Annotated in this window: 56 protein-coding genes (1 of these 56 cut by a window edge); 26 read left to right on the top strand and 30 right to left on the bottom strand. The window is 70.5% G+C overall.

Going from position 1 to position 55,777, the window contains the following annotated elements:
• The 5 genes in view from rplB to rpsJ are tightly spaced (at most 21 nt apart) and all read right to left on the bottom strand, a layout consistent with a single transcriptional unit that may run on beyond the window.
• Positions 1-753 carry the 5' portion of a 50S ribosomal protein L2 gene (rplB, locus tag DDV73_RS16805; protein WP_109508419.1) on the bottom strand. Its footprint begins 81 nt before the window's first position, so the window shows 753 of its 834 coding nt (coding positions 1-753); the start codon lies at positions 751-753; its stop codon lies beyond the left edge, outside the window.
• Positions 754-774: 21 nt separating this feature from the next.
• Positions 775-1,080 (bottom strand): 50S ribosomal protein L23, encoded by a 306-nt coding sequence (gene rplW, locus DDV73_RS16800; protein WP_109508418.1) that lies wholly within the window; start codon positions 1,078-1,080, stop codon positions 775-777.
• Positions 1,077-2,051 carry a 50S ribosomal protein L4, sunset domain variant gene (gene rplD, locus DDV73_RS16795; RefSeq protein WP_109508417.1) on the bottom strand — a complete coding sequence of 325 codons (975 nt, stop codon included), beginning with the start codon at positions 2,049-2,051 and terminating at the stop codon, positions 1,077-1,079. The genes rplW and rplD overlap by 4 nt, the downstream gene beginning before the upstream one ends.
• The gene (rplC, locus tag DDV73_RS16790; protein ID WP_109508416.1) at positions 2,048-2,713 is read right to left on the bottom strand and encodes a 50S ribosomal protein L3; all 666 of its coding nucleotides are present in this window, start codon (positions 2,711-2,713) and stop codon (positions 2,048-2,050) included. The genes rplD and rplC overlap by 4 nt, the downstream gene beginning before the upstream one ends.
• Positions 2,714-2,732: 19 nt before the next feature.
• A complete protein-coding gene (gene rpsJ, locus DDV73_RS16785) occupies positions 2,733-3,041 on the bottom strand; it encodes a 30S ribosomal protein S10 (protein WP_008360994.1) in 309 nt (102 codons plus the stop codon).
• Positions 3,042-3,563: 522 nt separating this feature from the next.
• Here rpsJ and DDV73_RS28250 point away from each other — a divergent pair.
• The 5 genes from DDV73_RS28250 to DDV73_RS16765 are packed head-to-tail and all read left to right on the top strand — an operon-like array spanning position 3,564 to position 8,778.
• Positions 3,564-4,727, top strand: coding sequence for a hypothetical protein (locus DDV73_RS28250; RefSeq protein ID WP_161962434.1), 1,164 nt, complete (start codon positions 3,564-3,566; stop codon positions 4,725-4,727).
• On the top strand, positions 4,724-5,329 hold the full coding sequence (locus DDV73_RS28245; RefSeq protein ID WP_161962433.1) for a DUF4129 domain-containing protein: 606 nt from the start codon (positions 4,724-4,726) through the stop codon (positions 5,327-5,329). Before DDV73_RS28250 ends, DDV73_RS28245 begins: the two co-directional genes overlap by 4 nt.
• Complete coding sequence (locus DDV73_RS16775; RefSeq protein WP_109508415.1) at positions 5,326-6,444, top strand: DUF4350 domain-containing protein; 1,119 nt, start codon at positions 5,326-5,328, stop codon at positions 6,442-6,444. Before DDV73_RS28245 ends, DDV73_RS16775 begins: the two co-directional genes overlap by 4 nt.
• Positions 6,441-7,475: an AAA family ATPase gene (locus DDV73_RS16770; RefSeq protein WP_109508414.1), complete on the top strand. Its 1,035-nt coding sequence runs from the start codon at positions 6,441-6,443 to the stop codon at positions 7,473-7,475. The genes DDV73_RS16775 and DDV73_RS16770 overlap by 4 nt, the downstream gene beginning before the upstream one ends.
• 10 nt (positions 7,476-7,485) lie before the next feature.
• Entirely contained in the window at positions 7,486-8,778 is a 1,293-nt protein-coding gene (locus tag DDV73_RS16765; RefSeq protein WP_109508413.1) for a DUF58 domain-containing protein, read from the top strand.
• A gap of 154 nt (positions 8,779-8,932) precedes the next feature.
• On the opposite strand, the gene DDV73_RS16760 is transcribed toward DDV73_RS16765, so the two are convergent.
• Positions 8,933-9,928, bottom strand: a complete 996-nt coding sequence (locus DDV73_RS16760; protein WP_109508492.1) for a stage II sporulation protein M — start codon at positions 9,926-9,928, stop codon at positions 8,933-8,935.
• A 24-nt stretch (positions 9,929-9,952) separates the two neighbouring features.
• Between DDV73_RS16760 and DDV73_RS16755 the strand changes: the two genes are divergently transcribed.
• Genes DDV73_RS16755 through DDV73_RS16745 form a run of 3 tightly spaced genes read left to right on the top strand, consistent with a single transcriptional unit; the run spans position 9,953 to position 11,667 of the window.
• A complete protein-coding gene (locus tag DDV73_RS16755; protein ID WP_109508491.1) occupies positions 9,953-10,768 on the top strand; it encodes an RDD family protein in 816 nt (271 codons plus the stop codon).
• Entirely contained in the window at positions 10,765-11,211 is a 447-nt protein-coding gene (locus tag DDV73_RS16750; protein ID WP_109508412.1) for a helix-turn-helix domain-containing protein, read from the top strand. Before DDV73_RS16755 ends, DDV73_RS16750 begins: the two co-directional genes overlap by 4 nt.
• Before the next feature lie 9 nt (positions 11,212-11,220).
• On the top strand, positions 11,221-11,667 hold the full coding sequence (locus tag DDV73_RS16745; RefSeq protein ID WP_109508411.1) for a VOC family protein: 447 nt from the start codon (positions 11,221-11,223) through the stop codon (positions 11,665-11,667).
• Positions 11,668-11,801: 134 nt separating this feature from the next.
• Here DDV73_RS16745 and trmB read toward each other — a convergent pair whose 3' ends face one another.
• Genes trmB through DDV73_RS16730 form a run of 3 tightly spaced genes read right to left on the bottom strand, consistent with a single transcriptional unit; the run spans position 11,802 to position 14,460 of the window.
• Positions 11,802-12,536, bottom strand: a complete 735-nt coding sequence (gene trmB / locus DDV73_RS16740) for a tRNA (guanosine(46)-N7)-methyltransferase TrmB (protein WP_109508410.1) — start codon at positions 12,534-12,536, stop codon at positions 11,802-11,804.
• A 35-nt stretch (positions 12,537-12,571) separates the two neighbouring features.
• The gene (locus tag DDV73_RS16735; RefSeq protein ID WP_109508409.1) at positions 12,572-13,807 is read right to left on the bottom strand and encodes a sensor histidine kinase; all 1,236 of its coding nucleotides are present in this window, start codon (positions 13,805-13,807) and stop codon (positions 12,572-12,574) included.
• A complete protein-coding gene (locus DDV73_RS16730; protein WP_109508408.1) occupies positions 13,804-14,460 on the bottom strand; it encodes a response regulator transcription factor in 657 nt (218 codons plus the stop codon). Before DDV73_RS16730 ends, DDV73_RS16735 begins: the two co-directional genes overlap by 4 nt.
• A 138-nt stretch (positions 14,461-14,598) precedes the next feature.
• Between DDV73_RS16730 and DDV73_RS16725 the strand changes: the two genes are divergently transcribed.
• Positions 14,599-15,927 (top strand): pectin acetylesterase-family hydrolase, encoded by a 1,329-nt coding sequence (locus DDV73_RS16725; RefSeq protein ID WP_206050925.1) that lies wholly within the window; start codon positions 14,599-14,601, stop codon positions 15,925-15,927.
• 86 nt (positions 15,928-16,013) lie between these two features.
• Here DDV73_RS16725 and DDV73_RS16720 read toward each other — a convergent pair whose 3' ends face one another.
• The 11 genes from DDV73_RS16720 to DDV73_RS16670 all read right to left on the bottom strand — a co-directional run bounded on the left by DDV73_RS16720 (position 16,014) and on the right by DDV73_RS16670 (position 27,980).
• Entirely contained in the window at positions 16,014-16,766 is a 753-nt protein-coding gene (locus DDV73_RS16720; protein ID WP_109508407.1) for an ABC transporter permease, read from the bottom strand.
• Positions 16,763-17,752 carry an ABC transporter ATP-binding protein gene (locus DDV73_RS16715; RefSeq protein ID WP_109508406.1) on the bottom strand — a complete coding sequence of 330 codons (990 nt, stop codon included), beginning with the start codon at positions 17,750-17,752 and terminating at the stop codon, positions 16,763-16,765. The genes DDV73_RS16720 and DDV73_RS16715 overlap by 4 nt, the downstream gene beginning before the upstream one ends.
• Before the next feature lie 83 nt (positions 17,753-17,835).
• Positions 17,836-18,504, bottom strand: coding sequence for a response regulator transcription factor (locus DDV73_RS16710; protein ID WP_240617331.1), 669 nt, complete (start codon positions 18,502-18,504; stop codon positions 17,836-17,838).
• Complete coding sequence (locus DDV73_RS16705; protein ID WP_154402788.1) at positions 18,501-19,625, bottom strand: sensor histidine kinase; 1,125 nt, start codon at positions 19,623-19,625, stop codon at positions 18,501-18,503. Before DDV73_RS16705 ends, DDV73_RS16710 begins: the two co-directional genes overlap by 4 nt.
• A gap of 333 nt (positions 19,626-19,958) precedes the next feature.
• Positions 19,959-21,152 carry an elongation factor Tu gene (gene tuf / locus DDV73_RS16700; RefSeq protein ID WP_109508404.1) on the bottom strand — a complete coding sequence of 398 codons (1,194 nt, stop codon included), beginning with the start codon at positions 21,150-21,152 and terminating at the stop codon, positions 19,959-19,961.
• Positions 21,153-21,216: 64 nt separating this feature from the next.
• Positions 21,217-23,328 (bottom strand): elongation factor G, encoded by a 2,112-nt coding sequence (fusA, locus tag DDV73_RS16695; protein WP_109508403.1) that lies wholly within the window; start codon positions 23,326-23,328, stop codon positions 21,217-21,219.
• Positions 23,329-23,402: 74 nt separating this feature from the next.
• Positions 23,403-23,873: a 30S ribosomal protein S7 gene (rpsG, locus tag DDV73_RS16690; protein WP_109508402.1), complete on the bottom strand. Its 471-nt coding sequence runs from the start codon at positions 23,871-23,873 to the stop codon at positions 23,403-23,405.
• Between the two features lie 79 nt (positions 23,874-23,952).
• A complete protein-coding gene (rpsL, locus tag DDV73_RS16685; protein WP_109508401.1) occupies positions 23,953-24,327 on the bottom strand; it encodes a 30S ribosomal protein S12 in 375 nt (124 codons plus the stop codon).
• A gap of 267 nt (positions 24,328-24,594) precedes the next feature.
• A complete protein-coding gene (locus DDV73_RS16680) occupies positions 24,595-25,869 on the bottom strand; it encodes an MFS transporter (protein ID WP_109508400.1) in 1,275 nt (424 codons plus the stop codon).
• Positions 25,869-26,309 (bottom strand): MarR family winged helix-turn-helix transcriptional regulator, encoded by a 441-nt coding sequence (locus DDV73_RS16675; protein ID WP_109508399.1) that lies wholly within the window; start codon positions 26,307-26,309, stop codon positions 25,869-25,871. The genes DDV73_RS16680 and DDV73_RS16675 overlap by 1 nt, the downstream gene beginning before the upstream one ends.
• A 204-nt stretch (positions 26,310-26,513) precedes the next feature.
• A complete protein-coding gene (locus tag DDV73_RS16670; protein WP_206050924.1) occupies positions 26,514-27,980 on the bottom strand; it encodes an NCS2 family permease in 1,467 nt (488 codons plus the stop codon).
• Positions 27,981-28,046: 66 nt separating this feature from the next.
• Between DDV73_RS16670 and DDV73_RS16665 the strand changes: the two genes are divergently transcribed.
• Both DDV73_RS16665 and DDV73_RS16660 read left to right on the top strand, forming a co-directional pair.
• A complete protein-coding gene (locus DDV73_RS16665; protein ID WP_170126034.1) occupies positions 28,047-28,352 on the top strand; it encodes a DUF2530 domain-containing protein in 306 nt (101 codons plus the stop codon).
• A gap of 14 nt (positions 28,353-28,366) precedes the next feature.
• Positions 28,367-29,260, top strand: coding sequence for an amidohydrolase family protein (locus DDV73_RS16660; protein ID WP_240617330.1), 894 nt, complete (start codon positions 28,367-28,369; stop codon positions 29,258-29,260).
• On the opposite strand, the gene DDV73_RS16655 is transcribed toward DDV73_RS16660, so the two are convergent.
• A complete protein-coding gene (locus DDV73_RS16655) occupies positions 29,257-30,039 on the bottom strand; it encodes a DUF3027 domain-containing protein (RefSeq protein ID WP_109508396.1) in 783 nt (260 codons plus the stop codon). The genes DDV73_RS16660 and DDV73_RS16655 overlap by 4 nt on opposite strands.
• A gap of 103 nt (positions 30,040-30,142) precedes the next feature.
• Here DDV73_RS16655 and DDV73_RS16650 point away from each other — a divergent pair, with 103 nt between their 5' ends.
• On the top strand, positions 30,143-31,621 hold the full coding sequence (locus DDV73_RS16650; protein WP_109508395.1) for an MFS transporter: 1,479 nt from the start codon (positions 30,143-30,145) through the stop codon (positions 31,619-31,621).
• Positions 31,622-31,700: 79 nt separating this feature from the next.
• Here the strand turns inward: DDV73_RS16650 and DDV73_RS16645 are convergent, their stop codons facing one another.
• Positions 31,701-32,096 (bottom strand): cold-shock protein, encoded by a 396-nt coding sequence (locus tag DDV73_RS16645; RefSeq protein WP_109508394.1) that lies wholly within the window; start codon positions 32,094-32,096, stop codon positions 31,701-31,703.
• A gap of 110 nt (positions 32,097-32,206) precedes the next feature.
• Complete coding sequence (gene larE / locus DDV73_RS16640; RefSeq protein WP_240617329.1) at positions 32,207-33,682, bottom strand: ATP-dependent sacrificial sulfur transferase LarE; 1,476 nt, start codon at positions 33,680-33,682, stop codon at positions 32,207-32,209.
• Between the two features lie 157 nt (positions 33,683-33,839).
• Between larE and DDV73_RS16635 the strand changes: the two genes are divergently transcribed.
• Positions 33,840-35,993 carry a S8 family serine peptidase gene (locus DDV73_RS16635; protein ID WP_161962432.1) on the top strand — a complete coding sequence of 718 codons (2,154 nt, stop codon included), beginning with the start codon at positions 33,840-33,842 and terminating at the stop codon, positions 35,991-35,993.
• A gap of 115 nt (positions 35,994-36,108) precedes the next feature.
• On the opposite strand, the gene DDV73_RS16630 is transcribed toward DDV73_RS16635, so the two are convergent.
• From DDV73_RS16630 to DDV73_RS16620, 3 genes are read right to left on the bottom strand one after another with little or no spacing between them, the layout of a single operon-like run.
• Positions 36,109-37,524, bottom strand: coding sequence for an RDD family protein (locus DDV73_RS16630; protein WP_109508391.1), 1,416 nt, complete (start codon positions 37,522-37,524; stop codon positions 36,109-36,111).
• Between the two features lie 16 nt (positions 37,525-37,540).
• Positions 37,541-38,995: an FHA domain-containing protein gene (locus tag DDV73_RS16625; protein WP_109508390.1), complete on the bottom strand. Its 1,455-nt coding sequence runs from the start codon at positions 38,993-38,995 to the stop codon at positions 37,541-37,543.
• On the bottom strand, positions 38,992-39,810 hold the full coding sequence (locus DDV73_RS16620) for a PP2C family protein-serine/threonine phosphatase (RefSeq protein ID WP_109508389.1): 819 nt from the start codon (positions 39,808-39,810) through the stop codon (positions 38,992-38,994). Before DDV73_RS16620 ends, DDV73_RS16625 begins: the two co-directional genes overlap by 4 nt.
• Positions 39,811-40,167: 357 nt before the next feature.
• Here DDV73_RS16620 and DDV73_RS16615 point away from each other — a divergent pair, with 357 nt between their 5' ends.
• The 5 genes from DDV73_RS16615 to DDV73_RS16595 all read left to right on the top strand — a co-directional run bounded on the left by DDV73_RS16615 (position 40,168) and on the right by DDV73_RS16595 (position 46,780).
• Positions 40,168-42,129 (top strand): helicase C-terminal domain-containing protein, encoded by a 1,962-nt coding sequence (locus DDV73_RS16615; RefSeq protein ID WP_240617328.1) that lies wholly within the window; start codon positions 40,168-40,170, stop codon positions 42,127-42,129.
• Positions 42,130-42,152: 23 nt separating this feature from the next.
• Positions 42,153-42,677, top strand: coding sequence for a CGNR zinc finger domain-containing protein (locus DDV73_RS16610; protein WP_109508387.1), 525 nt, complete (start codon positions 42,153-42,155; stop codon positions 42,675-42,677).
• A gap of 362 nt (positions 42,678-43,039) precedes the next feature.
• The gene (locus DDV73_RS16605) at positions 43,040-44,437 is read left to right on the top strand and encodes an LVIVD repeat-containing protein (RefSeq protein WP_109508386.1); all 1,398 of its coding nucleotides are present in this window, start codon (positions 43,040-43,042) and stop codon (positions 44,435-44,437) included.
• A 79-nt stretch (positions 44,438-44,516) separates the two neighbouring features.
• The gene (locus DDV73_RS16600; protein WP_109508385.1) at positions 44,517-46,172 is read left to right on the top strand and encodes a DNA repair helicase XPB; all 1,656 of its coding nucleotides are present in this window, start codon (positions 44,517-44,519) and stop codon (positions 46,170-46,172) included.
• A 62-nt stretch (positions 46,173-46,234) separates the two neighbouring features.
• On the top strand, positions 46,235-46,780 hold the full coding sequence (locus DDV73_RS16595; RefSeq protein ID WP_109508384.1) for a Uma2 family endonuclease: 546 nt from the start codon (positions 46,235-46,237) through the stop codon (positions 46,778-46,780).
• On the opposite strand, the gene DDV73_RS28005 is transcribed toward DDV73_RS16595, so the two are convergent.
• Positions 46,768-47,400: a hypothetical protein gene (locus DDV73_RS28005; protein WP_154402787.1), complete on the bottom strand. Its 633-nt coding sequence runs from the start codon at positions 47,398-47,400 to the stop codon at positions 46,768-46,770. The two genes, DDV73_RS16595 and DDV73_RS28005, sit on opposite strands and share 13 nt — an antisense overlap.
• A 188-nt stretch (positions 47,401-47,588) precedes the next feature.
• On the opposite strand from DDV73_RS28005, the gene DDV73_RS16585 reads away from it, so the two are divergent.
• Positions 47,589-48,659, top strand: a complete 1,071-nt coding sequence (locus DDV73_RS16585; RefSeq protein ID WP_161962431.1) for a PQQ-dependent sugar dehydrogenase — start codon at positions 47,589-47,591, stop codon at positions 48,657-48,659.
• On the opposite strand, the gene DDV73_RS16580 is transcribed toward DDV73_RS16585, so the two are convergent.
• Together DDV73_RS16580 and DDV73_RS16575 are read right to left on the bottom strand one after the other, a co-directional pair.
• Positions 48,649-49,074 (bottom strand): DUF6463 family protein, encoded by a 426-nt coding sequence (locus tag DDV73_RS16580; protein ID WP_276310123.1) that lies wholly within the window; start codon positions 49,072-49,074, stop codon positions 48,649-48,651. The genes DDV73_RS16585 and DDV73_RS16580 overlap by 11 nt on opposite strands.
• A complete protein-coding gene (locus DDV73_RS16575; protein WP_161962430.1) occupies positions 49,071-49,505 on the bottom strand; it encodes a DUF3995 domain-containing protein in 435 nt (144 codons plus the stop codon). Before DDV73_RS16575 ends, DDV73_RS16580 begins: the two co-directional genes overlap by 4 nt.
• Positions 49,506-49,573: 68 nt before the next feature.
• Here DDV73_RS16575 and DDV73_RS16570 point away from each other — a divergent pair, with 68 nt between their 5' ends.
• Complete coding sequence (locus tag DDV73_RS16570) at positions 49,574-50,143, top strand: TetR/AcrR family transcriptional regulator (protein ID WP_109508379.1); 570 nt, start codon at positions 49,574-49,576, stop codon at positions 50,141-50,143.
• Here the strand turns inward: DDV73_RS16570 and DDV73_RS16565 are convergent.
• On the bottom strand, positions 50,133-51,290 hold the full coding sequence (locus DDV73_RS16565; protein WP_161962429.1) for an MFS transporter: 1,158 nt from the start codon (positions 51,288-51,290) through the stop codon (positions 50,133-50,135). The genes DDV73_RS16570 and DDV73_RS16565 overlap by 11 nt on opposite strands.
• Before the next feature lie 169 nt (positions 51,291-51,459).
• Between DDV73_RS16565 and DDV73_RS16560 the strand changes: the two genes are divergently transcribed.
• The 6 genes from DDV73_RS16560 (at position 51,460) to DDV73_RS16535 (ending at position 55,517) form a co-directional block, all read left to right on the top strand.
• A complete protein-coding gene (locus tag DDV73_RS16560; RefSeq protein WP_240617327.1) occupies positions 51,460-52,644 on the top strand; it encodes an RtcB family protein in 1,185 nt (394 codons plus the stop codon).
• Positions 52,645-52,697: 53 nt separating this feature from the next.
• Entirely contained in the window at positions 52,698-52,946 is a 249-nt protein-coding gene (locus DDV73_RS16555; RefSeq protein ID WP_109508376.1) for a toxin-antitoxin system antitoxin subunit, read from the top strand.
• Positions 52,943-53,317, top strand: a complete 375-nt coding sequence (locus tag DDV73_RS16550) for a PIN domain-containing protein (protein WP_109508375.1) — start codon at positions 52,943-52,945, stop codon at positions 53,315-53,317. Before DDV73_RS16555 ends, DDV73_RS16550 begins: the two co-directional genes overlap by 4 nt.
• 21 nt (positions 53,318-53,338) lie before the next feature.
• A complete protein-coding gene (locus DDV73_RS16545) occupies positions 53,339-53,782 on the top strand; it encodes a hypothetical protein (RefSeq protein WP_154402785.1) in 444 nt (147 codons plus the stop codon).
• Positions 53,783-53,846: 64 nt separating this feature from the next.
• Positions 53,847-54,866 (top strand): glycerophosphodiester phosphodiesterase family protein, encoded by a 1,020-nt coding sequence (locus DDV73_RS16540; RefSeq protein WP_109508373.1) that lies wholly within the window; start codon positions 53,847-53,849, stop codon positions 54,864-54,866.
• Between the two features lie 72 nt (positions 54,867-54,938).
• Positions 54,939-55,517 carry a TIGR03086 family metal-binding protein gene (locus tag DDV73_RS16535; protein WP_109508372.1) on the top strand — a complete coding sequence of 193 codons (579 nt, stop codon included), beginning with the start codon at positions 54,939-54,941 and terminating at the stop codon, positions 55,515-55,517.
• Positions 55,518-55,777: the final 260 nt, after the last annotated feature.

Raw genomic sequence — 55,777 nt, 5'->3', positions numbered from 1 at the left:
GCCCCACGGCGAGCGCGGGTGGCCGCCACCGGACGTCTTGCCCTCACCACCACCGTGCGGGTGGTCGACCGGGTTCATGACGACACCACGGACGGTCGGGCGCTTGCCCTTCCAGCGCATCCGGCCGGCCTTGCCCCAGTTGATGTTCGACTGCTCGGCGTTGCCGACCTCGCCGACGGTGGCGCGGCAGCGCACGTCGACGTACCGCATCTCGCCGGACGGCAGCCGCAGCGTCGCCCGGCTGCCCTCGCGGGCCACCAGCTGCGCCGAGTTGCCGGCCGAGCGGGCCAGCTTGGCGCCGCCGCCCGGACGCAGCTCCACGCAGTGGACGGTGGTACCGACCGGGATGTTGCGCAGCGGCAGGTTGTTGCCGACCTTGATGTCGGAGTTCGGACCGGACTCCACGTTGGCGCCCTGCGCCAGGTCCTTCGGCGCGACGATGTAGCGCTTCTCGCCGTCGGCGTAGTGGAGCAGCGCGATCCGAGCCGTGCGGTTCGGGTCGTACTCGATGTGCGCGACCTTGGCCGGCACACCGTCCTTGTCGTACCGACGGAAGTCGATGATGCGGTAGGCACGCTTGTGACCGCCGCCCTGGTGCCGGGTGGTGATCCGACCCTGGTTGTTGCGGCCGCCCTTCTTGGGCAGCGGACGGGTCAGCGACTTCTCCGGCGTGGTCCGGGTGATCTCGACGAAGTCGGCGACCGACGAGCCGCGACGGCCCGGGGTAGTCGGCTTGTACTTACGGATAGCCATGTCTATTCCTATTCAGCCCGGTCAGGAGACCGGACCTCCGAAGATGTCGATGCGGTTGCCCTCAGCGAGGCTGACGATGGCGCGCTTGGTGTCCTTGCGCTTGCCCAGCCCGGTGCGGGTACGCCGCGTCTTGCCCTTGCGGTTGATCGTGTTGACCGACGTCACCTTGACGTTGAACACCTTCTCGACCGCGATCTTGATCTCGGTCTTGTTGGCGTCCGGACGGACCAGGAAGGTGTACTTGTTCGCGTCGAGAAGGCTGTAGCTCTTCTCGGACACCACCGGCGCGATCAGGATGTCGCGGTGGTCCTTGTGAATGGTGCTCACTTGTCACCCTCCTCGCTGCTGCCAGCGCGCTTGAAGCCAGCGGCCTCGGCAGCCTCGGCGCTCTTGAAGTAGAACTCGGCGACCGTCGCGTCGTACCACTGGCCGTCCGGCTCGTGGTAGAGGCCCGAGTCGGCGTTGCCCTTGACCTCGTAGCCCTTCGGCGCGCCGCCGCTCTTCAGCGGAGCCTTGGCGCCCTTGGGCAGCTCGGCCTTGGGGGCCTCCTCGGCCGGGACGTCGGCGATCGCCTTGGGCTCGGCCTTGGCCTTCGCCTTCGGCTTCTCCTCGGACTTCGACTCGGTCTCGACCTTGGCGGCAGCCTTCTTGGCCGGCTTCTTGGTGGTTTCGACCGGGACCGTCTCGCCCTCGGACTTGCCACCGACCAGCACGTCGTACGCAGCCTTGGTGAAGACGACCTCGTCGGCGGCCAGCACGTCGTAGGTGTTCAGCTGGTCGACCGCGATGATGTGCACCTCGGGCGCGTTGCGCAGCGACAGCCAGGTCAGGTTGTCACCGCGCTCCAGCACGACCAGGAACCGGCGGCGCTCGCTGAGTGCCTGCAGGGACGCGATCGCGGCCTTGGTCGACGGCTTCTCACCGGTGACCAGCGACTCGACCACGTGGATCCGGTCGTTGCGCGCCCGGTCCGACAGCGCCGCCTTCAGCGCGGCAGCCTTCATCTTCTTGGGCGTGCGCTGGTCGTAGCTGCGCGGCTTCGGGCCGTGTACGACGCCACCACCGGTGAACTGCGGGGCGCGGATCGAGCCCTGGCGGGCGCGGCCGGTGCCCTTCTGCTTGTAGGGCTTGCGACCGCCACCGCGGACCTCGGCCTGGGTCTTGGTCGACGCCGAGCCCTGGCGGGCGGCGGCCTGCTGGGCCACGACCACCTGGTGCATCAGCGGGACGTTAACCTCGACGTCGAAGATCTCCGCGGGGAGGTCGACCTTGACAAGGTTGGTCACGGACCGGCTCATGCGGAGGCCTCCTTCTTGGCTGCCGAGCGCAGGACCACGAGGCTGCCCTTGGGGCCGGGAACGGCGCCCTTGAGCAGGATCAGGCCCTTCTCGACGTCGACGGCGTGCACCGTGACGTTCTGGGTGGTGACGGTGTCGCTACCCATCCGGCCGGACATGCGCATGCCCTTGAAGACGCGGCCGGGCGTGGCGCAGGCGCCGATCGAGCCCGGCTTGCGGTGGTTCTTGTGGGCACCGTGCGAGGCACCGACACCGTGGAAGCCGTGCCGCTTCATGGTTCCGGCGAAGCCCTTGCCCTTGCTGGTGCCGGTCACGTCGATGACCTCGCCGGCGGCGAACAGCTCGGGGCTGAGCTCCTGGCCGACGGAGTACGACGCGGCGTCAGCGGTGCGGATCTCGACGACGTGGCGGCGCGGGGTCACGCCGGCCTTGGCGAAGTGGCCCGACTCGGGCTTGTTCACCTTGCGGGCCTCGATCTCGCCGTACCCGACCTGGATGGCGTTGTAGCCGTCGGTCTCGGGCTGCCGCACCTGGGTGACGACGTTGGTGCTGGCCTCGACGACGGTCAGCGGGACGATCCGGTTGTCGGCGTCCCAGGCCTGGGTCATGCCGAGCTTCTTGCCCAGCAGGCCCTTCACATTGCGTTCAAAAGTACTGGTCATGGTCTGCGTCTCCCGTCGACTAGAGCTTGATCTCGATGTCGACACCGGCGGGCAGGTCGAGGCGCATCAGCGAGTCGACCGTCTTCGGCGTGGGATCGATGATGTCGATCAGACGCTTGTGCGTGCGCATCTCGAAGTGCTCGCGGGAGTCCTTGTACTTGTGGGGCGAGCGGATGACGCAGTACACGTTCTTCTCGGTCGGCAGCGGCACCGGGCCGGCGACCTTGGCACCCGTGCGGGTGACGGTGTCCACGATCTTGCGCGCCGAGGTGTCGATCACCTCGTGGTCGTAGGCCTTGAGCCTGATGCGGATCTTCTGTCCCGCCATAGGTCTCTCTCGTCCTTCTCCGATAAGTACCGGCTCGTGCCAGCACCGCGTGCCTGATGTCGATGCGACTTCGGTGAAGCCGCCCCGCCCGTGCCTCGCCACCCCAGCCCGCACCGACCCCCGCGGTCGGGCGTGTCGCGCTGTTGAGACGCAACACGAGACCGGGATCTCGCTAGCTTGTAGGTGACGCTCGACGGGTTCGTCGAGCTGATCGGGTCTCCAGGATCGGTGCGGCCGCATGCCAGACCACTGATCCATCAGGGAGACGCGATTCAGTGGTCAAGTTGAGGCGCACCCCGGCAACCCGCCGAAGCAACCGGACTATCTTGGCATGCATCCGGCGCCGTACCAAATCGGATCTGGTATCGGTCCCGCGGGCCGGATAGTCCAGAACGTTCGACATCACTTTGAGCGCAGAACTGATGTCAAACGTTCTGGACTATCCGGGCCTGGCGCTGGACGTGGGATGACCTGACAGGATGTCCCGGACTACCAAGCTCCGATCGGGGGAAGACAGGGCCCATGTCCGGCGACGATCTGTACCCACCGCCCGGCTACACGCCTCCGCCTGAGAAGACGACCACGTTCCCGGTGCCCGACTTCGCGGCTCCGGGGCAGGTGCCGCCGGGTGGCCCGGCATACCCGCCGCCCGGCGCTCCCGCCGGGCCGCCGCCGCCCGGCAGCGCGCCGTACCCGGCGCCGTACCCGCAGCAGCAGTTCCCGGGAGGCAATGGGTTCGGGCCGCTGGTGGCGGCCCACAAGCCCGGCGTGATCCCGCTGCGCCCGCTGTCGCTCGGTGACATCTACGACGGCGCGTTCAAGACGATCCGCAGGAGCCCCGGCGCCACGGTCGGGGCGGCGGTGCTGGTCAGCTCGGTCTCGATGGTGATCCCGCTGCTGCTCGGCGGCCTGATCGTGCGGCTGGCCGACGTCAGTGTGTCGATGACCGAGACCGAGGACAGCGCCGCCTTCACCGGTCTGCTCAACGGCACCCAGTACGGCGGCGCACTGGTGCAGGCGCTCGGGCTGATCTTCGTCACCGGCATCGTGTCGCTGGTGGTCGCCGCGGCCACCCTGGGCCGCCGGATCTCGCTCGGCGAGGCGTGGCAGGGCACCCACGGCAAGCGCTGGAGGCTGCTCGGCCTGTCGCTGTTCCTGAGCACGATGGTGCTGCTGATGATCACGGTGTACGTCGCGCTCTGGATCCCGGTCGTCGTGGTCAGTGACAGTCCGTGGCCGATCGTGGCGTGGGCGGTGGTGACGATCCCGCTGTTCCTGTGCGCGCTGGTCTTCGTCTGGACCCGGGTGGTCTACCTGGCCGTCCCGCCGCTGATGCTGGAGCCGGTCGGCATCTTCCGGGCGATCGGCCGCGCCTGGGAGCTCACGGGCCGCGCCTTCTGGCGCACGCTCGGTATCGGCGTACTGACCTACCTGGTCACCCAGTTCGCCGCGAGCATCATCGTCGTACCCGTGCTGATCGTCGCCTTCATCGCCGGCTACGCCGTGAGCGGCATGCTCGGGACATTCCTGTTCCTCGGCCTGATGGTGGTGGCCCAGGTCCTCGCCACGGCCTTCGTGGCGCCGTTCTCGGCGGGGGTCACCTCGCTGCAGTACATCGACCTGCGGATGCGCAAGGAGGCCTACGACGTGCAGCTGATGTCGGAGGCGGGGATCACCGCACAGTGATCGAAAGGCTCAAGGACCCGCCGCTGCACCCCTCGCCCGACGAGGGTCGCTCACTGCTGCGCCGCGAGCTGCTGAAGCCGGAGTACAACGACTCCAACATCATCGACCGGATCCTGCGCAAGCTCCAGGAGCTGCTCGACGACTCGGTGAACGCCGCCTCGGACGCGTCACCGCTGTCGACGTTCGCGGCGATCGTGACCTTCGTGCTGCTGGTCCTGGCGCTCGGCTGGCTGGTCTCCCGCGCCCGCGGCGGTGCCCGTGCGGAGAAGGCGGAGGGCCCGGTGTTCACCGACGAGCGGGTCAGTGCCAAGGAGCTGCGCCGCCGGGCCGAGCTGGCCCTGGGCGAGGGCCGGCACGAGCTCGCGGTCGTCGACGGCTTCCGGGCGCTGGCGGTCCGGCAGGTCGAGCGTGGCCGGCTGTCCGACAACCCGGGCGCGACCGCCGACGAGGTCGCCGGCAGCCTGGCGGAGCTGTTCCCGCCGCACCGGCCGCGGGTCGACGCGAGCGCGCAGCTGTTCGACGCCGTCCTGTACGGCGACCGCCCGGCCACCCGTGACCAGGCGGTCTCGGTGCTGTCCCTCGACGACGAGCTGGGCCGATGAGCACGAGCTGGGTACGCCGCAACCGGGCGCTGCTGCTCGTCGGCGGCGTACTCCTGCTGGCGGTGGCGCTGACCGTGGTCCTCGGCGGCGGCCCGGCCCGCTCCGACGCACCGCTCGACCCGGACAACCCCGGACCGGACGGCGCCCAGGCGATCGCGCGAGTGCTCGACGACCAGGGCGTCGAGGTGACCGTCACCCGCTCCGCCGACGGGCTGGAGGACACCGTCGTCGACGACGGGACCATGGTCCTGGTCAGCGACCCGTCCGCGCTCGGCGAGAGCACCACCGAACGGCTGCTCGAGCACGCCGATGGCGAGCCGGTCGTGGTGTTGACTCCGTCGCCGCTGCTGATCGACGAGCTGGGCCTGGACTCGACCGTGAACAGCGCGAGCATCCCGGAGCGGGTCGAGGCCCGCTGCGACGACCCACGGTTCACCGACCTGACGCTCGAGGTCGACCTCGGTGTCGCCTACACCGGCGACGACGGCTGCTTCGGCACCGGCGACGGCTCGCTGCTGGTCACCGGCGAGAACGGCGTGACCCTGGTCGGCAGCACCGACCTGCTCACCAATGACCGGATCACCGACGGCGACAACGCGGCCGCCGCGCTCCGGTTGCTCGGCGAGCGCGAGCGGCTGGTCTGGTACGTCCCGAACTACGAGGACCTGCTGGCCGAGGACTCGGTGTCGCTGCGCTCGCTGCTGCCGGACTGGATCGTGCCGGCGCTGGTGATCGTGGCGCTGGCAACGATCGGCCTGATCTGGTGGCGGGCGCGGCGCCTCGGCGCGCTGGTGACCGAGCCGCTGCCGGTGGTGGTCAAGGCCATCGAGACCACCCGCAGCCGCGGCCGGCTCTACCGCAAGGTCAACGACCGCGCACACGCCGCGGAGGCCCTGCGCGACGCCGCCGGCGCCCGGCTCGCCGACCGGCTGCACCTGCCCCGCGCCGGCCACGAGCAGCAGCTGGTCCGCGACGTGGCCCGGCACACCGGGCGCCCCGAGGAGCAGGTCGCCGCCCTGCTCACCCCGGCCGGTGGGATCCCCACCTCCGACCACGAACTCGTCCGACTGGCCAACGACCTGGCCGCACTCGACAGAGAGGTACGCCGCTCATGAGCGACACCGCACCCACGTCCCTCGACAAGAGCGACGTCAGCGAGCCCGACAGCGCGCCCGGCGAGCCCCGCGCTGGGCTCGATCCGGAGGCGCGCGCCCGGCTCTCCGCCGTACGCAAGGAGGTGGCCAAGGCCGTGGTCGGCCAGGACGCGGCGGTGTCCGGGCTGCTGGTCGCGCTGCTGTGTGGCGGGCACGTGCTGATGGAGGGCGTGCCGGGCGTCGCCAAGACACTGCTGGTGCGGACCCTGGCGGGGGCCCTGTCGGTCGACACCCGGCGGGTGCAGTTCACGCCCGACCTGATGCCGGGCGACATCACCGGCTCGATGGTGATCGACAGCCACGCCGGCGAGCTCAGCTTCCGCGAGGGCCCGCTGTTCACCAACCTGCTGCTGGCCGACGAGATCAACCGGACGCCGCCCAAGACCCAGTCCGCGCTGCTCGAGGCGATGGAGGAGGGGCAGGTGTCGGTCGACGGCGTCTCCCGGCCGCTCCCCCGGCCGTTCCTGGTCGCGGCGACCCAGAACCCGGTCGAGTACGAAGGCACCTACCCGCTCCCCGAAGCGCAGCTGGATCGGTTCCTGCTGAAGGTGATCCTCCCGATCCCGGACCGCACCGCCGAGCTGGAGATCCTGCGCCGGCACGCCGAGGGCTTCGACCCACGCGACGTCGCGGCCGCCGGGGTGACGCCGGTGGCGACGCCCGAGGACATCGTGGCCGGGCAGCGCGCGGTGACGTCGGTGCAGGTCGCGCCGGACGTCGCCGGGTACATCGTCGACATCGCTCGGGCGACCCGGGAGTCGCCGTCGCTGTCGCTGGGCGTCTCGCCGCGCGGCGCGACCGCACTGCTGCGGGCGTCGCGTGCCTGGGCCTGGCTCAACGGCCGCGACTTCGTCACGCCCGACGACGTGAAGGCGCTCGCCCACGCGACCCTGGTGCACCGGCTCGGGCTGCGCCCGGAGGCCGAGCTCGAGGGCGTCGACGTGGCGCAGGTGCTCTCGTCCGCGCTGGGCTCGGTCCCGGTTCCCCGATGAGGCAGCCCTGATGGTGATCACCGGGCGGGTGCCGCTCCTCCTGCTGCTGGGCCTGGTGCCGGTCGTGCTCCGGCCGTCCGGCGGCACGGTCTGGATGTGGCTCGGCGTGGTGGCGTTCGTCGTACTCCTGGACTGGCTGCTGGCATCCAAGCCCGCGAGCCTGTCGTTCCACCGGCCGCCGGTCGGCACCGTCAGGCTCGGCTACCCGACCTCGACCACGCTGACGGTAGTCAACGAGGGCAGCCGCGGGCTGCGCGGCATCGTCCGCGACGCCTGGCAGCCGACCGCCGGCGCCGTCGACAACCGGCACCGGGTCCGGCTGACGCCGGGCGACCGGGTGCTGCTGACCACCCCGCTCACTCCGGTACGGCGCGGCGACCTGCGCGCGGCCGGCGTCACCGTCCGGTCCTACGGACTGCTCGGGCTGGCGGCGCGCCAGCAGACCAGGGTGGTGCCCGGCACCGTCCGCTCGCTGCCGCCGTTCGAGTCCCGCAAGCACCTGCCGTCGCGGCTGGCCCGGCTGCGTGAGCTGGACGGCCGGGCGGCGGTCCGGGTGCGCGGCGCCGGGACCGAGTTCGACTCGCTGCGCGAGTACGTCCGTGGCGACGACGTCCGCTCCATCGACTGGCGGGCCTCGGCCCGCAACCGCAACGTGGTGGTCCGCACCTGGCAGCCGGAGCGGGACCGCCGGGTGGTGCTGGTCCTGGACACCTCCCGCACCTCGGCCGCGCGCGTCGACGACGTACCCAGGCTGGACTCGGCCATGGACGCCGCGCTGCTGCTCGCCGCACTGGCCGCCCGCGCGGGCGACCGGATCGACTTTGTGGCCGGCGACCGCCGGATCCGCTCCCGGCTCCGCTCGGCCGGCTCGCGCGATGTGGCCGCCAGGCTTCAGGACACGATGGCCGACCTGCAGCCGGTGCTGGTCGAGGCCGACTGGTCCGGGATCGCGGGTGCGGTCGCCGAGCTCGGCCGGCAGCGGGCACTCGTCGTACTCCTCACGGCGCTGGACCCGTCGGCGGTCGAGGAGGGCCTGCTGCCGGTGCTGCCCGCGCTGACCAGGCACCACCGAGTGGTGCTGGCCTCGGTCAACGACCCCGCCCTGGCCGCCCTCACCGAGAGCCGCGACTCCATCGACGAGGTGTACGACGCGGCAGCGGCCGAGCAGGTCCTGCGGCGGCGCCGGCGTACCGGCGAGCTGCTGAGCAAGCTCGGCGTCGACATCGTCGACGCGGACGCCGAGAAGCTTCCTCCGGCCCTCGCCGACCACTACCTCGGCCTGAAGGCACGCGGCCTGCTCTGACCCCCTGCGGCTCGGGTGGGACGTCATACGCTCAGCGACCTATAGCGCGCGGAGTGGATGACGTCCCGCGGGACGTCATACGACCCGTCTGTCATAGCGCGCGGCTCGTATGACGTCGGCCCCGGGCCGGCCCCACGACAGCCGGCAGGGCGGCCTATTCGGCGGTGGCGACCTTGTCCTCCAGCAGCGCCTCGGCGATGTCGCCGGTCTCGCCGCGGCGGTACGCCGCGCGGCCCAGCGTGAAGACGTAGGCGAAGAAGACCAGCTCGGCGGTGATGCCGATGCCGACCCGGGCCCAGGTGGGCAGGCCCGACGGGGTCACGAAGGCCTCGATGACGCCGCTGATGAACAGCACCACCACCAGGCCAAGGGCGACCGTGATCGCCGTTCGCCCCTCGCGGGCGAACGAGCGGGACCGGGTCAGCGAGCCCGGGTCAATCCACGACCAGAACAGCCGCAGCCCGACCCCGCCGGCCACGAAGACCGCTGTCAGCTCTAGCAGGCCGTGGGGCAGGATCAGCCCCCAGAAGTGCTCGCCGTGACCGTGTCTGTGCATGATCGAGCCGATGATCGCGAGGTTGGCGATGTTGTTGAACAGCAGCCAGATCACCGGCAGGCCGAGAACGCCCAGCGCGATGCACAGCGCGGCGACCCAGGCGTTGTTGACCCACACCTGGGTGGCGAAGCTAGTGGCGGCGTGCTCGCTGTAGTAGTTCTCAAAGTCCTCGTTGACCAGCTGGTCGACCTGCTCCGGTGACAGCAGGCTCTGCTCCACCCGCGGGTGCTCCAGCAGCCACCACATCAGCACCGCGGTGACGATCACGTTGGCCACCAGCGTCCCGATCCACCACCAGCGCAGCCGGTAGAGCGCGGCCGGGAACCGGTCGGTGAAGAAGTGGAGCACGCCGCGCCACGACGCCACCCGGGTCCCGACCGCGCGCATCCGCGCCCGGGCCAGGATCGAGGAGAGGTAGGCGACCAGACTCGCGTCGGGTGCCGACGTACGCACGACCGACAGGTGGGTGGCGACCTGCTGGTAGCGGTCGACCAGCTCGTCGCTCTCGGCCCCGGACAGCCGGCGCTGCTTGGTCAAAGCCTCCAGCCGGCGCCACTCATGCAGGTGCGCCTGCACGTACGCGTCGAGATCCACGCGGCCAACCATATGCTGATGTCGATGACCGAGCCTGCGACCGAGTTCGCCACCCTGACCGCCGATGACCTCGTCACCGGTGAGGCGGTCGCGCTCGACCTGCCGCCGGCCGGCCTCGGCACCCGGATCGCGTCCGGGCTGATCGACATCCTCGCGACGATCGCGCTGCTGATCGCGGCGTACGTGTTCCTGATGATCGCCACCGCGAGGGCCGACGCCGCCCTGCAGTGGGCGGCGTACGTCGGCGTCACGATCCTGGTCTTCCTGGTCTACCCGACCGCGTTCGAGACGCTCAGTCGCGGCCGGACGCTCGGCAAGTACGCGATGGGGCTGCGCACCGTCCGCGACGACGGCGGCCCGATCTCGGCCCAGCATGCGTTGGTCCGGGCCCTGATCGGGTACGTCGAGATCTATGCGTTCACCGGCGTCCCGGCGTTCTTTTCGGCGCTGCTGAGCGAGCGTGGCAAGCGGCTGGGCGACTACGCGGCCGGCACCTACGTCGTCCGCGAGCGGGTGCACCTGATCCTGCCGCTGCCCACCCAGATGCCGTGGCCGCTGCAGCAGTGGGCGGCCGCCGCCGACATCGCCGCCCTGCCGACCGGGCTCGCGCTCGCGGTCCGCCAGTACCTCGGCCGCGCCCACCAGATCAGCCCGCAGGCCCGGGCCGCGCTCGGGCACCGGCTGGCCGAGCAGGTCGCGGCGTACGTCGCACCCAAGCCGCCGCCCGGCACCCCGCCCGACGCGTTCCTCGCCGCGGTGATCGCGGCCCGGCGGGACCGGGATGCGGCCCGGCTGCGCCGCGAGGCCGACTTCCGGCAGCGGCTGACCCAGCGCCGATGAGCACGCCTGCGCGGGCGCCCGGCGACGTACTCGTCCACCTGCGCCGCGCGCGCGACCACGCCGACCGCTCCTACACCGACCCGGTGGTCCTCGACGACCTGGCCGCGGTCGCCGGGCTGAGCAAGTACCACTTCCTGCGGCTGTTCAAGGCGACGTACGGCGTGACCCCCGCCGAGTACGTCTCGCAGCGCCGGATCGAGCGCGCCCAGGACCTGCTCCGCGCCACCAACCTCACCGTCACCGAGGTCTGCCACGCGGTCGGCTTCTCCAGCCTGGGCTCATTCAGCTCGCGGTTCCGGGCGCTGGTGGGCGAGTCGCCGAGCGACTTCCAGCGGCGGTACGCCGGCGCCGCGCCGCACATCCCGGGCTGCTTCGTGTTCATGTGGGGACTCGCGGAACGGTCCGCAATCGGGGAGAAGCCACCGGGCGGCGAAGGCTCCTAGCGTGGTCACATGATCACCAACATTTCGATTGTCAGCGTCTTCGTCAAGGACCAGGACGAGTCCAAGAAGTTCTACGTCGATGTCCTCGGTTTCGAGGAGAAGGACGACATCACGCTGGGTGACGGCTACCGCTGGTGCACCGTCTTCCACCCCAACCAGCCGGAGCTCATGGTCAACCTCGCCGTCCCCGGCCCGCCACTGAGCCCGGAGTACGCCGAGGCCGTGCGCCGCGCCCAGGATGAGGGCGGGATGCACGGCCTCGGACTCACCGTCGACGACTGCCAGCAGACCTATGAGGACCTGAAGGCCAAGGGGGTCGAGTTCCTCCAGGAGCCTTCTAAGCGGCCGTACGGCGTCGAGGCGCTGTGCCGCGACAACTCCGGCAACTGGGTGGTCCTGGTCGAGACCACGCCGTACACCGCCGAAGACTTCGCCGCCAGCGGAGCCCCGGGTTGACACCAGGCTTCGCAAGCTCAGCCTGGAGCCGACCCGGCCTGAATTCACGCCAGAGCACGCCGACCCGGCCCGTGTTGACGCACAACGCGTGAACACGGGCGGGTCGACGTAGCTCAGTGTCAATACGGGCCGGGTCAGCTGGTACGGCGGTAGGCAAGATCGGTGATGACGCGGCCGACGGCCAGCCCCTTGCGCTCGAACTTGGTCACCGGCCGCTCGGCCCACCGCTCGACCACACCACCGTCGAGGGCCGGCAAGGCATCCAGGACCTCGGCCATCTGCTCGGCGTAGTCGGCCCAGTCGGTGGCCAGCCGCCAGCTCCCGCCCGGCGCCAGCCGGGACGCGGCGAGCGCGGCGAAGTCCGGAGTGACCAGGCGGCGCTTGTGGTGCTTCTTCTTGTGCCACGGGTCGGGGAAGAACGTCCACAGCTCGGCCAGCTCGCCGGCGCCGATCAGGTGCTCCATCGACCAGACCGCGTCCACGCTGCACAGCCGCACGTTGTCGACCTCGGCCTCGGCCAGCCGGCCCAGCGTCTCGGCCACTCCCGGCCGCCAGACCTCGAGCGCGAGGACGTCGTACTCACGACGGGTGGCTGCCAGCGCCGCGGTTGCCTCGCCCACGCCGGACCCGATCTCCACGATCAGCGGCGCCTTGCGGCCGAACCAGCTCTCGAACGTGAACCCCGGCTGGTCCACGACCTCGTCCGGGATCACCCACCGCTCGTGGTGGGCGTCCCACGCCTGCTGCTGCTTGGCTGAGAACCTGCTCCCCCGCCGCGAGTAGGTCAGCACCTCCCGCACCCGCCGCCCGTCCTCGGTCAGCTTGTGGTGCGGGCGGGCGGGGCGGACTGGCCCTGACGGTTCTGCCATGGGCGACATTCTCCGGTACGCCGCCCAGCCAGGCCCTAGCCTGGTCCCTCGAACGGCAGTGGGACGTCGGTCGGCTCCGCCGCCGGAAGACGCACGGTGACCACGAGGCCGCCGCCGGGGCGGGCGGTCGCAACGGCCTCGCCATGATGCGCGCGCGCGATCGAGGCCACGATCGACATCCCGAGGCCAACGCCATCGGCGACGAGCCGGTCACCCCCGGCCCGGCGGAATGGTCGAAACAGTTCGGGCACCTCGTCGGCCGGCACCACGGGCCCGGTGTTCTCGATCTCCAGCTCCACCCAGAGGCCCACCGAACGGCTCGAGACGCGGATCCACCCGTCGGGCCGGTTGTGGCGTGAGGCGTTGTCGACGAGGTTGTGCACCACGCGCTCGAGCAGCAATGCATCGCCACGGGTCAACGCTTCCCCGAGATCTGTCTCGAGGTGGGTGTCGCCGATCGACGCCTGATGAAGCGTGTGCTCGACCAGATCCGCCAGGTCGATGAGCGAGCGATCTTCCACCTCGTGATCCGCCTTGGCCAGCAGCAGGAGGCCGTCGATGAGCCGCTCGTGCTTCTCGTTGGTTCGAAGCAGCTCCGCGCCGAGCTTTCGGACCTGCGGCGGCGCGTCCTGGTTCTGCAGAACGAGCTCGATGAGCGCTCGCCCCGTGGTGAGTGGGGTGCGGAGCTCGTGCGCGGCGTTGTCCACGAATCGGCGCTGCCCCGTGAAGGTCTGATCGAGCTTCTCCATCATGGTGTCGAACGACGACGCCAGATCCGCGACCTCGTCCTCCCGTCCGGTGAGTGCGATGCGCTCATGCAGCACGTGCTCGGTAGCGGGCGCATCGGCGATCCGACGAGCTGTCTCGGTCACCCGCCGCAGCGGCGCGAGGATCCGGCCCGACACGACCCAGACAAGCGCCACCGCGATTCCGCCGACGACCACGAGTGCCAAGGCACCCTGGGTGAGAACCTCGCGCGCCGCCTCCGAGAGGGCCTCACGCTGATCAGTCTCAAGCAGCCTGGTGGCGTCGCCGCCGACATACGCGTTGCCCTCCTGGTCGATCAACGTGAATTCGCCCGCCGCCTTCTCCGGCGCGTCACCGGGCAGGTGGTCGGCAAGCAGGGGCGGCGGTTCGCGCTCAAGCTGGCGATCGACCAGGGCGTAGGTCGCTCCGAGCAGGGCCAGGCCGGCGAGGACGAACAGCAGGCCGATCGACAGCGTGAGCCTGGCCCGCAAGCCGAGCCGACGCGATGGCCTCAGGCGACTCATCGGATCCGGTACCCCACCCCGGTGACGGTCTCGACCAACTCGGGCTCGCCGAGCTTGCGCCGCAGCTTGTGGATCGTGAGCTTCACCGCTCCGGTGAACGGATCCGCATGCTCGTCCCAGACCTTCGTCAAGAGCGTCTCCGCACTCACGACCGCACCCTCCGCGCGCAACAGCTCAGCGAGTACGCCGAACTCCTTCTTTGCGAGCGGCACGAACCGGTGGCCCCGGAACACCTCATGACGTGCCGGGTCCAGGCTCAGCTCGCCCCGCGTCAGGATCGGCGGTAGGCGGCGGCCGCTGCGCCGACCGAGAGCCAGCACCCGGGCCGTGAGCTCGGCGAAGGCAAACGGCTTCGGCACGTAGTCGTCGGCCCCCAGGGCGAACCCGGCGACTCGCTCGGGCACCTCCGCGGATGCTGTCAGCATCAGGATGCTCGGCCCCTCGTCCAGGGCGCTGAGCCGTCGACACACTTCGTCGCCGTGGATCACCGGGAGATCACGGTCCAGGATCACGACGTCGTAGTCGTTGACGGACGTGTGCTCCAGCGCGCTGGCACCGTCGAAGGCGACATCGACCGCGTGCGCCTCGGCGCGCAACCATTCCGCGATCGCCTCAGCGAGCGTGGGTTCATCCTCGACCACCAGCAAGCGCATTCCACCATTGTGGTCCGGGCGTGGTTTCCCCCAGGTTCTCGTTGTCGTGTCGCCTGGACGAAACGCCACGGAAACCGGCGGCAGCGTTCCCTCGGTCGGGAGAACCGGCATCCGGCCGGCCCGAGAAGAGGTAACACCATGCGCGCCAGAACCAGCCTCGCGACAGCCGCGTTGATGCTGCTCGCCGCCTTCGTCACCGGCTGTGGAACCGACTCGAAACCGCAGGCGGACTCAGCACCGGCAGACCCGGCGACCGAGGGCTCGCACGCCGGCGAGCCCGACCTCCAGGCGTTCACGCGGTGCATGCGCGCCGAGGGAATCGCCGACTTCCCCGACCCCGGCCCCGACGGAATCAGTCTCGGGGACAGCGGCATCGATCCAGACTCGGCCCGGTTCAAGACCGCCGAGAAGGCGTGCGAGCACCTGGTACCCCAGGCGGACGCCACGTCGGGCAGCCCGGGAAAGGCGGCTAACGAGGACTGGGAGAAGATCGTCCCCGGCGGTGACTGCGAGTGCGCTGACGGCAGCGAGTTCGCCTTCTGGCAGCGCCCGGCGAAGCAGACCAAGGTCGTGCTCTACCTCGACGGTGGCGGCACTTGCTTCGACGCGACGACCTGCGCCAGCGCGAACACCGGCTCGACCGACGAGCCGACAGGCCCGGACTATGACCCAACCATCGAGGGAGAAGACCCGGCGCGGGAGGGCGGGATGCTCGACCTCACCCGCTCCGACAACCCGTTCGGCGACTTCAGCTTCGTCTATGTGCCCTTGTGCACCGCCGACGCACACCTCGGTGACGCCACCCACGAGTACTCAAGAGGGCTGAGCGTGTCGCACAACGGGTTCGTCAACGGGACCGCAGCGCTCGACCACCTCGCCGAGCAGTACCCCAACGCCGCCCAGGTCGTCGTCGTCGGCCACACGGCCGGGTCGATCGCCGCTCCTGTGTACGCCGGTCTCGTCGCCGACCTGCTTCCCGATGCCCAGGTCACCGTGTTCGGCTCCCAGTCTGGCGCCGCCCTCGATGAACCCGACCTCAACGCCAAGATCCTCGGCAACTGGGGCGCTCACGACACCATGCCCGACTGGGAGGTCAACGAAGGACTCACCCCGCGCGACTGGGCGCCGACCCAGTTCTGGATCCAGGCCGGGCGCCACGATCCGGACATCGTCATGGCCCGCTTCGACTACGCCTACGACTCGCATGCAGCGGAGTCGGTTGAGTACCTGACCGGTCAGACCGCGCCGGACCTTCTCGCGTTGATCGACGCCAACGACGCAGCGATCGAGGACGCCGGCGTGGTCCAGCACAGCTACACCGCGCCCGGCAACGGACACGGCATCCTCGAGTATCCGATGTTCTACGAACTCGAGGTCAACGGCGTTGCCCTGGCCGACTGGGTCGCAGCACTGCTTGCCGGTCAACCACTCGACGACGTCCACTGCACCGTCTGCGCGAAGCCGTGACCTGACCCGGCCCGTGTTGACATCGTGCAGGTCAACACGGGCCGGGTCGGCGGCCTTGGCGGTGAAGACGGGCCGGGTCGGCGTGGTTACTGGAAGGAGCGGCGGGTGCGGGCGACCAGGGCGACCAGGGCCAGGGCGACGGCCCACCAGCCCGCCAGCCACAGCAGCTCGGTGGCCTGCAGGTCTCCGAACAGCCAGGCCTGGCGCAGGCCCTCGGTGATGTGGGTGAGCGGCATCAGGTCCGCGACGTTGCTCATCGCCGACGTCATCACGCCGGCCGGCGGGCCGCCACCGCCGAGGATGAACATCGGCAGGAACAGCAGCATCCCGATCGCGTTCGCCGCCCGCGATGTGCGCAGCGCCAGCCCGAGCGCCACGCCGAGGGTCAGCATCGCGCCGGAACCCAGCGCCAGCACCACGAGTACGCCGAGCGGGTCCTCGATCGCGGGTACGCCGTACACCGGGGCGGCGACGGCCAGCACCAGCACCGCACCCAGCGCCACAGTGGCCAGGCCGACCAGCGCCTGCGCGGTGACCACGGTGGTCGCCTTGACACCGGAGACCTCGAACCGGCGCAGGATGCCGAGCTCGCGGTACGACGCCAGCATCACCGGCAGCCCGGTCAGCGCGACCGAGGCCAGCGGGATGCCGAGGTAGGAGGCGATGTAGTAGTCGGTGCCGCCGGTGGCGCCCCAGACCTCGTCGAAGCCCTCACCTGCGAAGACGCCGGCCAGGATCACCATCATCAGCGGCGGGAACGCGAAGGCAAAGACCAGCATCCCCCACTCCCGTGCGTACAGCTTGCCTTCGGTGACGCTCAGTGCCGTCAGCGTGCTCATCGTCCTGCTCCTTCCCTGCTGGTGGCGGCGATCGTCTCGCCGGTGATGGTCATGAACACGTCCTCCAGCGACGGCCGGAGCACGCTGAAATCGCGGGGCCGGAGGCCGTGGTCGTCGAGCGTTCGGGCCACCTCGAACGGCGCCTCGGTGGTGCCGGCAACCTGGTACGCCGTCCCGTCCACGTGTACGTCGGTCACGCCGGCCAGCGCGGCCAGCGTGGGACCGAGGTCGGCGTCGTGAGCGGTGAACCGGGTCTGTACGGCGCCGCCGTGCTCGGTCACCAGCTCGCTCGGCGTCCCGATCGCGGCGATCCGGCCTTCGTGCAGCACGCCGACCCGGTCGCAGAGCCGCTCCACCTCGTCCATGTAGTGGCTGACCAGGACCACGGTCGCCCCGTGGTCGCGGATCCGCTCGATCAGCCGCCACGTCTCGCGGCGCGCGGTCGGGTCCAGGCCCTGGGTCAGCTCGTCGAGGAACACCAGCCGCGGCTTCTGGACCAGCGCGAGCGCGAGGAAGAGCCGCTGCTTCTCGCCGCCGGACAGCGACCCGAACGCGGTGCGCTCCAGCCGGTCCAGCTCCCACTCGGCGGCCAGCTCGCGCCAGTCCACGACGTCACCGGCGATCCGGGCGAACAACCGGAGCGCCTCGGCGACCCGCAGCCGCTCTGGCAGTGCCGAGGACTGCAGCTGGGAGCCGATGCTGCTGGTCAGCTCGTCCCGATCGCGGGCCGGGTCCAGCCCGAGCACCCGGATCTCGCCGCCGTCGGCGCGGCGCAGGCCCTGCACGATCTCGACGGTGGTGGTCTTGCCGGCGCCGTTGTGGCCGAGGATCCCGAAGATCTCCTGCCGGCGCACTTCGAAGGAGACGTCACGGACGACCTGTCGGTCGCCGTACGACTTGGTCAGGTTGCGGACCGCGATCACGGTGTCGGCCGGATCGTCGGTCACGGCCGGGGCGGGCCCGGCGCTGGTCAGGGTTTCGGTCATGCCGCCATGCAACCGCCGGCGAGGGTGCCGCCGGATCCGCCCACGGTGCCGAGCCGTGCTCCTACCAGAGGCCCATCCGGGGGCTAGCCGCCCGCCGACACCACGCCGTGGTCGAACGCGAAGACGATCGCGGCCGCGCGGTCGCGGACCCCGAGCTTGGCGAACAGGTTGCCGACGTGGGTCTTCACGGTGGTCTCGCTGAGGTACAGCGACGCGGCGATCTCGGCGTTGGTCGCGCCGCGTGCCATCAGCCGGAGTACGTCGTACTCGCGCTCGGTGAGCCCGTCGAGCCGCCGGCGCTCGCGAGCGGCGGGAGCCACCGACTGGCGGTAGGCGTGCAGCAGCCGCGGGGTCACGCCGGGGTCGAACCACGCGCCGCCGCCGGCCACCGCCCGAGCCGCCGCGATCAGGCCGCCGGCCGGGCTGTCCTTGAGCACGAAACCCGCTGCCCCGGCCTGGATCGCGCCCCAGAGCAGCTCGTCCTCGTCGAAGGTGGTCACCACCAGCACCGGCGGTGGGTGCTCCAGCGTGGCCAGCGCCCGAGTGGCGGTGATGCCATCGACGCGGCGCATCCGCAGGTCCATGAGTACGACGTCCGGCCGGGTGCGCGTCACCGCCTCCTCGACCTCGTCGCCGTCGGCGCACTCGGCCACGACCTCGAACCCGTCCTCCGGGCCGAGGATCCGGGCCAGCCCGTTGCGGACGATGTCCTGGTCGTCGACCAGCACCACGCGGATCACGGCGGCGATCACAGCGGCACCTCGCACCGCACCAACCAGCCCGACTCCACCGGACCTGCGAGCAGGGTTCCGCCGACCACCTCGGCCCGCTCACGCATGCCGAGGATGCCGTATCGCGGCTGCCGCTGGTCGGGCTCGGCGGCCGGCTGCCCGAGGCTGGCCACCTCCAGCACCGCCACCGCGTCGTCGACGTGGATCCGCACGGTCGTCTCGGCCTTCGGCGCGTGCCGGGTGGCGTTGGTCAGCGCCTCCTGGGCGATCCGGTACAGGGTCACCCCGACCACCGGGTCGACGCGCGCGGTGTCGCCCTCGGTCAGCAGCGTGACGTCTAGTCCGGCGCTCCGGGCGTCCTCGACCAGGCGGGAGATGTCGTCCGCTCCGGGCGGCGAGGCCGATTCCTGGCCGCCCTCGTCGCCGTCACGCAGCACCGAGAGCGTGGCTCGCAGCTCCCGCATGCTCGCCCTCCCCACCCGCTCAGCCGTGGCCAGCGCCTCGTCGGCCGCCTCCGGGTCCCGGAACAATACGTGGCGGGCACTGGTCACCTGCACCATCGCCGCCGCCAGGCCGTGCCCGACCAGGTCGTGTACGTCGCGTGCCACCCGCCGCCGTTCCTCCCGAACCGCCTGCTCGGCCAGCTCGTGCCGGGCCGCGGTCAGCTCACGCACCAGCACCTCCTGCCGGTGCACCGCCCACCCCATCGCCGCCGGGAACGCGACGCCGATGGTCCAGATCCACGGCACGAACTCGGCCCGCTGCAGCAGCCACCACCCCAGCATCGGCGCCGTTACCGTCAGCCCGACCAGCACCCAGGTGGTCCATCGCGATTCGCCCCAGCCGGTGAGCGCCAGGCCCAGGATCGAGAGCATGAACAGCCCGACCTCGAGCGCCCCGGTCGACTGGCTTGCCACGGTGCTCACCAGCACCACCGGCGCCACCACCTCGGGCGGCACGTCGTACCAGGACCAGAACATCAGCGCGAGCGCCGCAACCGTCAGCGAAAGCCCCGCCCACCACACCGCCGGGTCGACAACCAGCGCGCTCACGAGGACCAGGCCACAAAGCACCGGCACCACCAGCCGCACCACGTCAGGCTGGTCGTCCCCCTCCCGCGCACGAACGCCAAGCCCGCCCATGCGGGAACCCTATCCCTGCAAACCGCCCTCCGACTCCACCCACAGAACGACCCAACAACCACGACCACAGAACCAACCACCAGCAATGCGAAGACCGTGGGCGACGGCGGTGACTCCAGCGCACGCCGGGCGGCGTAAAGGGGCTTGGCCGCGGCGCGCGCGTAGAGCGCGCAACCAAAGGAGAGGCCGTGCGCGCGACGCGCCGCCCCAGCGCCCGGCGTGCGTTGGAGGCGCCGCTGTCGCCCACAGTCCCAAGCAAGACACAAGCCACCCACAACATGCCGAAGCCCCCCGAGAGCCTGACGGCTCCCGAGGGGCTTCGTGCGCTGCTACCTACTTGCTGATCTTGGTGACGCGACCGGCACCGACGGTGCGGCCACCCTCACGGATCGCGAAGCGGAGACCCTCGTCCATGGCGATCGGCTGGATCAGCTCGACCGACATCTCGGTGGTGTCACCGGGCATGACCATCTCGGTGCCCTCGGGAAGGGTGACAACGCCCGTCACGTCCGTGGTACGGAAGTAGAACTGCGGACGGTAGTTGTTGAAGAACGGCGTGTGACGGCCGCCCTCCTCCTTCGAGAGGATGTAGACGTTCGCCTCGAAGTTGGTGTGCGGGGTCGTGGTGCCCGGCTTGATGACGACCATGCCGCGCTCGACGTCCTCGCGCTTGGTGCCACGAAGCAGCAGACCGACGTTCTCGCCCGCCTGGCCCTCGTCGAGCAGCTTGCGGAACATCTCGACACCGGTGACGGTGGTCTTCTGCGAGCCCTCGCGGATGCCGACGATCTCGACCTCCTCGTTGACCTTCACGATGCCCCGCTCGATACGGCCCGTGATCACGGTGCCACGACCGGTGATGGTGAAGACGTCCTCGACCGGCATCAGGAACGGCTTGTCGGTCTCGCGCTCCGGGGTCGGGATGTGCTCGTCGACCGCGTTCATCAGCTCGACGACGGTCTCGCCCCACTTGGCGTCGCCGTTGAGGGCCGGGGCCGCCGCAACGCGCACGACGGGGATGTCGTCGCCCGGGTACTCGTACTCGGAGAGGAGCTCGCGCACCTCCATCTCGACGAGCTCGATGAGCTCCTCGTCGTCGACCATGTCGCACTTGTTGAGCGCCACGACCAGGGTCGGCACGCCGACCTGGCGAGCGAGCAGCACGTGCTCACGGGTCTGCGGCATCGGGCCGTCGGTGGCGGCGACCACGAGGATCGCGCCGTCCATCTGGGCCGCGCCGGTGATCATGTTCTTGATGTAGTCCGCGTGACCCGGGCAGTCGACGTGGGCGTAGTGACGCGCCTCGGTCTGGTACTCGACGTGCGCGATCGCGATCGTGATACCGCGCTGACGCTCTTCGGGAGCCTTGTCGATCTCGTCGAACGGCGTGAACGGGTTCAGGTCCGGGTACTTGTCGTGCAGCACCTTCGAGATCGCCGCGGTCAGCGTCGTCTTACCGTGGTCGATGTGACCGATGGTGCCGATGTTCACGTGCGGCTTGGTCCGCTCGAACTTCGCCTTAGCCACTGGGGCTCCTCCTGTTGATTGTTACTTGACTCGTGTTTGGTTGAACTGGGTACGCCGGTCTGGGCTACTCGCCGCGGACCTTCTTGATGATCTCGTCGGCGACGTTCTTCGGAACCTCGGCGTACGAGTCAAACTCCATCGAGTACGAAGCCTGACCGGAGGTCTTGGACCTCAGGTCGCCAACGTACCCGAACATCTCGGACAACGGCACGAGGGCGTCGACGACGAGGTCGCCGTGCCGCTCCTCCTGCGCCTGGATCTGGCCACGCCGCGAGTTCAGGTCGCCGATGACGGTGCCGAGGTAGGCCTCTGGCGTGACCACCTCCACCGCGAACATCGGCTCCAGCAGGACCGCGTTGGCCATCCGTGCGGCCTCCTTGAACGCCTGGTTGCCGGCGATCTTGAAGGCGAGCTCGGACGAGTCGACGTCGTGGTAGGCGCCGTCCTCCAGGGTGAACTTCACGTCGACCATCGGGTAGCCGGCGAGTACGCCGAACTCCATGGCCTCCTGGCCGCCCTGGTCCACCGACGGGATGTACTCGCGCGGCACGCGACCACCGGACACGTTGTTCTCGAACTCGTAGCCCGCACCGTGACCGGTCTCGGGGTCGATGTTCGGCGCCAGCGAGACAACCACCTTCGCGAACTGACCCGAACCACCGGTCTGCTTCTTGTGGGTGTACGAGTGCTTCTCGACGGTCCTACGGATCGTCTCGCGGTAAGCCACCTGCGGCTTGCCGACGGTCGCCTCGACCCGGAACTCACGCTTCATCCGGTCGACGAGGATCTCCAGGTGGAGCTCGCCCATGCCGGCGATGATCGTCTGGCCGGTCTCTTCGTCGGCCTTGACCGTGAAGGTCGGGTCCTCGTCGGACAGCCGCTGAATCGCGGTGCCGAGCTTCTCCTGGTCGGACTTGGTCTTGGGCTCGATCGCGACCTCGATCACCGGGGCCGGGAAGCTCATCGACTCCAGGACGACCTGGTTCTGGGGGTCGCTGAGCGTGTGACCGGTCTTGGTGTCCTTGAGGCCCATGACGGCGACGATCTGGCCGGCGCCGACCGACGCGATCTCCTCACGCTTGTTGGCGTGCATCTGGTAGACCTTGCCGATCCGCTCCTTGCGGCCGTTGACCGAGTTGACCACGGTCGCGCCGGCCTCGAGCTTGCCCGAGTAGACGCGGACGTAGATCAGCTTGCCGAGGTGCGGGTCAGTAGCGATCTTGTATGCCAGGCCCGAGAACGGCTCGGAGTCGGACGGGAGTCGCTTGATCTCCTCCTCCTCGTCCCGCGGGGAGTGACCGATGATCGCGTCGATGTCGAGCGGCGACGGAAGGAACTTCACGACCGCGTCGAGCAGCGGCTGGACGCCCTTGTTCTTGAACGCAGTACCGCACAGCACCGGGTTCAGCTTGTCGGCGAGGGTGGCACGTCGAATCGCGGTCTCCAGCTCTTGAGGAGTGAACTCGTGCTCCTCGAGGTACTTCTCCATGGTCTCGTCGTCGGCCTCGGAGAGCGTCTCGAGCAGCTTCTCGCGGTACTCCTCGGCCTGGGCCTTGAGCTCGGCGGGGATCTCCTCGACGACGTAGTCCTCGCCCATGGTCGTCTCGCCGCGCCACACCAGCGCGCGCATGCCGATCAGGTCGACGACGCCGATGAAGTCGGACTCGGCGCCAATCGGGAGCTGCAGCACCAGCGGGGTGGAGTTCAGCCGGTCAACCATCATCTGGACGCAGTTGAAGAAGTCGGCACCGGTGCGGTCCAGCTTGTTGACGAAGCACATCCGGGGCACGGAGTACTTGTTCGCCTGGCGCCACACCGTCATCGTCTGCGGCTCGACACCGGCGACACCGTCGAAGACCGCGACCGCGCCGTCGAGGACGCGCAGCGAGCGCTCGACCTCGGCGGTGAAGTCCACGTGACCCGGGGTGTCGATGATGTTGATCTGGTGGTCCTTCCACCAGCAGGTCGTCGCGGCCGACGTGATCGTGATGCCGCGCTCCTGCTCCTGCTCCATCCAGTCCATCGTCGCTGCACCCTCGTGGACCTCACCGATCTTGTAGGTGATTCCGGTGTAGAAGAGGATGCGCTCGGTGGTGGTGGTCTTGCCGGCGTCGATGTGCGCCATGATGCCGATGTTGCGGACCTTGTTGAGGTCCGTTGTGATGTCGACGGCCACGGTGTGTCGCGTTCCTTAGGAAGAGGTTTGGATGGGCAGCGGTCGCGGGAGTACGGCGTACTCCCGCGCGGCTGTCACCAGCGGTAGTGGGCGAAGGCCTTGTTGGACTCGGCCATCTTGTGGGTGTCCTCGCGCTTCTTGACAGCGGCGCCGAGGCCGTTGCTCGCGTCGAGGATCTCGTTCATGAGCCGCTCGGACATGGTCTTCTCGCGGCGGTCCTGGGCGTAGCCCACCAGCCAGCGCAGCGCCAGCGTGGTGCTGCGGCCGGCCTTGACCTCGATCGGGACCTGGTAGGTCGCACCGCCGACGCGGCGGGACTTGACCTCGATGGCCGGCTTGACGTTGTCGAGCGCACGCTTCAGCGTGACGACCGGGTCGGTGCCGGTCTTCTCGCGGCAGCCCTCGAGGGCGCTGTAGACGATCCGCTGGGCGACCTGCTTCTTGCCGTCCTGCAGAACCTTGCTGACCAGCTGGGAGACGAGGGTCGAGCCGAAGACCGGGTCGACGTCGATGGGCCGCTTCGGGGCGGGACCCTTGCGGGGCATCAGCGGTCTCCCGTCTTACGGAGGTCGGTGGTGGCGGTGTGCGAGTTCGGGGCGGGAACGGTTCCCACTGGGCGGGCCATCAGCTCTTCTCCTTCTTGGCGCCGTAGCGGCTGCGGGCCTGCTTGCGGTTCTTCACACCCTGGGTGTCGAGCGAGCCGCGGATGATCTTGTAACGCACACCGGGCAGGTCCTTCACACGACCGCCGCGGACGAGCACGATCGAGTGCTCCTGAAGGTTGTGACCGACACCCGGGATGTACGCCGTGACCTCGACGCCGCTGGACAGGCGCACACGGGCGACCTTGCGCAGAGCGGAGTTCGGCTTCTTCGGGGTGGTGGTGTAGACGCGGGTGCAAACACCGCGTCGCTGGGGCGAACCCTTGAGGGCAGGCGTCTTCTGCTTCGACACCTTGTCCTGGCGGCCCTTGCGGACCAACTGCTGAATGGTGGGCACCGGGTGGTTCCCCTTCTTTTCTACTCTCAGAACCCGGCGCTCTGCCGGGCACGATAAAGACTGCTGTTCTGATGTGCCTGGTTGGTCGTGGGCCAACCGCGTCGCGCGCTCTCGGCCCCCGCGGTCGGGCGTGTCATCGCTTCCACGCTCGCTCGCACGTGTCTCGACGTGCGATCGGGATCGAGTGCCTCGAGAGCTCGCGACCTGGCCGCGAACTGTTTTCGAGCATGCACAACGGTCTGGTTGACCCAGACACGATGACCGAGGTTACTCGGTCGCCCCGGCGGGGGTCAAAACCGGCAGCAGCCGCACCCGCGGCTCTCCTGCCCGCTCGCGTGCCCGCAGGAAGAGAGCCACACTCAACAGTGTGCCGGTGAGCACCAAGGAGCCGCTGACCAGCAGCGTCCAGCGGGCGCCCAGCACCTCGCCGATCCAGCCGATCACAGGGGCGCCGAGCGGCACCCCGCCCATGAAGACCATCAGGTACAGCGACATCACCCGGCCGCGCATGCCGGCGTCGGTGTGCAGCTGCATGTACGCGTTGGCCGAGGTCACCACCGTCAGCGCGGTGAGCCCGATCAGCGGGGTCAGCAGCGCGAAGACGACGTACGACGGAGCCAGGCCGGCCGTGATCTGCAGCAGACCGAGCGCGACCGCGGCGCCGATCACCATCCGGTGCCGGACCCGGGCCCGGCGGGCGGCCAGCAGTGCGCCGGACAGGGAGCCGACGGCGAGGACGGTGCCGAGCAGGCCGTACTCGGCCGGGCCCTTCCCGAACACCTCGGTCGCCATGAGCGCCGAGGTCAGCTGGAAGTTCATGCCGAAGGTGCCGACAGCAAAGATCACGCCGAGGACCAGCATCAGGTCCGGCCGACCACGCAGGTAGCGCACGCCCTCGCGGACCAGGCCGGGCTCGCGGCGCAGCGGATCGGGCGTGTCCAGCGCGGCCCGGTCGAGCGCCTGCAGCGCGAGGATCGGGCCGATGTAGGTAAGGCCGTTGAGCAGGATCACCCAGCCGGTGCCGGCAGCGCCGCCGCCGAAGGCCGCAATCAGGACGCCGGCGAGGCCGGGCCCGACCAGGCGCGCGGCGTTGAACGAGGCCGAGTTGAGCCCGACCGCGTTGGTGAGGTCGTCGCGGTCGACGATCTCGGAGACGAAGGACTGCCGGGCGGGCGCGTCGAACGCGGACGCCGAGCCGAGCACGAACGCGAGCACGTAGACGTGCCAGATCTCGACCGTGCCGGTCACTGCCAGCAGGCCGAGGAGGAGAGCGGGGACCGCCATCGCGACGTTGGTCAGCTGCAGCAGCCGCCGCTTCGACACCCGGTCGGCGACCAGGCCGGCGAACGGCGAGAGCAGGAGGAACGGCAGGAACTGCAGTCCCGTGGTGATGCCGAGCGCCATACCGCTGCCGGCGCTGAGCACGAGCACCAGCCAGTCCTGCGCCACGCGCTGCATCCAGGTGCCGACGTTGGAGATCACGCCGCCGGCGGCGTAGATGCGGTAGTTGGAGTTGGACAGGGACCTGAAGGTTGGACTCACTAGGTGTTGGCAAGCCTTTCGAGCAATGGGGCCGCCTGGCGGAGGACGGCGCGTTCTTCGGGTGTCAGCTCACGGAGCCGCTGCGCGAGCCATGCGTCGGTACGACGGCGGTCGGCCAGGACGGTGGCCTCGCCATGTTCGGTCAGCGCGACCAGCACCTGCCGGCCGTCAGTGTCGTGGGGGCGGCGGTTGACGTAGCCGTCGCGCTCCAGGCAGTTGATCGTGCGGGTCATCGACGGCGGCTGCACCCGTTCGTGGGCGGCCAGCTCGCCGACGGTGAGCTCCCCCTTGCGGTAGAGCCAGCCGAGCACCGCCGTCGCGGCGATGCTGAGCTCGCTATCGGCCTCGTTCACCAGCCGCCTGCGCAGCCGCATCACCGACACCCGCAACACCGACGCCAGTCCGGCGTCCGTGCGCGCGACCCTCTTATCCGTAGGCATGGTAATTACCCTAACTCATTACCTTGCCTAACTATTCCGGCGGAGCGAAGCGAGCCGGAAGAGGAGTCGACCCGGCTCTTGTTTGCGGCGAGCGCAGCGAGCTATGCGAACAAGGGCCGGGTCGGCGACCCCGTCCACGCACGCGAGAGCGAGGCCAGGGGCTCAGCAACAGAGGGTTTGCTTGAAACCCCAGCCAGAGCCTCGCTAGCTCAGCCAGCTGCTAACCGGACTGATCGCGAAGTAGAGGACGAAGAGGGCGGCGACGACCCACATCAGCGGGTGGATGGCGCGCAGGTTGCCGCGGACGGCCTTGATCAGCACCCAGCTGACGAAGCCGGCACCGATGCCGACCGAGATCGAGTAGGTGAACGGCATCAGCACGATGGTCAGGAACGCCGGCAGCGCGATCTCGAGGTCGTCCCAGTCGATGCCGGTGACCTGCTGCATCATCAGGAAGCCGACCAGGACCAGCGCCGGCACCGCCGCCTCGTTCGGGATGATCGTGACCAGGGGCGCGAAGAAGGTCGCGAGCAGGAACAGCACGCCGGTGACGACCGAGGCCAGGCCGGTGCGGGCGCCCTCGGCGACGCCGGATGCGGACTCGATGTAGGAGGTGTTGCTGGAGACGCCGGCCGCGCCACCCGCGGCGGCGGCGAGCGAGTCCACGACCAGGATGTTACGGACGTTCGGCGGGATGCCGTCCTCGTCGAGCAGGTCGGCCTCGGCGCCGATCGCGGTCATCGTGCCCATGGTGTCGAAGAAGTCGGCCAGCAGCAGCGTGAACACGAACAGCAGCGCGGTCACGAACCCGGCCTCCTCCCAGGAGCCGAGCAGGTTGAAGTTGCCGAGCAGCTGCAAGTCGGGCTTCTCCATGACCTTGTCCGGCCAGGCCGGCACACCGAGGTTCCAGCCGGTCGGGTTGGGCGTGCCGTCTGCGCCGAACGCCGGGCCGGGCTCGACGAGCTTCTCGACGAGGATCGCGACCAGTGTGGTGACCACGATCGAGATCAGGATGGCGCCGCGGATCCGGCGTACGAACAGGGCGATCACCAGCACCAGGCCGAAGACGAAGACCAACACCGGCCAGCCCTCGAGCCGGCCGCCGATGCCGAGCTCGACCGGCACCGGGCCGGTGCCGGTACGGCGTACGAACCCGGCGTCGACCAGCCCGATCAGCGCGATGAACAGGCCGATGCCGACCGAGATCGCGATCTTCAGCTGCGCGGGTACGGCGTGGAACACGGCCTCGCGAAAGCCGGTCAGCACCAGCACCAGGATCACCAGGCCCTCGATCACGACCAGGCCCATCGCGTCCGACCAGGTCATCTGGCTGGCGATCGAGTAGGCGACGAAGGCGTTCAGGCCGAGACCGGTGGCGAGCGCCAGCGGATAGTTGGCGGCGACGCCCATGAGGATCGTGAGTACGCCAGCCACCAGGGCCGTTGCGGCCGCGATCGCGGCAGTGTCGCCACCCGCGAGCAGTGCGCCGTCGGCGTCCTTCGCGTTGCCAAGGATGATCGGGTTCAGCACGATGATGTAGGCCATCGTCAGGAACGTCACCACGCCACCGCGCAGCTCCGCGCTCAGCGACGAGCCGCGCTCGCTGATCTTGAAGAAGCGGTCGAGTGCGGACGTGGCTGCGACGGCGCTGGTCTTCCCGAGATCGGTCACGCGGCTCAGAGTGGCAGAATCCGCGCTTTCTGTTAAGGAAAATCTGCCGCGAGTTACGCTCTGGTCATGGAGCTTCGCGACGAGCAGCCGGACCGGCACGAGATCGGCAGCCGGACCTACCTCGTCGCCGACGTGGACCCGCTGGACGTCGACGGCGTGCGCACGGTCGAGGTCGGGACGGCGCTATGGCTGATCGCGTTCGTCGGCCTGCTGCCGTTCTACGGCCGGCTGGAGAGCACCGGCCGGCTGTGGTGGCTGTGGACCTGCATGGCCGGGTTCGGCCTGGGCCTGTTCGGGCTCGAGTACTGCCGGCGCCGGCGCAAGGCCCGCGAGCAACGCAGTAGCGGCGGCGGTCGCCGCCGCGCGGTCTAGATCCAGATCTGTCGTTGAGCGGCATCGACGTCCCGGCGGACGAGCCCACACGGCTGCGTGAGCGCCTGGACCGGATCGGCCTGCCAGGTCTGGTGGACGTGCATACGCATTTCATGCCGGCGCCGATGCTGGACAAGGTGTGGGCCTACTTCGACCGGGCCGGACCGCTCACCGGGCGGGCCTGGCCGATTGCCTACCGCCACAGCGAGGACGTGCGTGTGGCGACGCTGCGTGCACTCGGTGTCGAGCGGTTCACCTCGCTGACCTACCCGCACAAACCGGGGATGGCGGAGTGGCTCAACGCCTGGACCACCGAGTTCGCCGACCGCCACCCGGACTGCCTGCGCTCGGCGACGTTCTTCCCGGAAGCCGGCGCCGCGTCGTACGTCAGGGAGGCGATCGACGCCGGAGCGCAGGTCTTCAAGGCCCACGTGCAGGTCGGTGGCTACGACCCTGCCGATCCGCTGCTCGACGGAGTGTGGGTCGCGCTCGAGGAGGCCGGCACGCCGATCGTGACCCATGTCGGCAACGGCCCCGCGCCCGGCGCCCACACCGGCCCGCGGGCCGCAGCGGAGCTGCTGCGCCGCTACCCAGACCTGACGCTGGTCGTCGCGCACCTCGGCCTGCCCGACTACGGCGCGTTCCTCGACCTGGCTGCTGTGTACCCGCGGGTCCACCTCGACACCACGATGGTCTTCACCGCGTTCACCGAGGCCGACAACCCGTTCCCCGCGAGCAGACGGGGCGACCTGCTCGCGCTGAGTGAGCGGATCCTGTTCGGGAGCGACTACCCCAACATCCCGTACGCCTACCTCGAGGCGGTCGACGCCGTGCTCGGCCTCGGCCTGGGTGACGACTGGGCGCGCGGCGTCCTTCGTGAGAACGCCAGGCGGCTCTTCAGGCTTTAGAGCGCCTCGAACTCTTCGTGGGTGACAGTGTCGAAGACGTGGCCCGGCAGCGGCTGCGGCTCGTGCCGCTTCGCGAGCTGGACCTCGGAGTGGGCGCCGCAGCCGTGGTCATAGGAGACCACCCGGCCGTCGTCGTTGGCGTTGCCGTTGGCGCAGACGCCGAACAGCTCCGAGAGCGGTCCTGACAGCCGGACCAGGAACCCGCAGGTGGTGCAGGTGGCGGGGGCGGACTGGGCGAGCGGGGTGTCCGGGCCGCCGTCGCCGCCGTACCACCGCTCGGCGGCCAGGTCGCGGCCCTCGATCGACAGCGTCCGCACCCGGCCCAGGCCGAGGTCGTCGGCGACCTGTCGCACCTGCGCGCGGTCGTTGTCGGACAGCGGCGGGTCGACCGGGTCGTCGCCGAAGGAGTACGTCGGGACCAGGCGCGGGTCGTCCTCCTCAACCGGGAGCAGGTCACCGGGTGACAGGTCGCCGGGCTGGATCCGCTCCTTGTAGGGGACCCACTCGGGCGCCACGATCGCCTCGTCGCCCGGGATCAGCACGACCTCGTCGACGGTGATCTGCTTGGCCCGCGACGCGCGGGCGACGGTCACCGACCAGCGCCAGCCGCGGTAGCCGGCCAGTGTGCACTCGAACAGGTGGGTGACCACACGCTCGCCCTCGGCGATGTGGCCGAGGTGCTCGCCGACCTCCGACTCCGCGATCTGCTCCAGGAGAGCACCGCGAGCGGTGTCGACGGCCTTGGCCGCCTGGGCGTCGGTCTTGGTGCGTGTCGCCATCACCGCGAAATCATGACCTATCCCGGCGAGAAAGTCTCGTTTGGGGCTCCACGCCGAGGCCGGTGCCGACCGCCGCATCACCCGAGCAGGCAGGATGTCTGTTATGACCAGCACGCCACCGCCCGGCTCCTCGGAGGAGCAGCGCTGGCGCGACCCGCATCCGTACGACGACACCAAGGGCGGTCCGGACGAGACCGCGGCGCAGCGCGCGCTTCGCGCCACCGGCACCGGCGCGAAGGCGACGGCCCGCGGCGTACACGGGGTCGCCCGGGTCACCGGGGCCGCCGGTGGCCGCGCCCTCCGGCTGGCGCGGCGGGCCTCGCACGCGGAGGGCGCCGGCGAATCGGGGCTGTTCCGGCTGATCGAGCTGCACGCCGTCAACGCGGCCGCCGACGCGGCGATCGCGATCTCACTGGCCGGCACCCTGTTCTTCCAGGTCCCGACCGGCGAGGCGCGCGGGCAGGTGGCGCTGTTCCTGGCGCTGACGATGCTGCCGTTCGCGATCGTGGCGCCGCTGATCGGGCCGTTCCTCGACCGGTTCAGCCACGGCCGGAGGTGGGCGATCGGCGCCACCATGGCGGTGCGCGCATTCCTCTGCTGGGTGCTGGCGAGCGCGGTCGCCACCGAGTCCACCTGGATGTTCCCGGCGGCACTGGGCTGTCTGGTCGCGTCCAAGGCGTACGGCGTGACCAAGGCGGCCGCCGTACCCCGTCTGGTGCCGCGGAACCTGACCCTGGTCAAGGTCAACGGGCGGCTGTCGCTGGCCGGCGTGGTCGGCGCGGCGGTGTCGGCGCCGATCGCGGCGCTGGCGGCGACGATCGGCGCGGAGTGGGCGCTGCGCTACGCGTTCCTGCTGTTCCTGGCCGCGACCGCGCTGGCGATCCTGCTGCCGGCGAAGGTCGACTCGAGCGTCGGCGAGGCCAAGGCGTCGATGCTGGCCGGCGACAGCGATCCGGCCGCCAATGGCGAGGCTCCGCGCGGCAACCGGCGCCCACAGGTGCGGATTCCCGGCACGGTCGCCTTCGCGCTGCGCGGCAACTGCGGACCGCGCTGGCTGTCCGGCTTCCTGACCATGTTCATGGCGTTCCTGTTGCGCGAGAACCCGATCGACGGCTGGCGGCCGGAGCTACTGCTGGCGATCGTGATCGGCGCCGCCGGGCTCGGCAACACCCTCGGCATCGCCCTCGCCGCGCTGTTGCGGCGTCTCAACCCGACGATCACGGTGGTGATCGCGCTCGCCGCCGATGCCGCCCTCGCGCTGTTCGGCGCGCTGTTCTACGGCGTACTCGTGCTCGCCGCGATCGGCTTCACCGCCGGCCTCGCCCAGATCCTCGCCAAGCTCTCGCTCGACTCGCTGATCCAGCGCGACGTCCCGGAGCGGGTGCGCACCAGCGCCTTCGCCCGCTCCGACACCGTCCTCCAGCTGGCCTGGGTGGTCGGCGGCTTCGTCGGCATCGTGATGCCCCTCGAACCCCGCCTCGGCCTCGGCATCGCCTTCGGCGTACTGGCCGGCTGGTTCGTCTTCGTCCTGGCCATGCGGCCGCGGCCGGAGGTGGCGGCAGTTTCGCAAGGTACCCAGTGAAACCGTCCGACCCCGTCGGATACTTCGCGTGGGCTGGGACAATTTCACTAGGTACCTAGTGAAACCTGCCCGCCCGTCACTAAAGCTCCAGCTCGTCGGCGAGGGCGCGGAGGAGCTTGGCGGTGGGCTTGGCGGTGCGGGGGTCGGGGGCGCGGCCGTGGCGGTAGCCCTCGCCGACGCCGTCGAGCAGCCGGATCAGGTCCTCGACGATCGGGACCATCTCCTCGGGCTTCTTGCGCTTGGCGTGCGACTGGGCCTTGGCCACCGACGGCGGCGCGTCCAGCACCTTGACCTGCAGCGCCTGCTCGCCCCGGCGGCCCTGGGCGATGCCGAACTCCACGCGCGTGTTGGGCTTCAGGGTCGTCACACCTGCCGGCAGCGCATCGGCGTGCACGTAGACGTCCGCGCCACCGTCCTGGGTCAGGAAGCCGAACCCCTTGTCAGCGTCGAACCACTTCACCTTGCCAACGGGCACCGGAGACCTCTTCCCAGCTCACGCCGCGGCACTTTCGCCGCGGATACGCAGCCAAGCCTATTCCGCACATCCGCAGCCGAGCGAGCGGGTTGCCCGGCATGACCACTAGGTCAGCGGTAGCGCTCGGGGTCGTCGAGCAGCTCGTTCATCGCGCCCGAGCGGAACCCACGCGAGTCGAGTACGGCGTCCGGGAAGCCGGCGGCGCGCACCGCTTCGAGTACGGCGCCGGCCGCCGCCGTGTCCTCGGCCAACCCGTCCGTGAGCAAGGCGGCGTCGACCTCGACCGAGGCCCGCTCACCCAGGTCGCGAACCCGGAGGTCGGAGCTGGTCAGCCCGGCGCCGGCCAGCGCGGCACGAGCAGCCGCCTCGGCCCGCTCCACCCGCGCCAGTCGGTACGGCGTGACCTCGACGCCGTACGCCACCCGGGACGCGAGGCAGGCCGCGGCCGGCTTGTCCCAGGTCGGCAGCTCCCAGCGCCGGGACGCCGCGCGGATCTGTTCCTTGGTGAGCCCGGCGTCCAGCAGCGGCGTGATCGCACCGCGCTCGTCGGCGGCGCGGATGCCGGGCCGGAAGCCGGCGACCGCGTCGTCGGCGTTGGTGCCGGTGGCGATGTGGGCCAGGCCGTGCCGGGCCGCCAGCGGCAGCAGCGTCTCGACCAGCTCGGCCTTGCAGAAGTAGCAGCGGTCGCCGTCGTTGGCCCGATACCCCTCACGGTCCATCTCGTGGGTCTCCGGGGTGAAGACGCGAACGCCGAGCCCCTCGGCGAAGGCCCGCGCCGGGTCGCGCTCGGTGGACGCCAGCGAGGGTGAGTACGCCGTGGCGGCGGCGACCCGGTCGGCGCCGAGCGCCCGGACCGCCGCGGCCAGCACGAAGGCGCTGTCCGCACCGCCGCTGAAGGCCACCAGGACGGATCCGCGTGAACGCAGGTCCGCCTCCAGTGCCGCCAGTCGCTGGTCGAGAACGTGCTCGTCGAGCCAGCCGGGGAACTCGGTGAGGCTGTCGAGGACCACGTCGGTCCCGGCCTCGACCAGCTGCTCGCGGGTGCAGCCACCGGTCAGCACCGATACCGCGGTCGCCCCGGCAGCCCGGGCACCCTCGACGTCCAGGACGTGGTCGCCGACGTACACCGACGCACCCTCGGCGAGCAGCGTGTCGGCCTTGCCGGTCCCCCACATGTCGCCCTGGACCCGGTCGACGTCGAAGCCGAGCGCCTCGACGTGCAGCCGGGCATTGGCGGCCGCCTTCGCGGTCACCAGGACGCTGCGGCCACCGTGCCGGCGTACCGCCGCAAGCGCGTCGTGGGCGCCCGGCAGGGCCGGGGTCGGCGCGATGCCGTGCTCGGCGTACCGGGCGCGGTACCGGTCGGCTGCGTCGGCCACCGCGTCCTCCGGCAGGTGGAAGGCCAGGATCTGCTCTAGCGGCAGCCCGATCCGCGAGGCCATCTCCTCGATCGGGAAATCGAAACCGATCTCGTCGCCCACCAGCTTCAGTGTGGCCGCGAATCCGGGGCCGGTCTCAATCAGTGTGAGGTCGAGGTCGAAGCCGACCACCAGGGGTGGCCGCGCGGCGCGCTCGAGACCGGTCACAGTTGCCAGCCTACGTACTCGTCCGTAGGCCCGGCGCGGCGGCCGGGTGCGGACGCCCGGACACCCGGGGCTGTGCATTCGTGGGTTTCCTGGGGAGAATGTGGCGGGTGCAGTCCGATCGTGAAGGGATTTCGTGTTCCGTGAGGGAGTTGGCGGGGTGAGCCGACGCGCGTTCGTGCGCAGTCGGTGGCGTCCTGTCATCCTCTGCGCAGCACTGGTCGGCAGCCTCACCGCCGGCCTCTCCCCGCACGCTGCCGCCGCCCGGCCGCAGCTCGACGACGAGCGCGCGCTGTACCTCGTGACCCTGGACGGCCCGGGCGCTTCGGCGTACGCCGGCCCGCTCGCCGCCAGCGCCTACCGCAGCCAGCTGGTCGACGCGCAGGACCGGACCTTGGCGGCCGTCGGCAGCGTGCTGCCGGTGTACCGGTGGACTACCGCGCTCAACGGGTACGCCGTCTCCCTGACCGGCGCCGAGGCCCGGGTTCTCGCCGCCGAGCCCGGCGTGGCGCTGGTCGAGCGCAACTCGGTCCGCAAGCTTGCCTCGGCGGCCGGCTCGGACACCGTGTCGGCCGGGCTGCCCGGCGGCACCACCCGGGGCGGCAAGGGCGTGGTGATCGGCGTCATCGACTCCGGAATCTGGCCGGACAGCCCGGTGTTCGCCGCCGTACCCGGGCTCGGGCCGGCGCCGCGCGGCTTCCAGGGCAGCTGTGACGAGGCCGAGGAGTGGCCGCAGTCCACCTGCAACAGCAAGCTGGTCGGCGCCCGCTGGTTCGTCGCCGGATTCGGCACCGACAACGTCAGCAGCGCCTCGTCCCTGTCTCCGCGCGACGACGACGGCCACGGCACCCAGGTCGCCTCGATCGCGGCCGGCAACGCCGGGGTCACCGTTCGGGTTCGCGGCCAGCAGCTCGGCACTTACTCCGGCGTGGCGCCGCAGGCGCGGCTCGCGATCTACAAGGCCTGCTGGACCGCGCCCGACCCCGACAAGGACGGCTGTGCCAGCGCGGACCTGGTGACCGCGATCGACCGCGCTACCGCAGACGGCGTCGACGTGCTCAACCTGTCCGTGGCCGGCCCGCGGGAAATCGACACCGTCGACCGTGCGCTGCTCGGCGCCGTCGAGGGCGACGTCTTCGTGGCCGCGGCGGCCGGCAACGACAGCGGGTACGCCGCCCACTCGGCGCCCTGGGTCACCACGGTCGCCGCCACCGTCGGCCGGCAGCGACGCGGCGAGCTCGCGATGCCCGACGGCCCGACCGTCGCGGGCGCGATGGTGTCCGGCTCCGGCGTGGGCCCGGCCCGCGTCGTACTCGCCGAGGACATCGCCGCGCCGGGCGCGCGCACCAACGCCGCGCGCCTGTGCCGGCCCGGCTCGCTGGACGCCGCCGCGGCGGCCGGCCGGATCGTGGTCTGCGACCGCGGCGAGATCGGCCGGATCGACAAGTCGCGTGCCGTCCAGCTGGCCGACGGGGTCGGGATGATCCTGGCCAACGTCCACGGTGTCTCGACGGCGGCCGACTTCCACGACGTACCCACCCTGCACCTCGCAGCGGCCGACGCCGACGTGGTCCGAGACTGGGTGCGCGCCAACCCGGAGACCGCCGTGACGCTGCGGCCGGCCGGCTTCGGCAGCGACGCCCCGCGGATCTCCTCGTGGTCGGCGCGCGGCAATCCTCGCGCCGGCATCGTCAAGCCCGACGTGGTGACGCCCGGATCGGCCGTGCTCGGCGCGTCGCCGCCGGCCACCGACAGCGACCGGCGCTGGAACTTCACCGCCGGCACGTCCGCCTCCGCGGCGCAGGTCAGCGGGCAGGCGGCCGTGCTCCGGGCCAAGCACCGCTGGTCCCCGACCGCGGTCCGCTCGGCGCTGATGACGTCGGCCGCACCGCTCGTCGGCGACGTACCGGCCACCGCGCAGGGCAGCGGGCGCAGTCAGGCGCTGCGGGCCAACCGTCCCGGCCTGGTGTACGACGAGAAGCTGCCCGCCTACCGCCGCTACCTACGCGGCGAGGTCCCGGCGGCCACCTTGAACCAGCCGTCGATCATGCTGCGCGGGCAGCGTGGCACCGTGACCCGGAAGGTCACCAACGTCGGCACGAAGGCGATGTACTACTCCGCCCACGTCGTCGGCCTCGAGCACCACCAGGTCCGGGTCACCCCCGCCGCGATCAGGATCGCCCCCGGCGAGACCCGCACCTTCCGAGTCACCAACCTCGGCCCTTACACCCCCCACGCCCTCGACAGCGGCTGGGTCACCTGGCTCGGCGCCAACGGCATCACCGTCCGCATCCCGCTCGTTATCGCCCGCTGACGCGGGCGGCGGTGGTTGCGGTTAAGACAAACCCTCGGTGGTCCCGCCCGTGCCTCGCTCACGCGTGCGTGGACGGGGTCGCCCACCCGGTGGGTGGTCGCGGTGGCCTGTCGACCTACTCGCGGGAGACCCGCATCTCGCGGTCGCCGAACATCACCTTGTCGCCGTCCACCAGGGTGGCCGGGCGACCGGCGGTGAGGTCGCGGTTGACACCCTGCCGGATCAGGATCGAGCCGTTGGTCGAGCCACGGTCCATCACCACCAGGACGCCGTCGGAGGCGAGGTGGAACTGAGCGTGCGTCTTCGACAGTGACATGTCGCTGGACGGCAGCGGCACGACGTGCTGCACCGGCTCGCCGGCGCGGCCCTCGGGCCGCCGGCCGACCAGGCCGAGGCCCTCGACGAGGAACGACTCGCCGGTGTCGAAGGTGACCCGCCAGCGTGAGCCGGCGTTGGCTGCGGCCCGGCTGGTGGTCCGGCTGGTGGTGCGCTCCTGCACCGGTGGCGGAGGTACGGCGGGCGCGGCGACGTTGGGCTGCACCGGGGCCGGCGGCGTACTCGGCTGCGCACGATGCCGCGGCTGCGCCGGCTGGGCGGGAGGCTGGACCGGCTGAGCGGGCTGGCGTGCGGCGGGCTGCTCCGCCGGTGGACGAACCGGCTGCGTCGGCTGCGGCTGAACGGGCTGGACCGGCCGACGGGTCGGCTGCTGCACGGGCTGCGGCGGCTGGACCGGTTGCGCAGGCTGCACAGGCGGCACAGGAGGTGCCTGCCGAGTGGGCTGCTGGGTGGGCTGCTGAGTCGGCGGAGCCACCGGCTGCTGAGCGGGCCGCACCGGCTGGGTCGGCGGCTGCACCGGCTGCTGGTACGGCTGCGACGCCGGCGGGACGGTGGTCACCGGCTCCAGCACCGGACCGGCGGGGTTGGTCGGCGTCCGCTCGACGGGCGCCCGCGGCGGTGCTTCGACATGGGTCGCCTGCGGCTGCGCGGCGGGAACCAGCCGCATCGCAGTCAGGTTGACGATGTGCCGCGGCCCGCTCTCCTCCTCCTCGACGACCTCGGGCTCGGGCCGGATGTCGACGACGATCGAGTGCGCGACGTGGTCGTGCCAGCCGCGACGCTGCCGGCCGGCGTCCATCACCGCGGTCCAGGCCAGCGTCGCCACGCCGAGACCGAAGGTCGGCAGCCCGGCGGCACCGAGCACGAAGGTGCGCACGATCGCCGAGCCGACGCCGATCGGGGTGCCGGTGCCGTGGTGCACGGTGCGCAGCCCCATCGCCGCCTTGCCGGGCGAGGTGCCCTTGGCGCCGAGCGCGATGGAGAAGCCGAGGCCGGTCAGCAGTACGGCGCCGGCGATCACGCCGACACCGATCCACAGGTCGCCGGGCTCGATGAAGAACAGCCAGGCGGCCCAGGCGGCCACGGCGTACAACGACCAGGCGGTCAGCCGGTCGATGACGAAGGCATAGAAACGACGGTCCAGCTCCGCGGCGGGGAAGGTCGCGCCTGCGGAAGGGAGGGCGAGATCTGTCATCTGGTGACGGTTGCTCTCAGGGGTTCAGGACCTGGATGGTCACGCCATCGCCGAGGTCGACCACGGCACCGGGGATCAGCGCGACCGCGATGCCGGGCTGAAGCTCCTCCGGCTGCAGGCCGGGCTGAACCAGCACGGTGCCGTTGGTGGAGCCCATGTCGGTGACGATGGCCGCTCCGTGGTCGGCTCCGGAGCCGGGACGGATTTCCAGGTGGGTGGACGAGATCTCTTGGTTCGGGCTAGGCACGGTCACCAGCCGGGGCTGGTCGGTCGAGGTGAAGCGCCGCGCCTCGGGGGCGCGGCCGATCAGGATCGCGCGGTCCACCTCGATCGTCTCGCCACTCGAGAAGATCAGGTTCGCGACCGGGCGTGCGGTCACGCTCGGCGCCTGCGGCTGACCGGGGATGCCGGGTTGCGGGCGGGCGAACTGGCCCGGGTCCCATGCGCCGGCGCGGGTGTAGCCGTCGTGGTCGGCGTCCTCCTCAGCGGCCTGTCCCTGGTCCGGGGTCGGGGCGTATTGCTGCTCGCCCTGCGGCGGGTACGGCGCCTGCGGGGCGTCGGCCGGCTGCCACTCCTGACCCGACAGCGGGTCGCCACCGGGGAACGGGTTGGCCGGTGGCATCCCACCCTCCGGGGCGTACGCCGGCTCGGGCTGCCACTCGGGCTGCCCACCGCCTTGCTCACCAACCTGCTCACCGCCCCCGAAGGGGTTCTCCGGCGGCAGGCCCTGCGAATCCGGTCCGGGGTACGGCGCCTCAGGGGCAGCCGGCTTCGCGAACATGTCGCTCTCAGGCTCCGGCGCGGCCTCCGGCTCCTCGACGGGTGCGCCCTCCAGCGAGTCCTGCTCGACCGGCGCGGGCTTCTCCAGGCCGATGCCGCCGGCCGGCGCCTCCGGCGCGGCCTCCTCGACGACGGCCTCGGGCTCAGGCTCGGGCTCCGGCTCAAACTCAGGCTCGGCCACCGGCGCGGCGGCAACGTCGGCCTCGGCCACGCGGGCACCGCCCTCGGCGTACTGCGGTGGCTCGTCGACCTGGGCGACGCGGACCAGGCCGCCGCCGATCACCAGGTCATCGCCCGCGGCGCCGTCCTCCAGCGCCAGCTGGACGCTCTCGACCTTCTCGAGCGTGCGCTCGGCCCAGGTCCCGCCCTTGGTGGAGGTGACCTCGATGGTCTCGCCGCCGACCAGGGTGAAGGTCGCTGCCGCGGAGCCGCGGAGCAGCACCCGGGTGGCGCCCTCGGCGCGGCTCAGCAGCACGAATCCGGGCAGCGCACTGAGGCCGCTGGCAACCAGCGTGTCGAGCACGTCGTCGAAACCGGCTCCGTCGTCGACCAGCTCCCACAGCGCGGCTACCCGAGACTTCTCGGTGGGCGGCAGGATCACGGTCGCGTGGTCGCCAAAGATGCCGAACCACGAGCCTGGGCGATAGGACCGGCCCTGCCCGTCTGTCTGTCCGTTGCTCTTCTTTGTCACGGCAATGCCCCTAGCTTCTCGTGGAGACTCATCCGCTGTCGCTCGGCGTCGTAGGAGTCGATGTTCTCACTCAATCCCACCACATCGACCACGACGGCGGTCGCGTTGTCTGCACCCCCGGCAGCCACCGCCGCCGCCACGATCTGGTCGGCGGCGTCACGCGGGTCCTCCTCGACCCGAAGGATGCCGGCCATCTCGTCGTCCCCAATCATGCCGCTCACGCCATCGCTGCACAGCACCAGCCTCGCTGCCGACGACAGCGGCAGCAGGAAGAAGTCGGCCTCGACGTGACCCGGCCCGCCGAGGGCCCGGGTAATCACGTGCCGCTCCGGGTGTGTCGCAGCGTCGTCCACGGTGATCGCACCGGCGTCCACGAGCTCCTGTACGACGGAGTGGTCGACGCTGATCTGGTCGAGCTCGTCCTCGTGCAGCTTGTAGATCCGGGAGTCGCCCAGGTTGGCGAGCAGCCACTTCGGGCCTTCGTCGTCCTCGACCAGCACGGCCGCGACCACGGTGGTGCCGGCGTACCAGTCCGGGTGGCCGTTGGCGCGCTGGTGGGCGCCGTACTCCATGATCAGCCGCTGGCAGTTGTTGAGTACGCCGGCAACGGCGTCGACGCCCTTGCGGCTGTCGTAGCCCTCGTCCACCAGGCGCTGGAACTCCTGGACGACGATGGCACTGGCGATCTCACCGCCTTCGTGGCCACCCATCCCGTCGGCAACGACGAACACCGGAGGCGCGGCGAGATAGGCGTCCTGGTTCGCCTCGCGCACGGCTCCGACGTCGGTGGTGGCACCGAAGTGCAGCTCGACCACGGCTACTCCCGATCGCGGCGGCTCAGTGGGCGCGCCAGTACCGTTGACGGGATGTCCGACAGTGCCGCCAACGGGAACGCCCGTTCGCTCGCCGACCAGCTTCGTGGCTGGCCGGACGATCGGCTGTCCCAGTTGCTTCGTGATCGACCGGATCTCGCCACTCCTGCTCCCCACGACTCCGCGCAATTGGCGGGAAGAGCCGCCACTCGCGCCTCCTTGCTTCGTGCACTCGACCAGCTCACTCGACTCGAGCTCTTCGTGCTTGATGCCCTCGTCGTGACGGGCCAAACCTCCGATTTTCCGAGGATCAGTATCGTCCACGCGGACCGCGAGAACGTGGCAGCGGCGCTGGAAAGATTGACGGGTCTCGCGCTGGTGTGGGAGTCGAGCACCGGCCTGCGGCCGCTGAGCGCGGTTCCGGACGCCTTGATCGGGGCCGGCAGCCGCGTCCGCCCGTTCTCCGCGGCCGGCGATCCCGCGGACGCCGAGCGGCGGCTGGCACTGCTGTCGCCTCGGGCGCGGGCCCTGCTCGAGCACCTCGACAATGGCGGCGGCGAGGGCACCACCGGCGGCGCCCGGACCGGCCTGTCCCCCGAGCAGGCCGAGACACCGGTCGAGGAGCTGCTCGCCCACCAGCTTCTGGTGGCCCGCGACCGGACCACGGTGCTGCTGCCCGGCGAGGTCGCGGTGGCGCTGCGCGGCGGCCACACCACCGCGGAGCCGGTCGACGTCGTACCGCCGCTCGCGACCAGCGACCGGGATGCGGCCCTGATCGATCGGGGCGCGGCGGGCGCCGCCTTCGAGACGGTACGCCGGATCGAGCTGCTGCTGGATCTCTGGAGCACCGAGCCGCCCACGGTGCTGCGCGCCGGCGGCCTCGGCGTGCGCGATCTCAAGGCGGCAGCCGCCTATCTGCAGGTGTCCGAGCCGACGGCCGCGCTGCTGGTCGAGGTGGCGTTCGCCGCCGACCTGCTGGCCGCGGGCCCGAACCACGAGGGCGATCCGTGCTGGCTGCCGAGCGACGCCTTCGACGGCTGGTGCGGGCAGCCGGTCGAGCAGCGCTGGGAGCGGATCGCCCGTGCCTGGCTGCAGTCCGCCCGGATGCCCGCGCTGATCGGCAGCCGCGACCCGGTCGGCAAGGCCCGCAACGCGCTGGTGCCGGACCTGGCCAGCGTGTTCGCCTCGGAGGCGCGCCGGATGACCCTGGCCGAGCTGGCCGGGCTGGAACCGGGACAGGTGCTGGCCACCGGCACCGGCGTACCGTCGCTGGTCGCGCGGGTGGCCTGGCAGCGACCGCGCCGGCCTCGGTTCCGCGACGATCTGGTGGTCGGGACACTGGAGGAGGCCGCGACGCTGGGGGTCAGCGGCCTGGGTGGACTCGCGCGCCACGGCCGGGCACTGCTCGACGACGAGGACGCCGCGGCGGTGCTGGCTCCGTTGCTCCCGTCGCCGGTCGACCACGTCCTGCTGCAGGCCGACCTGACCGCGGTGGCGCCGGGGCCGCTCGAGGCCGGGCTGGCCCGCCGGGTGCAGCTGGTGGCCGATGTCGAGTCGCGCGGCGGGGCCACCGTCTACCGGTTCACGCCGACCTCGGTCCGCCGTGCCTTCGACTCCGGCTGGACGTCCGGCGAGGTGCACTCCTTCATAGCCGAGATCTCGCGGACGCCGGTGCCGCAGCCGCTCACCTACCTGGTCGATGACACCGCCCGCACCTTCGGCAATATCCGGGTCGGGATGGCCGAGGCGTTCCTGCGCGCCGACGACACGGCCGCGCTCGCCGAGCTACTCCACCACCCGAAGGCGGCCAGCCTCGGGCTGCGCCAGATCGCGCCGACCGTGCTGGTGTCGAGCACGCCGGTCGACATCCTGCTCCCCCGGCTGCGCGACCTCGGCGTCGCGCCGGTCGTGGAGTCACCGGACGGCACCGTGCGCGTCGCTCGCCGTGACGTCCAGCGCTGCCGCACCCCGCGCTCCCGGCGCGCCGACGGGCTGACCATCGCCCGCGAGCAGGCGCACGTCGCCCAGGTGGTCACCGCGATCCGGGCGGGCGACCGGGCGGCGGCGAGCCGGCCCGTCGTACCGGCCGGCACGGTCAGCTCGCCCAGCAGCTCACTCGCCGCGCTGCGGGCCGCGATCGAGACCCGGTCGCCGGTGTGGATCGGGTACGTCGACAACCACGGCACCTCGTCGGAGCGGATCATCGACCCGGTCCGGGTCGAGGGCGGCCACCTCACGGCGTACGACCATCGCAGCGACGACATCCGCTCCTTCGCCGTCCACCGCATCACCGCCGTCCGCGCTGTGGACCGGCGCGGCTGACGCGCCCTTAGACTGGGGACAACATGGACTTCCTCCGTTATGCCGAGTCGTCGGCCAGCCTGCTCAACGCGGAGCTGACCGACGTTGACGCGCTGGTCGCGCACCTCGCCCACCGCGAGTGGCTGCACCACCAGTGCACCGACCGCGACGTGACGGTGCTGCGCCGGTTCCAGCGCGACCTGCGACCGGTCTTCGAGGCGTCCGGGACCGGCGACACCAAGACCGTCGTCACCGGCATCAACGAGCTGCTCGGCCGGCACCCCGTGACGCCGATGATCAGCGACCACGACCCCACCAACCTGCACCTGCACGTCGCCGACCGCGCCGCCACCGTCGCCGAGCTGCTGGTCGCGGAGTCGCTCATGGGCCTGGCCACGCTGGTGTGCGACCTCGGCGCCGACCGGCTCGGCGTCTGCGCGGCCACGCCCTGCGCCAACGTGTACGTCGACACCTCGCCCAACAAGTCCCGCCGCTACTGCTCCGACCGCTGCTCCTCGCGGGCCAACGTCGCGGCGTACCGCGCCCGCCAGAAGGCCGCCGCGTCCTGACCGCTACGAGTGAGCGCTGAGGTTCGCATCGAGCGTCCACACTCTGAGGTTGGTTTACGCCGTCTTCGCCAGAAAGTGGTCGCGCTCGACAAAGGATGCTGACGTCGCCAGTGCCCATCGACCGGGTGACGTCGCCGGTGGATGCGGAGGGCAACGTCGTCCGGCCGTAGGCCGACCACTCGGCCCAGGGGAGCGACCTGGACACCGCCATCGGGCGCTGAGCTCCTGCCGGCCGCGCGCGCCGCCTCCGCCCGACTGGGGCACCCCAGAACGGACCCACCCCATCGTGCTGTTGACGCCGCGAGCCAGCAGGACGAGCGTCGGTTAAACGGCATGTCAGACATAACGACATAGGAGGTGCCATGACTAGCCGCAGCAAGCACCACCTGCTCTTCAGAGGGACCATCGCGGGGCTACTGGTCGCAACCGCGACCGGGTTCGCGACGACGGCAACGGCGGATCACGCCACCAATCCGCACACGCAGAACATGCACGCACTCGGGCACAGCCCGCATCCGGCGACCTTCCTCGGCGACCCCGACGGGGTCCGCCACATCAACTCGGACATCGCGTTCTGGGGTCAGACCGCGTTCAACGGGAACTACGACGGGTTCCGGGTCGTCGACATGTCCGATCCCGAGGCACCGGTCGAGATCGCACACCAGCGGTGCAACGGCGACCAGGGCGACATCTTCGTCTGGAACGACATCCTCGTCCGGTCGTGGAACTCGAAGAAGTCCTCGGCCCGGACCTGCGACGGCGACGTCGTACCGGCCGAGTGGGAGGGGGTCCATGTCTTCGACATCAGCAACCTCAGCGACCCCGACCTGATCGCGTCGGTTTCTCTCCCGTGCGGCTCCCACACGCTGACCGGCGCCAAGGACGGCGATCGGCTGATCGTCTACAGCAACAACTCCAGCAGCACTGGGTGCGCGGGCCTGCCCGGCAACCCGCGGGCCGCCGACGACCCACTCGGCGACTTCATGGACGTCATCGAGGTGCCCCTGGCCAACCCGGCTGGCGCCAACCTCCTGCGCCGTGAGCCGCTCGTAGGACCGGTCACCGACGTGCGCACCGGCTGCCACGATGCCGGCCTGATCCTGGGCCAGGTGAACCTACTCGCCTGCGCCGCTGCCGACGCCACCAACGTCTGGAGCGTGGGGGGTGCCGGTGGTGGCTCGTTGGCCGATCCGGAGTTCCTCTACACGGTCGTCGAGCCCGGCGTCGGCCAGGCCGGCACCAACGGCCGCTGGCACTCCGCCACCTTCACCTGGGACGGCGAGGTGCTGGTGCTCGGCTGGGAGCCGGGTGGCGGCGCGGCCGACGAATGCCAGACCACCGACCCCGATGTCGATAAGAGCCTCTTCTTCTACGACGCATCCACGGGGGCCAAGCTCGGCCAGTGGGTGCTCCCGCGCGGCCAGGACGGGGTCGGCGAGAACTGCACGATCCACAACTACAACATCGTGCCGCTGCGCAACGGCCGGTACGTCGCGGTCGGCGGCCACTACCAAGCCGGCACCTGGGCGACAGAGTTCACCGACCCGGCGAACCCCATGACCCTGGGCTGGTCGGACCCGCCGGTGATCTCGCCACCTGACCTGGGCGGTGCCTGGTCGTCGTACTGGTACAACAACTACATCTACGAGTCCAGCATCACCGAGGGCCTGAACGTCTTCCGGCTCAGCGGGAATGAGACCGGTGGGGCTTTACGGCTACGCCACCTCAACCCGCAGACCCAGGAGTTCTCACTCGAGTGACCCTCACGCGGCGGGCCCGGCCGCCGGGCCCGCCGCCGGTCTGCGCGGAGGCGTCCGGGCGCCACCGTAGACTCGCACGGTGAATGACGGCCCGCTGATCGTCCAGTCCGACAAGACCCTGCTGCTGGAGATCGACCACGAGCAGGCGCCCGACTGCCGCAAGGCGGTCGCGCCGTTCGCCGAGCTGGAGCGGTCGCCGGAGCACATCCACACCTACCGGCTCACCCCGCTCGGCCTCTGGAACGCGCGCGCCGCCGGCCACGACGCCGAGCAGGTGATCGACACGCTGCTCAGCTACTCGCGCTACGCCGTTCCGCATGCGCTGCTGATCGACATCGCCGAGACCATGGCCCGCTACGGGCGGCTCAAGCTCGAGAAGCACCCGACGCACGGGCTGGTCCTCTCCTCCACCGACCGCCCGGTGCTGGAGGAAGTGCTGCGCGCCAAGAAGGTCCAGGGCATGCTCGGCGCGCGGCTCGACGACGACACCGTCGCCGTCCACCCGAGCGAGCGCGGCAACCTCAAGCAGGCGCTGCTCAAGCTGGGCTGGCCGGCCGAGGACTTCGCCGGGTACGTCGACGGCGAGGCGCACGCGATCGCCCTCGACGAGTCGAACTGGAAGCTCCGCGACTACCAGCGCGACGCGGCGGAGTCGTTCTGGCACGGCGGCTCGGGAGTCGTCGTACTCCCCTGCGGTGCCGGCAAGACGCTGGTCGGCGCGGCCGCGATGGCGCACGCGCAGGCGACCACGCTGATCCTGGTCACCAACACCGTCAGCGCCCGGCAGTGGAAGGACGAGCTGGTCCGCCGTACGTCGCTGACCGAGGACGAGATCGGCGAGTACTCGGGCTCGGTGAAGGAGATCCGGCCGGTCACGATCGCGACGTACCAAGTCATGACCACCCGCCGCAAGGGCGTCTACCGGCACCTCGAGCTGCTCGACGCCCGCGACTGGGGGCTGATTGTGTACGACGAGGTGCACCTGCTGCCCGCACCGATCTTCCGGATGACCGCCGACCTCCAGGCGCGGCGAAGGATCGGGCTGACCGCGACCCTGGTGCGCGAGGACGGCCGCGAGGGCGACGTGTTCTCGCTGATCGGGCCGAAGAGGTACGACGCGCCGTGGAAGGACATCGAGGCGCAGGGCTGGATCGCGCCCGCCGACTGCGTCGAGGTCCGGGTGACGCTGCCCAACTCCGAGCGGCTGGCCTATGCGACCGCCGAGCCCGAGGAGCGCTACCGGCTCGCGTCCTGCACCCACCACAAGATCGACGTCGTACGGTCGGTGGTGGCCCAGCACGCCGGCCGGCCGACGCTGGTGATCGGGCAGTACCTCGACCAGCTCGACGAGGTGGCCGCGGCCCTGGACGCCCCGGTGATCAAGGGCGACACGACCGTCAAGGAGCGGCAGCGGCTGTTCGAGGCGTTCCGTTCCGGCGAGGTCGGTCTGCTGGTCGTCTCGAAGGTCGCCAACTTCTCGATCGACCTGCCGTCCGCCGAGGTCGCGATCCAGGTGTCGGGCTCGTTCGGCTCCCGCCAGGAGGAGGCGCAGCGGCTCGGCCGGCTGCTGCGACCCGGCGAAGGCGGCAAGGTCGCCCGCTTCTACACCGTCGTGTCCCGGGACACCGTCGACGCCGACTTCGCCCAGAACCGGCAGCGCTTCCTCGCCGAGCAGGGCTACGCCTACCGGATCATCGACGCCGACGATCTGGGGCCTGTGGATAACGTCGGCTGACTGTCGGCCCCCTGTGGCACGGTAGTCCGCCATGGGGGAAGTACTAGCCGAGATGAGGCACCATGGGAGCTGTGACCATTCTTCCGCGCAGCCGGCCGCTGACCGAGGTGGACCTGGAGACGATGCCCGATGACGGGCATCGCTACGAGCTGCTCGACGGGACGCTCATCGTGAGCCCCGCACCAATCGTCAAGCACCAACGGGTCTCGATGGAACTGTCAGTGCTGCTCTACGCAGCCTGCCCGCCCGATCTGGAGGTTCTGGCGGCGCCGACCGACGTGCGGCTGGCGGTCGACACCGTCCTGCAGCCCGACCTGCTGGTCGCCCGCAAGGTCGACCTGACCGAGAAGAACCTCCCGGCCGCGCCGCTGCTCGCGATCGAGATCCTGTCACCGAGCACCCGGCTGATCGACCTCAACACCAAGAAGGCGCGGTTCGAGCTGGCCGGGTGCGCGTCGTACTGGACGGTCGACCCGGATTCCCTGACGCTGACCGCCTGGGAACTCCAGGACGGGACCTACGCCGAGGTGGCCACCGTGACCGGTGACGAGTCCTGGACCGCCCAGCACCCGTTCCCGGTCACGGTGACGCCAAGTCAGCTGGCCTGACGCCAGGCGCGCGGCAGCCACGGACCGTTCTCGCTGGCCGACCTGCCGGGCGCGATGTCGATGTACGCCTTCTCGGCGCCGGACCAGTACGTCGCGGCCCGCGCGCGAACCCACCTCGGGCTACCGAGACAGCTGCGCGGGACGAACATCGTGATGACGCCCTTGCGGTAGTCGAGCCGGTGGGTCATCCCAGGACAACGCACCTTCCGGTCGCCCGGACCCCAGAGGCCGTGGTCTCCGCGGGGTGTGTCGTTGAGGACGGAGGTGAAGGCGGCGGCGACGTACCGCTTCCCGTTCGGGCCCTTGAGCATCACGGTCCCGCTGGCCAGGAACGCCGGCTTCTTCATCCGGGCCATCGTGAGCCGCAGGTGTACGCCGTTGCGCTGGTGCGCGACCCGGAAGGACGTGAGGTCACCGATCCGCCGGTGGGCGACACGGCGCTTGTCGCCGTTCTCGGTCCCGAACCAGACGTCCCCACGTGGGTCGGAAACGGTGCGGACCGACGGCCTGGAGTCGACGGCCTGAGAAGTGGGAGCCGCGGCGAGCGCGGATGGGCCGGCGAGCAGCAGCGGGACGGTGACGGTCGTGGCAGCGAGTGCGGCGAGCAGCTTGCGAGACATCTGGACCTCCTGGTGAGGGGCACAAACGGACGTCTTCGACTCTGACGCGGCCCTTGGCCCCAGCCCCGAGCCCAGGTACTCAGGCCGCGACCCGGCCGTACTCAGCCCATCCACCGTTCACTCGCCGCTCACGTGTACGACACCGCCAGCGTCGCCGTCCGGCCAGCGCGCACCTTTACGGTGGCCGCGTGCGGCGGCGGTGGATCATCGTGTTGGGCCTGGTGGGCGTGCTGTTGGTGGGGGCCGGCGTCGGCGTCTACCGGTACGGCGCGGAGTACGGCTGGTGGGCCCGCCCCACCGTCCATGACGCTCCCGAGGCGGAGCCGGCGGAGGTGGAGGAGTACGTCAGCGGGCTGCACCTCCCGTTCGACCTGGCGTTCCTGCCGGACGGGTCGGCGCTGGTCACCGAGCGGGAGAGCTTCAAGCTGCGGATGGTCTCGCCCGACGGAGAGCTCACCGACGTCCGCACCATCGAGGACGTCGCCCGCGAGGGTGCCGACCAGGCGGGCCTGCAGGGCGTCGCGGTCTCGCCGACGTACGAGCAGGACGGCTGGATCTACATCTACTTCACCGCCGAGGAGGGCAGCCGGGTCGCCCGGCTGAAGCTGGACTCCACGGCACCGCCCGAGACGATCCTGGACGGCATCCCGCGCGGTGACATCCACAACGGCGGGCGGATCAGGTTCGGCCCGGACGGCATGCTCTACGTGACCACTGGCGAGGCCGGAGACAAGCCCCGGGCCCAGGACCGCGACGACCTGGGCGGCAAGATCCTGCGGGTCACCCCAGACGGCGACCCGGCACCCGGCAACCCGTTCGAGGACTCGCCGGTTTATGCCTGGGGCCTGCGCGACCCGCAGGGTCTGGCGTGGGACGAGGACGGTCAGCTGTACGCCTCCGAGTTCGGCCACAACAACCTCGACGAGCTCAACCGGATCGAGCCCGGCGCCAACTACGGCTGGCCGGAGGTGGAGGGCCAGGGCGGCGAGCCCGACTACACCGACCCGGTCGCGACCTGGAAGCCCGCCGACGCCTCACCCAGCGGGATCACCTACCACGACGGCCAGATCTGGATCGCCTGCCTGCGCGGCGAGCGGCTCTACCGGATCAACACCGACGGCTCCGATGCCGAGCAGCTGCTGACCAACGACTACGGCCGGCTGCGCCTGGTCACCGAAGCCCCGGACGGCTCGCTGTGGGTGCTGACCAACAACCACGCCGGCCCCGACTACGACAAGATCCTCCGGGTCACTCCCTAAGCCGCGGCGGACTCAGGAGCGAGGTCCAGACGGCGAAGACGCCAATGGCGAGGATCATCCAGGCCCCGGTGATCGGGAACTGAACGGTGCAGACGAGCACGCCGAAGGCCAGCAGGTTGACGCCGACATAGAGCGGCAGCCGGCCGGTCGTGCGGACTCGGTCTTGCGCCAGTTGGGCCATGGCAAGCAGTGGGATGCCAGTGGCCGTGAAGTACAGCGTGTAGCTGCGCTCGGCGGACAGCAGGTCATCGTCGGCCCACGCCGTGCCGACCACCCCGTCGCGCAGAATCTCGAGCCACACGGCATCGCCGAGTAGGCCGAACAGCAGGTGGATCGCGGTCACCACCCATAGCGCCCTCGGCACCCACCTGGCCAGCGGCTTTGCCTCCGACGGCGCAACTGTTTGCGCGCTCATCGCAGCGCGACCAGCGCGATCAGGCCGCCGAGGACCAGGCACAGCGGCGAGTAGCAGATGAGGTCGAGCCGGCGGTACGACGCGGGCGCGTTGCCCAGCTTGAGGCCGGACTCGAGCAGTCCCCACCCGCCGCGGCCGAGCAGCACTGCCGCGCAACCCCAGGTGCCCAGCCGGACCAGGTCCTCCGACAGCGAGCTGGAGACTGCGCCGGCCTGGACGCTGACCAGGTACGCCGCGAAGCCCAGCGCCGCCGCGACCCCGATCGACGCCGGCACGAAGAAGCCGAGCGGAAGGCTGCCGTCGGCCCGGCCGACGACGTTGCGCGCCAGCTCCTCGCGGGTGGCGAGCGGCCAGGGGGAGACGACCCAGACGACGTGGAAGACGGCGATTACGACAAGGGCGAGTGCGGCGACGATGCCAACGGTTTGCACAGCGATCCTCCTTGGAGATCGAGTTCCATACAGGTCTGTACGGATAGCCCATACAGTACCGTACGGAAATGCCTACCGTGAAGGTCACCCGCGACGACTGGCTCCGCGGCGCCCAGCGTGCGCTCGCCGAGAGCGGGGTCAGCGGCGTCAGCGTCGAGCCGATCGCCAAGCAGCTCGGTGTCACTCGCGGCAGCTTCTACTGGTACTTCAAGGACCGCGAAGCGCTGCTGGTCGGGGCGCTGGAGCTGTGGGAGTCGGAGGAGACGATCGGGTTCATCGAGGAGCTGGCCCCGATCGCCGAACCCCTCGCACGACTGCAGACCCTCTTCCGCGAGGCGCTGACCGGCGACCTGATCGCCGGGCTGGAGCCTGCGATCGTCGCCCATGCGAGCGACCCCGTGGTCCGCGTCGTACTCGAGCGGGTGACCACCCGCCGGCTCGACTACCTCACCGACCTGTTCGCCCAGCTCGGCCTGGACCCGGCGGCGGCGCGGCGCCAGGCGGTGGCGACGTACGCCGCCTACCTCGGCTGGATCGAGCTACGCCGGGCCGCGCCTGACATCGCCCCGGAGACCAAGGGCAGCGGACCCCTCGTCGAGCCCGCCCTCGACCATCTGCTGCGGCTGCTCACGCCGTAGCGACCGACTCCGCACGGGCCAGCCGCAGCGTCCAGATCGCGCCGAGTACGGCGATCCCTGCGCCGACGCCGAACGCCCATGGGATGCCCCGCGCGTCGGCGACCAGGCCGAGCGCGATCGGGCCGAAGCCGAGGCCGAGGTCGATGAAGGCGCTCGCGGTGCCGGCTGCGGCGCCCCGTTCGCTTGGGGTGGCGGTGGCGAAGATCGCCGCGAAGAAGGCCGGGGTCGAGAAGGTCACGCCGACCGCGAGTACGACGACCCCCGACAGCAGACCAGCCGGTGTCTGCCACAGGGCGATCACGGTAAGGCCGGCCGCGATCGCGAGCAGGGACGCGGCGCCCAGCTGCAGGGACGGCAGCCGGTCGGGGACGCGGGCAAAGGCGATCCGGCAGAACACCACGACAGCGCCGTACAGGAAGAGCGCGAGGCTGGTGTTGCTCAGCTCCACCTCCTCGGAGTAGAGCGACGCGAAGGCCAGGAACCCGCTGATCGCCGCGAGCGAGGCGAAGAAGCCCAGCGACGGCGCGATCCCCGGGCGATGGATCAGCCGGCCGTGCCCGTCGCCGCCGTCCGCCCGCGCGGGCTCGCGGATCAGGCAGGTCAGGGCTGCGGCGAGTGCGGCAAGCCCCGCGGCGCCGATCCACGCGACGTCGTACCCCCACTGCTCCAGCAGGACCTCGCCGAGCGGCGGGCCGAAGGCGATGCCGAGGTAGAGCCCGAGCGAGTTGTAGCTGAGGGCCTCCCCCATCCGCTCCGGCGGCGCCAGGTCGGCCAGCAAGGCGAACCCGGCCACGAAGAACGCCGCCTCCGCGACGCCCTGCACCAGCCGGATCGCGATCACGGCGGCCAGCGAGTCGACGTACGGAAACAGCAGCATCCCGGCCGCGGCGAGCAGCGCGCCAAAGATCATGAGCGGCAGCCGGCCACGGGTGTCGGAGGCGCGACCCGCGAACGGGCGGCACACCAGTGCGGTGATCCCGAACGCGCCGAAGGCCAGTCCCGCGCCCGCCTCGCTCGAGCCGACCGGGCCGGTCGTATAGAGCGGCAGGGTGTAGATCGCGACGCCGACCGAGGTGAAGTAGGCCAGGTCGGCGACCCCCAGCAGCACGAACGCCCGGGTGAACAGCGGAGCGCGGGTGCCGGACATGGCTCGAAGGTATGGCCTACACAGGCCACGAGGTAGTGAATCTCCACAGGCCGAGTTATCCACAGCACGCGGGAATCCGGGTGTGCAACCGGATTGCGCCCGCGTAGGTTCGCAGGAGTCGGGTGGCCACCACGGGGGTGCCACCCGACTCGAAAGCGATGTGGAAAGGATGATGGAGCAGATCACCAAGAAGCTCATGAACTGGGCTTCGATCCTCGAGCAGGGCACCCGCGAGCAGGCGGAGAAGACGGCCACGATGCCGTTCATCCACCCGCACCTCGCGCTGATGCCGGACGCCCACCTGGGCCTGGGTGCGACCGTCGGTTCGGTCATCCCGACCCTCGGCGCGATCATGCCGGCCGCGGTCGGCGTGGACATCGGCTGCGGGATGATCGCGGTGCGGACGCCGTACACGCTGGACGAGCTGCCGGCCGACCGGCGACCGGTGCGGGAGGCGATCGAGCGCGCGGTGCCGCTGTCGGCGGGCGCCGCCAACCAGCGGATCACGCGAGACCACACCAAGCACCGCCTCAACCGGCTGACCGTCGAGGCGGAGCAGGCCGGCTTCGACCCCGCGTCGTACGCCGGCCGGTGGGAGCTCCAGCTCGGCACGCTCGGCTCCGGCAACCACTTCATCGAGATCACCGTCGACGAGCTCGACCGGGTGTGGCTGTTCCTGCACTCCGGCTCCCGCGGCGTCGGCAACCGGATCGCGCAGAAGCACGTCAAGGTGGCGCGCGAGCTGTGCGAGAAGTGGTGGATCCCGCTGCCCGACCGCGACCTCGCCTACCTGGTCGAGGACACCGACGAGTTCTGGGCCTACATCCGCGAGATGCGGTGGGCGCAGGAGTACGCGCTGCTCAACCGCGAGGAGATGATGGACCGGGTCGTCGCCTGCTTCGCGGAGTGGGTCGGCCTCGCCTCGGCCGACGACGTGGTGCGCGAGGACGAGATCAACACGCACCACAACTACACCGAGAAGGAGCGCCACTTCGGCAAGGACGTGTGGCTCTCGCGGAAGGGTGCGATCAACGCCGCCAAGGGTGTGATGGGCCTGATCCCGGGGTCGATGGGGACCGCGTCGTACGTCGTCAGCGGGCTCGGCAACCCGCTCTCGCTGAACTCGGCGCCCCACGGCGCCGGGCGTGAGTACTCGCGGACCAAGGCGCGCCAGACCTTCACCCGTGAGCAGCTGCGGGAGGCGATGGCCGGCATCGAGTATCGCGACACCGACGCCTTCATCGACGAGATCCCGGCGGCGTACAAGGACATCGACCAGGTCATGGAGGACGCCAAGGACCTGGTCGAGATCCGGCACACGCTGCGCCAGATCGTCAACGTCAAGGGCGACTGACTGTGAGGCCGAAACATGGCGACGTTGACCGAGGCGACGGTATGGTCGTTGGTATGGCGCAGATGCGAAAGGTCACGGTCACGCTGCCTGAGGCGCACGTCGAAGCGATCCGCGAACTGGTCGCCGACGGCACGGCGGACAGCGTGTCCGGCTTTGTCCAACATGCCGTGCAAGTGTCGCTCGATGATGTGACCGGCTGGGGCGAGATGCTGGCTCAGGCGCTGGAGGAGACCGGTGGCCCGATCACGCCCGAGGAACGAGCCTGGGCAGACAAGGCGCTCGGCAGGTCGGGCACCGCATGAGCGCTGGAGTGACTCTCGACGCCGGACCGCTCATCCAGCTCGATCGTGGTGATCGTCATGCGGTCGTTCTCCTTGCCCTCGCGAAGGACGACCCGGTGATCGTGCCGGCGACCGCACTGGCACAAGCAGTCCGGGAGCCGGCACGGCAGGCACGACTTGCCGGGCTGCTTCGTCAGCCGCAGACCAAGATCGTCCACCTCGATCGCGCGGACGCGACCAGCGTCGGACGGCTGCTCGCTGCGAGCCGCACCTCCGACATCGCCGATGCTCACGTGGTGGTGTGTGCCCGCCGCGCGGGCACCGCCATCGCCACCAGCGATCCCGACGACCTGGCGCGCCTGGACCCGTCGGCGGTCCTCGTCCGGGTCTAGGACTGGAGCTAAGGTCCTGGCGTGAGCATGACTCCGCCGGGCGGGCCTCCGCCGCAGCCCCAGCCTCCGCAGCCGCAGCAGCCGCAGCAGCCGCCGAGCTCGATCCTGTTGACCCTGCAGGGCAGCGTGATGACGTCGAACATGATCACGCCGGCGGTGACCTTCAACGGCTATCCGGTGCCGGCCCGGTACGGGCCGCAGACGATTCCGGTCCACCCGGGGCCGCTGCAGATCGACGTACATGCGCAGTGGCTGCGGCGGTACGGCGAGGCGACGCTGCAGGTCGACGTACCCCGGGGGCAGCAGGTGCCGGTGTTCTACGCCGCGCCGTGGCACCAGTTCACCAGCGGCAGCATCGGCCACCAGAAGCAGCGGCGGAAGGGCGGTCTGCTCGGCCTTGCCCTCCTCGCGGGGGTGCTGGCGATCGCCGTGCTCTTCGTCGTGCTGGCGATCGTCGCCTCCTGACCGCCCCCTGGAGTTCAGGTCAATCGATGGCGACTCGACATCGGTCGCCACTAGCCTCGGCCGCATGCGCGCACGCCTCCTGCTGAACATCGCCGTCGCCGCGACCGCGACCGCCCTGCTGACTGCCACGACCAGCGGCCCGGTCACCGCCAAGCCCGACCACCACCGGCCGAGCCAACCGGTCGACTGGCTGGAGCACCGGGTGCTCAACATGGCGCACTCGGGCGGCGAGAACGAGGCGCCCACGAACACGATGTACGCGTTCAAGCGGGCGGTGAAGATCGGCGCCGACATGATCGAGCTGGACATCCAGTCGACCAAGGACAACCGGCTCGTGGTGATCCACAACGCGACCGTCGACGAGACCACGAACGGCACCGGCTACGTCAAGGACCTGACGCTGCGCAAGCTGCGCCGCCTCGATGCGGCGCACTGGTTCGTGCCGGACCTCGGCACCGTCCATGACCAGCCGGCGTCGGCGTACACGCTGCGCGGCGCCCGCTACGGCCGGCCGAAGGTGCGCGGCTACCGACCCAGCGACTTCGCGATCCCGACCCTGCATGAGGTGTTCCACAAGTTCCGGCGGACGCCGATCAACATCGAGATCAAGGGCACTGCCGACGCCGACACCGAGTCGTACAAGCGCACTGCGCGGCTGCTCGCGAAGTTGCTCGAGCGGCACCCTCGCCAGGACATCATCGTCGGCTCGTTCAACGACGAGGCGCTCGGCTACTTCCACGGCCTGGCCCCGAAGGTCCCGCTATCGGCGGCCCGCAACGCGATGATCGCCTACTTCCTGACCGGTACGCCGCTGCCCGAGGGCACCGTGGCGCTGCAGGTGCCGGCCAGGTTCAGCGGCATCCCGGTGGTGACCCGGCCCTTCGTCGAGCGGGCCCACGGCGACGGGTACGCCGTACACGTGTGGTTCAGCGGCTCCGCGCCGGACGACGAGCCGACCTACAACCAGATGCTCGACGCCTGCGTCGACGGGATCATGCCGGCCCGGCCGGCACTGCTGGAACGGATCCTCGACGAGCGCGACATCGAGCGTCCCGGCCGCCCGGGCGTGGATCCCTGCGCCTGAGCGGGCGCCGATGAGTTTGCGGGTCGGCGCCGGTCAGCACCGACGAAGACCCACGAACCCAGGAGGACCCGCATGCTCGATCTCGGACCTGCCACCCGCACCGTCGCCGATGTCGTCGCCAACGTGCGCGACGACCAGCTGAACGACCGAACGCCGTGCGACAGCTACACCGTCGGCGACCTGCTCGATCACGTCAACGGGCTGTCGTACGCCTTCGCCAGGGCGGCCCAGAAGGACCCCGTCGACGGCTCGGGCAACGGCGACGGGTCGCGGCTGCCGGCCGACTGGCGCGAGAGCATCCCGCAGCGGCTCAACGAGCTGGCGGAGAGCTGGCGGGACCCGGCGGCATGGACGGGTGACACCGCGGCCGGCGGCGTCGACCTCGACGGCAACACCGCGGGCCAGGTGGCGACCAACGAGGTCGTCGTACACGGCTGGGACCTGGCCCGGGCGACCGGCCAGGAGTACGCGATGGACGAGGAGTCGGTCGCGGCGGCGACCGCCTTCGTCGCGCTGTTCAGCGGGCCCGGCACCGAGGAGATGCGCGGCGACGGCGCGTTCGGCCCGGAGGTCGAGCCACCCGCCGACGCGACTCCGCTGGAGCGGCTCATCGCGATGAACGGCCGTGACCCGCGGTGGGCGGCCAGCTAGTGGGCATCTCCGGAAGTTCTTCGTGGGTCTGAGTGGTCAGGGTGCGTGCAGCGCAAGGCGTCGGAGGGAGGCGGGCCGGTGGCCCGTCGACCGACGACAACGCAGCGATGTGCGTGCCCTGGCCGCTCAGACCCCGACGAACTTCCGGAGATACCCACTAGCCAGCTAGTGAGGCGCACGTGAAGTTCGCTAGATAAGTCGTAGGATGTGGACATGCCACGATCAGGACGTCCGAAGGCCGAGTTGACCCTGACTCCGCA

Source organism: Nocardioides speluncae (assembly GCF_003121585.1).
In the GTDB taxonomy this organism is placed as follows: domain Bacteria; phylum Actinomycetota; class Actinomycetes; order Propionibacteriales; family Nocardioidaceae; genus Nocardioides; species Nocardioides speluncae.
The sequence above is the reverse complement of the archived record's forward strand: the minus strand, read 5'-3'. Positions and strand labels throughout refer to the sequence as shown.

Bases quoted from the DNA above. Each gene is read 5' to 3' on its own strand.
- rplD (WP_109508417.1), bottom strand. From the start codon at position 2,051: ATGAGCCGGTCCGTGACCAACCTTGTCAAGGTCGACCTCCCCGCGGAG.
- rplC (WP_109508416.1), bottom strand. From the start codon at position 2,713: ATGACCAGTACTTTTGAACGCAATGTGAAGGGCCTGCTGGGCAAGAAG.
- rpsJ (WP_008360994.1), bottom strand. From the start codon at position 3,041: ATGGCGGGACAGAAGATCCGCATCAGGCTCAAGGCCTACGACCACGAG.
- DDV73_RS28250 (WP_161962434.1), top strand. From the start codon at position 3,564: ATGTCCGGCGACGATCTGTACCCACCGCCCGGCTACACGCCTCCGCCT.
- DDV73_RS16775 (WP_109508415.1), top strand. From the start codon at position 5,326: ATGAGCACGAGCTGGGTACGCCGCAACCGGGCGCTGCTGCTCGTCGGC.
- DDV73_RS16770 (WP_109508414.1), top strand. From the start codon at position 6,441: ATGAGCGACACCGCACCCACGTCCCTCGACAAGAGCGACGTCAGCGAG.
- DDV73_RS16765 (WP_109508413.1), top strand. From the start codon at position 7,486: ATGGTGATCACCGGGCGGGTGCCGCTCCTCCTGCTGCTGGGCCTGGTG.
- DDV73_RS16755 (WP_109508491.1), top strand. From the start codon at position 9,953: ATGACCGAGCCTGCGACCGAGTTCGCCACCCTGACCGCCGATGACCTC.
- DDV73_RS16750 (WP_109508412.1), top strand. From the start codon at position 10,765: ATGAGCACGCCTGCGCGGGCGCCCGGCGACGTACTCGTCCACCTGCGC.
- DDV73_RS16745 (WP_109508411.1), top strand. From the start codon at position 11,221: ATGATCACCAACATTTCGATTGTCAGCGTCTTCGTCAAGGACCAGGAC.
- trmB (WP_109508410.1), bottom strand. From the start codon at position 12,536: ATGGCAGAACCGTCAGGGCCAGTCCGCCCCGCCCGCCCGCACCACAAG.
- DDV73_RS16735 (WP_109508409.1), bottom strand. From the start codon at position 13,807: ATGAGTCGCCTGAGGCCATCGCGTCGGCTCGGCTTGCGGGCCAGGCTC.
- DDV73_RS16730 (WP_109508408.1), bottom strand. From the start codon at position 14,460: ATGCGCTTGCTGGTGGTCGAGGATGAACCCACGCTCGCTGAGGCGATC.
- DDV73_RS16725 (WP_206050925.1), top strand. From the start codon at position 14,599: ATGCGCGCCAGAACCAGCCTCGCGACAGCCGCGTTGATGCTGCTCGCC.
- DDV73_RS16720 (WP_109508407.1), bottom strand. From the start codon at position 16,766: ATGAGCACGCTGACGGCACTGAGCGTCACCGAAGGCAAGCTGTACGCA.
- DDV73_RS16715 (WP_109508406.1), bottom strand. From the start codon at position 17,752: ATGACCGAAACCCTGACCAGCGCCGGGCCCGCCCCGGCCGTGACCGAC.
- DDV73_RS16705 (WP_154402788.1), bottom strand. From the start codon at position 19,625: ATGGGCGGGCTTGGCGTTCGTGCGCGGGAGGGGGACGACCAGCCTGAC.
- rpsG (WP_109508402.1), bottom strand. From the start codon at position 23,873: ATGCCCCGCAAGGGTCCCGCCCCGAAGCGGCCCATCGACGTCGACCCG.
- DDV73_RS16675 (WP_109508399.1), bottom strand. From the start codon at position 26,309: ATGCCTACGGATAAGAGGGTCGCGCGCACGGACGCCGGACTGGCGTCG.
- DDV73_RS16665 (WP_170126034.1), top strand. From the start codon at position 28,047: ATGGAGCTTCGCGACGAGCAGCCGGACCGGCACGAGATCGGCAGCCGG.
- DDV73_RS16655 (WP_109508396.1), bottom strand. From the start codon at position 30,039: ATGGCGACACGCACCAAGACCGACGCCCAGGCGGCCAAGGCCGTCGAC.
- DDV73_RS16650 (WP_109508395.1), top strand. From the start codon at position 30,143: ATGACCAGCACGCCACCGCCCGGCTCCTCGGAGGAGCAGCGCTGGCGC.
- DDV73_RS16630 (WP_109508391.1), bottom strand. From the start codon at position 37,524: ATGACAGATCTCGCCCTCCCTTCCGCAGGCGCGACCTTCCCCGCCGCG.
- DDV73_RS16610 (WP_109508387.1), top strand. From the start codon at position 42,153: ATGGACTTCCTCCGTTATGCCGAGTCGTCGGCCAGCCTGCTCAACGCG.
- DDV73_RS16605 (WP_109508386.1), top strand. From the start codon at position 43,040: ATGACTAGCCGCAGCAAGCACCACCTGCTCTTCAGAGGGACCATCGCG.
- DDV73_RS16595 (WP_109508384.1), top strand. From the start codon at position 46,235: ATGGGAGCTGTGACCATTCTTCCGCGCAGCCGGCCGCTGACCGAGGTG.
- DDV73_RS28005 (WP_154402787.1), bottom strand. From the start codon at position 47,400: ATGTCTCGCAAGCTGCTCGCCGCACTCGCTGCCACGACCGTCACCGTC.
- DDV73_RS16580 (WP_276310123.1), bottom strand. From the start codon at position 49,074: ATGAGCGCGCAAACAGTTGCGCCGTCGGAGGCAAAGCCGCTGGCCAGG.
- DDV73_RS16570 (WP_109508379.1), top strand. From the start codon at position 49,574: ATGCCTACCGTGAAGGTCACCCGCGACGACTGGCTCCGCGGCGCCCAG.
- DDV73_RS16565 (WP_161962429.1), bottom strand. From the start codon at position 51,290: ATGTCCGGCACCCGCGCTCCGCTGTTCACCCGGGCGTTCGTGCTGCTG.
- DDV73_RS16560 (WP_240617327.1), top strand. From the start codon at position 51,460: ATGATGGAGCAGATCACCAAGAAGCTCATGAACTGGGCTTCGATCCTC.
- DDV73_RS16555 (WP_109508376.1), top strand. From the start codon at position 52,698: ATGGCGCAGATGCGAAAGGTCACGGTCACGCTGCCTGAGGCGCACGTC.
- DDV73_RS16550 (WP_109508375.1), top strand. From the start codon at position 52,943: ATGAGCGCTGGAGTGACTCTCGACGCCGGACCGCTCATCCAGCTCGAT.
- DDV73_RS16540 (WP_109508373.1), top strand. From the start codon at position 53,847: ATGCGCGCACGCCTCCTGCTGAACATCGCCGTCGCCGCGACCGCGACC.
- DDV73_RS16535 (WP_109508372.1), top strand. From the start codon at position 54,939: ATGCTCGATCTCGGACCTGCCACCCGCACCGTCGCCGATGTCGTCGCC.